This window comes from Amycolatopsis sp. (genome assembly GCF_035276945.1).
In the GTDB taxonomy this organism is placed as follows: Bacteria; Actinomycetota; Actinomycetes; order Mycobacteriales; family Pseudonocardiaceae; genus Amycolatopsis_E.
Genome location: NZ_DATELF010000103.1, coordinates 57,225 through 104,777 on the forward strand (window position 1 = coordinate 57,225; position 47,553 = coordinate 104,777).

General features: G+C 68.0%; 45 protein-coding genes and 5 pseudogenes (1 of these 50 cut by a window edge). 26 read left to right on the forward strand and 24 right to left on the reverse strand.

Features of this window, described 5'->3' with window-relative positions; translation table 11 throughout:
- From VJT49_RS18270 to VJT49_RS18310, 9 genes are all read right to left on the reverse strand, one after another.
- A protein-coding gene (locus VJT49_RS18270; RefSeq protein WP_324166050.1) for a UGSC family (seleno)protein crosses the window boundary here: on the reverse strand, nucleotides 1-281 show its 5' portion. Its footprint begins 274 nt before the window's first position; 281 of the gene's 555 nt are visible here — the first part of the coding sequence; the start codon lies at nucleotides 279-281; its stop codon lies beyond the left edge, outside the window.
- 65 nt (nucleotides 282-346) lie between these two features.
- On the reverse strand, nucleotides 347-1,294 hold the full coding sequence (locus tag VJT49_RS18275; RefSeq protein WP_324166051.1) for a VOC family protein: 948 nt from the start codon (nucleotides 1,292-1,294) through the stop codon (nucleotides 347-349).
- A gap of 96 nt (nucleotides 1,295-1,390) precedes the next feature.
- Nucleotides 1,391-2,416 carry an amidohydrolase family protein gene (locus VJT49_RS18280; protein ID WP_324166093.1) on the reverse strand — a complete coding sequence of 342 codons (1,026 nt, stop codon included), beginning with the start codon at nucleotides 2,414-2,416 and terminating at the stop codon, nucleotides 1,391-1,393.
- A 129-nt stretch (nucleotides 2,417-2,545) separates the two neighbouring features.
- Nucleotides 2,546-3,610 carry an acyl-CoA dehydrogenase family protein gene (locus VJT49_RS18285; RefSeq protein ID WP_324166052.1) on the reverse strand — a complete coding sequence of 355 codons (1,065 nt, stop codon included), beginning with the start codon at nucleotides 3,608-3,610 and terminating at the stop codon, nucleotides 2,546-2,548.
- Entirely contained in the window at nucleotides 3,610-4,764 is a 1,155-nt protein-coding gene (locus VJT49_RS18290; protein ID WP_324166053.1) for an acyl-CoA dehydrogenase family protein, read from the reverse strand. The genes VJT49_RS18285 and VJT49_RS18290 overlap by 1 nt, the downstream gene beginning before the upstream one ends.
- Entirely contained in the window at nucleotides 4,764-5,984 is a 1,221-nt protein-coding gene (locus VJT49_RS18295; protein ID WP_324166094.1) for a thiolase family protein, read from the reverse strand. Before VJT49_RS18295 ends, VJT49_RS18290 begins: the two co-directional genes overlap by 1 nt.
- Nucleotides 5,985-6,104: 120 nt before the next feature.
- Complete coding sequence (locus tag VJT49_RS18300) at nucleotides 6,105-6,365, reverse strand: hypothetical protein (RefSeq protein ID WP_324166054.1); 261 nt, start codon at nucleotides 6,363-6,365, stop codon at nucleotides 6,105-6,107.
- A 64-nt stretch (nucleotides 6,366-6,429) separates the two neighbouring features.
- Complete coding sequence (locus tag VJT49_RS18305) at nucleotides 6,430-7,194, reverse strand: fumarylacetoacetate hydrolase family protein (protein ID WP_324166055.1); 765 nt, start codon at nucleotides 7,192-7,194, stop codon at nucleotides 6,430-6,432.
- A gap of 104 nt (nucleotides 7,195-7,298) precedes the next feature.
- Nucleotides 7,299-8,330 carry an SMP-30/gluconolactonase/LRE family protein gene (locus VJT49_RS18310; protein ID WP_324166056.1) on the reverse strand — a complete coding sequence of 344 codons (1,032 nt, stop codon included), beginning with the start codon at nucleotides 8,328-8,330 and terminating at the stop codon, nucleotides 7,299-7,301.
- A gap of 308 nt (nucleotides 8,331-8,638) precedes the next feature.
- On the opposite strand from VJT49_RS18310, the gene VJT49_RS18315 reads away from it, so the two are divergent.
- Nucleotides 8,639-8,776, forward strand: a complete 138-nt coding sequence (locus VJT49_RS18315) for an acyl-CoA dehydrogenase family protein (protein WP_324166095.1) — start codon at nucleotides 8,639-8,641, stop codon at nucleotides 8,774-8,776.
- 386 nt (nucleotides 8,777-9,162) lie between these two features.
- Here VJT49_RS18315 and VJT49_RS18320 read toward each other — a convergent pair whose 3' ends face one another.
- A complete protein-coding gene (locus VJT49_RS18320; protein ID WP_324166057.1) occupies nucleotides 9,163-10,149 on the reverse strand; it encodes an enoyl-CoA hydratase/isomerase family protein in 987 nt (328 codons plus the stop codon).
- 124 nt (nucleotides 10,150-10,273) lie between these two features.
- On the opposite strand from VJT49_RS18320, the gene VJT49_RS18325 reads away from it, so the two are divergent.
- Both VJT49_RS18325 and VJT49_RS18330 read left to right on the forward strand, forming a co-directional pair.
- Nucleotides 10,274-11,452, forward strand: coding sequence for a CoA transferase (locus VJT49_RS18325; RefSeq protein ID WP_324166058.1), 1,179 nt, complete (start codon nucleotides 10,274-10,276; stop codon nucleotides 11,450-11,452).
- Entirely contained in the window at nucleotides 11,449-12,816 is a 1,368-nt protein-coding gene (locus VJT49_RS18330) for an amidohydrolase family protein (protein WP_324166059.1), read from the forward strand. Before VJT49_RS18325 ends, VJT49_RS18330 begins: the two co-directional genes overlap by 4 nt.
- Nucleotides 12,817-13,172: 356 nt before the next feature.
- On the opposite strand, the gene VJT49_RS18335 is transcribed toward VJT49_RS18330, so the two are convergent.
- The gene (locus tag VJT49_RS18335; RefSeq protein WP_324166060.1) at nucleotides 13,173-13,718 is read right to left on the reverse strand and encodes an Lrp/AsnC family transcriptional regulator; all 546 of its coding nucleotides are present in this window, start codon (nucleotides 13,716-13,718) and stop codon (nucleotides 13,173-13,175) included.
- A gap of 130 nt (nucleotides 13,719-13,848) precedes the next feature.
- On the opposite strand from VJT49_RS18335, the gene VJT49_RS18340 reads away from it, so the two are divergent.
- Nucleotides 13,849-16,161: a transketolase-like TK C-terminal-containing protein gene (locus VJT49_RS18340; RefSeq protein WP_324166061.1), complete on the forward strand. Its 2,313-nt coding sequence runs from the start codon at nucleotides 13,849-13,851 to the stop codon at nucleotides 16,159-16,161.
- A gap of 270 nt (nucleotides 16,162-16,431) precedes the next feature.
- On the opposite strand, the gene VJT49_RS18345 is transcribed toward VJT49_RS18340, so the two are convergent.
- The gene (locus tag VJT49_RS18345; RefSeq protein WP_414636017.1) at nucleotides 16,432-17,088 is read right to left on the reverse strand and encodes a hypothetical protein; all 657 of its coding nucleotides are present in this window, start codon (nucleotides 17,086-17,088) and stop codon (nucleotides 16,432-16,434) included.
- 503 nt (nucleotides 17,089-17,591) lie between these two features.
- On the opposite strand from VJT49_RS18345, the gene VJT49_RS18350 reads away from it, so the two are divergent.
- On the forward strand, nucleotides 17,592-18,275 hold the full coding sequence (locus tag VJT49_RS18350; RefSeq protein WP_324166063.1) for a tyrosine-type recombinase/integrase: 684 nt from the start codon (nucleotides 17,592-17,594) through the stop codon (nucleotides 18,273-18,275).
- A gap of 30 nt (nucleotides 18,276-18,305) precedes the next feature.
- Here the strand turns inward: VJT49_RS18350 and VJT49_RS18355 are convergent, their stop codons facing one another.
- On the reverse strand, nucleotides 18,306-19,073 hold the full coding sequence (locus VJT49_RS18355; protein ID WP_324166064.1) for a hypothetical protein: 768 nt from the start codon (nucleotides 19,071-19,073) through the stop codon (nucleotides 18,306-18,308).
- Between the two features lie 395 nt (nucleotides 19,074-19,468).
- On the opposite strand from VJT49_RS18355, the pseudogene VJT49_RS18360 reads away from it, so the two are divergent.
- The 4 genes and pseudogenes from VJT49_RS18360 to VJT49_RS18375 all read left to right on the forward strand — a co-directional run.
- A pseudogene (locus VJT49_RS18360) lies at nucleotides 19,469-19,597 on the forward strand (IS5/IS1182 family transposase); the annotation flags it as partial.
- A gap of 193 nt (nucleotides 19,598-19,790) precedes the next feature.
- Entirely contained in the window at nucleotides 19,791-19,982 is a 192-nt protein-coding gene (locus tag VJT49_RS18365; RefSeq protein ID WP_324166065.1) for a hypothetical protein, read from the forward strand.
- A 698-nt stretch (nucleotides 19,983-20,680) separates the two neighbouring features.
- Nucleotides 20,681-24,103, forward strand: a complete 3,423-nt coding sequence (locus VJT49_RS18370; RefSeq protein WP_324166066.1) for a type 2 lanthipeptide synthetase LanM family protein — start codon at nucleotides 20,681-20,683, stop codon at nucleotides 24,101-24,103.
- A gap of 50 nt (nucleotides 24,104-24,153) precedes the next feature.
- Nucleotides 24,154-24,315, forward strand: coding sequence for a hypothetical protein (locus tag VJT49_RS18375; protein WP_324166067.1), 162 nt, complete (start codon nucleotides 24,154-24,156; stop codon nucleotides 24,313-24,315).
- 53 nt (nucleotides 24,316-24,368) lie between these two features.
- Here the strand turns inward: VJT49_RS18375 and VJT49_RS18380 are convergent, their stop codons facing one another.
- The gene (locus VJT49_RS18380; protein WP_324166068.1) at nucleotides 24,369-24,803 is read right to left on the reverse strand and encodes a hypothetical protein; all 435 of its coding nucleotides are present in this window, start codon (nucleotides 24,801-24,803) and stop codon (nucleotides 24,369-24,371) included.
- A gap of 672 nt (nucleotides 24,804-25,475) precedes the next feature.
- Between VJT49_RS18380 and VJT49_RS18385 the strand changes: the two genes are divergently transcribed.
- From VJT49_RS18385 to VJT49_RS18395, 3 genes and pseudogenes are all read left to right on the forward strand, one after another.
- Nucleotides 25,476-25,757, forward strand: coding sequence for a helix-turn-helix domain-containing protein (locus tag VJT49_RS18385; protein ID WP_324166069.1), 282 nt, complete (start codon nucleotides 25,476-25,478; stop codon nucleotides 25,755-25,757).
- A 623-nt stretch (nucleotides 25,758-26,380) separates the two neighbouring features.
- Nucleotides 26,381-28,981 carry a rifamycin-inactivating phosphotransferase gene (gene rph, locus VJT49_RS18390; RefSeq protein WP_324166070.1) on the forward strand — a complete coding sequence of 867 codons (2,601 nt, stop codon included), beginning with the start codon at nucleotides 26,381-26,383 and terminating at the stop codon, nucleotides 28,979-28,981.
- Between the two features lie 70 nt (nucleotides 28,982-29,051).
- Nucleotides 29,052-29,207: pseudogene (locus VJT49_RS18395) on the forward strand (VOC family protein); the annotation flags it as partial.
- 205 nt (nucleotides 29,208-29,412) lie between these two features.
- Here VJT49_RS18395 and VJT49_RS35305 read toward each other — a convergent pair.
- Nucleotides 29,413-29,517: pseudogene (locus VJT49_RS35305) on the reverse strand (tetratricopeptide repeat protein); the annotation flags it as partial.
- Between the two features lie 74 nt (nucleotides 29,518-29,591).
- Here VJT49_RS35305 and VJT49_RS18400 point away from each other — a divergent pair.
- Nucleotides 29,592-29,759, forward strand: a complete 168-nt coding sequence (locus VJT49_RS18400) for a hypothetical protein (protein ID WP_324166071.1) — start codon at nucleotides 29,592-29,594, stop codon at nucleotides 29,757-29,759.
- A 37-nt stretch (nucleotides 29,760-29,796) separates the two neighbouring features.
- Here the strand turns inward: VJT49_RS18400 and VJT49_RS18405 are convergent, their stop codons facing one another.
- The gene (locus tag VJT49_RS18405; RefSeq protein WP_324166072.1) at nucleotides 29,797-30,189 is read right to left on the reverse strand and encodes an Lsr2 family protein; all 393 of its coding nucleotides are present in this window, start codon (nucleotides 30,187-30,189) and stop codon (nucleotides 29,797-29,799) included.
- 272 nt (nucleotides 30,190-30,461) lie between these two features.
- Here VJT49_RS18405 and VJT49_RS18410 point away from each other — a divergent pair, with 272 nt between their 5' ends.
- From VJT49_RS18410 to VJT49_RS18420, 4 genes and pseudogenes are all read left to right on the forward strand, one after another.
- Nucleotides 30,462-30,641, forward strand: coding sequence for a hypothetical protein (locus VJT49_RS18410; RefSeq protein ID WP_324166073.1), 180 nt, complete (start codon nucleotides 30,462-30,464; stop codon nucleotides 30,639-30,641).
- A gap of 449 nt (nucleotides 30,642-31,090) precedes the next feature.
- On the forward strand, nucleotides 31,091-31,525 hold the full coding sequence (locus tag VJT49_RS18415) for a hypothetical protein (protein ID WP_324166074.1): 435 nt from the start codon (nucleotides 31,091-31,093) through the stop codon (nucleotides 31,523-31,525).
- A pseudogene (locus VJT49_RS35310) lies at nucleotides 31,525-31,902 on the forward strand (Tn3 family transposase). The gene VJT49_RS18415 and the pseudogene VJT49_RS35310 overlap by 1 nt, the downstream one beginning before the upstream one ends.
- Nucleotides 31,793-32,170, forward strand: a complete 378-nt coding sequence (locus tag VJT49_RS18420; protein ID WP_324166075.1) for a hypothetical protein — start codon at nucleotides 31,793-31,795, stop codon at nucleotides 32,168-32,170. Before VJT49_RS35310 ends, VJT49_RS18420 begins: the two are co-directional and overlap by 110 nt.
- A 532-nt stretch (nucleotides 32,171-32,702) precedes the next feature.
- Here VJT49_RS18420 and VJT49_RS18425 read toward each other — a convergent pair.
- The 4 genes and pseudogenes from VJT49_RS18425 to VJT49_RS18440 all read right to left on the reverse strand — a co-directional run bounded on the left by VJT49_RS18425 (nucleotide 32,703) and on the right by VJT49_RS18440 (nucleotide 37,337).
- Complete coding sequence (locus VJT49_RS18425; RefSeq protein ID WP_324166076.1) at nucleotides 32,703-33,986, reverse strand: cation:proton antiporter; 1,284 nt, start codon at nucleotides 33,984-33,986, stop codon at nucleotides 32,703-32,705.
- 738 nt (nucleotides 33,987-34,724) lie between these two features.
- Nucleotides 34,725-34,864 (reverse strand): annotated as a pseudogene (locus VJT49_RS18430) (FAD-dependent oxidoreductase); the annotation flags it as partial.
- 5 nt (nucleotides 34,865-34,869) lie between these two features.
- Complete coding sequence (locus VJT49_RS18435; protein WP_324166077.1) at nucleotides 34,870-36,279, reverse strand: NAD(P)/FAD-dependent oxidoreductase; 1,410 nt, start codon at nucleotides 36,277-36,279, stop codon at nucleotides 34,870-34,872.
- A 593-nt stretch (nucleotides 36,280-36,872) separates the two neighbouring features.
- On the reverse strand, nucleotides 36,873-37,337 hold the full coding sequence (locus VJT49_RS18440) for a MarR family winged helix-turn-helix transcriptional regulator (RefSeq protein ID WP_324166078.1): 465 nt from the start codon (nucleotides 37,335-37,337) through the stop codon (nucleotides 36,873-36,875).
- Nucleotides 37,338-37,473: 136 nt separating this feature from the next.
- Between VJT49_RS18440 and VJT49_RS18445 the strand changes: the two genes are divergently transcribed.
- Together VJT49_RS18445 and VJT49_RS18450 are read left to right on the forward strand one after the other, a co-directional pair.
- Nucleotides 37,474-37,923, forward strand: a complete 450-nt coding sequence (locus tag VJT49_RS18445; RefSeq protein WP_324166079.1) for an ATP-binding protein — start codon at nucleotides 37,474-37,476, stop codon at nucleotides 37,921-37,923.
- A gap of 38 nt (nucleotides 37,924-37,961) precedes the next feature.
- Nucleotides 37,962-38,354, forward strand: a complete 393-nt coding sequence (locus tag VJT49_RS18450) for an STAS domain-containing protein (protein WP_324166080.1) — start codon at nucleotides 37,962-37,964, stop codon at nucleotides 38,352-38,354.
- Between the two features lie 286 nt (nucleotides 38,355-38,640).
- On the opposite strand, the gene VJT49_RS18455 is transcribed toward VJT49_RS18450, so the two are convergent.
- On the reverse strand, nucleotides 38,641-39,018 hold the full coding sequence (locus VJT49_RS18455) for a MarR family winged helix-turn-helix transcriptional regulator (RefSeq protein WP_324166081.1): 378 nt from the start codon (nucleotides 39,016-39,018) through the stop codon (nucleotides 38,641-38,643).
- 85 nt (nucleotides 39,019-39,103) lie between these two features.
- Between VJT49_RS18455 and VJT49_RS18460 the strand changes: the two genes are divergently transcribed.
- Nucleotides 39,104-40,549: an MFS transporter gene (locus VJT49_RS18460; RefSeq protein ID WP_324166082.1), complete on the forward strand. Its 1,446-nt coding sequence runs from the start codon at nucleotides 39,104-39,106 to the stop codon at nucleotides 40,547-40,549.
- A 57-nt stretch (nucleotides 40,550-40,606) separates the two neighbouring features.
- Nucleotides 40,607-40,843, forward strand: coding sequence for a hypothetical protein (locus VJT49_RS18465; protein WP_324166083.1), 237 nt, complete (start codon nucleotides 40,607-40,609; stop codon nucleotides 40,841-40,843).
- Between the two features lie 16 nt (nucleotides 40,844-40,859).
- On the opposite strand, the gene VJT49_RS18470 is transcribed toward VJT49_RS18465, so the two are convergent.
- Complete coding sequence (locus VJT49_RS18470; protein WP_324166085.1) at nucleotides 40,860-43,037, reverse strand: LuxR family transcriptional regulator; 2,178 nt, start codon at nucleotides 43,035-43,037, stop codon at nucleotides 40,860-40,862.
- A gap of 9 nt (nucleotides 43,038-43,046) precedes the next feature.
- Here VJT49_RS18470 and VJT49_RS18475 point away from each other — a divergent pair, with 9 nt between their 5' ends.
- The 3 genes from VJT49_RS18475 to VJT49_RS18485 all read left to right on the forward strand — a co-directional run bounded on the left by VJT49_RS18475 (nucleotide 43,047) and on the right by VJT49_RS18485 (nucleotide 45,176).
- Nucleotides 43,047-43,778, forward strand: a complete 732-nt coding sequence (locus VJT49_RS18475; protein WP_324166086.1) for a Mut7-C RNAse domain-containing protein — start codon at nucleotides 43,047-43,049, stop codon at nucleotides 43,776-43,778.
- A gap of 35 nt (nucleotides 43,779-43,813) precedes the next feature.
- Nucleotides 43,814-44,371 carry a YceI family protein gene (locus VJT49_RS18480; RefSeq protein WP_324166087.1) on the forward strand — a complete coding sequence of 186 codons (558 nt, stop codon included), beginning with the start codon at nucleotides 43,814-43,816 and terminating at the stop codon, nucleotides 44,369-44,371.
- Nucleotides 44,372-44,570: 199 nt separating this feature from the next.
- A complete protein-coding gene (locus tag VJT49_RS18485; protein ID WP_324166088.1) occupies nucleotides 44,571-45,176 on the forward strand; it encodes an RICIN domain-containing protein in 606 nt (201 codons plus the stop codon).
- A gap of 61 nt (nucleotides 45,177-45,237) precedes the next feature.
- On the opposite strand, the gene VJT49_RS18490 is transcribed toward VJT49_RS18485, so the two are convergent.
- Nucleotides 45,238-45,615, reverse strand: a complete 378-nt coding sequence (locus VJT49_RS18490; RefSeq protein ID WP_324166089.1) for a transcriptional regulator — start codon at nucleotides 45,613-45,615, stop codon at nucleotides 45,238-45,240.
- Between the two features lie 125 nt (nucleotides 45,616-45,740).
- Entirely contained in the window at nucleotides 45,741-45,983 is a 243-nt protein-coding gene (locus VJT49_RS18495) for a hypothetical protein (RefSeq protein WP_324166090.1), read from the reverse strand.
- A 418-nt stretch (nucleotides 45,984-46,401) separates the two neighbouring features.
- On the opposite strand from VJT49_RS18495, the gene VJT49_RS18500 reads away from it, so the two are divergent.
- Both VJT49_RS18500 and VJT49_RS18505 read left to right on the forward strand, forming a co-directional pair.
- Complete coding sequence (locus tag VJT49_RS18500) at nucleotides 46,402-47,328, forward strand: APC family permease (protein ID WP_324166091.1); 927 nt, start codon at nucleotides 46,402-46,404, stop codon at nucleotides 47,326-47,328.
- The coding region (locus VJT49_RS18505; protein ID WP_324166092.1) for a helix-turn-helix domain-containing protein at nucleotides 47,325-47,553 on the forward strand (229 nt) is incomplete at its 3' end. The genes VJT49_RS18500 and VJT49_RS18505, both read left to right, overlap by 4 nt.

Here is a 47,553-nt window from a genome sequence, read left to right on the forward strand (position 1 = left end):
CCACAGTGACCGAAGACCAGGGCCACGGCGGCGCATTCGCTCAGCGCCGCGAGCTCTTCGTCGCTGTAGTTCGAGCTCGGATCGGCCTTCTCGAACAGAACCAGATCAGATGTGCCGAGCGCGTCGCTCAGGTGCCGTCCGAGAATGTCGCGGAAGCGATCGGAATCGGGAAATCCGTTGGACACCACCCCGATACGCACCGGAGGGCACAAATCGGCGCGCAGGTCGTATTCGATTACCTCCCGCGCCGGCCGGCCCGCGGGATCCAGGTAGATCACCACGCTGTCCTCCTCCTCAATAAATTCCTGCGGTCCGAAAATTGTCGGCGCACCTTCCCGGGCCGACGCTAGTCGCGAATTCCGGCGTGCCCCCACGAGCGGGCACGAGTGGATTCCTTGGTGGCTTCCCACTCCGCGTCACTGTTGACCAGCAGGCCGTCGAAGCCGACCTCGATGTCGAACCCGCCCGGCGAGGGCACGTAGAACGAGATCACGTGGTCTGGATGGCGGCCCAGCGATGTCCGGGGCTCCCATCCGCCGGCCTTGGCCCGATCGAGCGCGGTCCCCACGTCGTCGATGCTCAGCATCTCGACCATCAGGTGCATGACACCGGGATCCTTGCCCGGCACCTCGACCGCCGCGATCGTGTGATGCCGGATGTTGCAGCCATAAAACCGGCCGCGGCCGCCGACCTGGGTCTTCTTCGCATCCTCACGCAGCGACATCGCGAACGCGTCCACGTAGACGGTGTTCGCCAGATCAACGTCGTCGAAAAGGACGAGGTGGCCGAGACCCGCGTCACCGGTCACGAATCCGGACACGGCGTGGCCCGGCTCGAACGGCGACCGTCCAGCCGGCGGCACGTCGAAGACCTGGTGCACGAGAGCCCGGTGATCCTCGAAGGCGTACGACTCTCCCGCCTCCGCCTGATTCCAGCCTGCCGTCTCGGCCGGCCGGGCGCTGCCTCCGCGCAGCTCCCATCGGTCGCGGATCTCGGCGACGAGTTCCGGGCCGCGGCTCACCCACGTCAGCCCGGCGATCCCGTCCCGGCCGGCCTCGCGAACGAGGAAGCGGTAGGGGTAGTCGTCCATCTTCAGGCGCAACTCGCCTCCGTTCCGGTGGGCGGACATCCCGAGGACCTCCGACGCGAACCGCTCCCACGCACCGAGGTCCGTGCTGTCGACGGTGATGGCGGCCAACTCGCGAACCAGCGACCGGAACGGGCGATCCTCGCCGCCGGACTCGCCCGGCCGCGGTGCGCGCCGGCCCGTTTCGGTGGATACCGTGTTCGTCATCGAACCTCCAACCGGGGACTCCACGCCTACACCAGCACCGTCCGATATGAACGAATCAGGCGTGTCGTCCGGATCAAACACCCAACCTTGCTGAGATCACCTCAACTTGTAAAGCCGCTTCGCATTCCCACCGATCAGCCGCGTTTGCTGCTGCTCGGGCAAGTTGAGTTCCTTGACCAGCGCGATGCCGTCGACCGAGTCGAGCCCCGCATAGTTCGACCCCATCATCACGTGGTCGATACCGGCGACATCAAGCAGCAGCCGGCGGGCCCGCACATCGTGCAGCAGGCAGTCGAAGTACAGGTGCTGGAAGTACTCGACCACCGGCCGCTTCGCCTTCGAGTCATCCGCAACCTGCAGGAAGTCGTCGATGCGCGAGTACTGGAAAGGGAAGAACCCGCCGCCGTGGCTGATGCACACCTTCAGGTCCGGGAACGTGTCGAGCACGCCACCCGCGATGAGCAGGAAGATCGCGTGAGTTTCCTGCGCCGGAAAGCCCAGAGCCGGCCTCTCGCGGTACCTTTCGTGTGGGCCGTTGAAGAACGAGACCGGCCCGGGATGGATGCTCAGGGGCAGATCAGCCTCGATCAGGGCCTCGAACAGCGGCCACAAATCGGGATCGTCCAGTTCGCGATCGCCCAGATCGGTGGCACCGACGTAGACCCCGCGCGCACCCAACTCGCGGATCGCCCGACGAGCCTCCACGACCGACTCTTTGAGATCCTGCAGCGGAAGCGCCGCCAGGAAGAAGAGGCGGCCGGGATCTGTCGAGCAATAGCGGGCGAGCTCGTCGTTGTACTTTTTCACATACGGAACCGCGTACTCGCGCTCGATTCCGTACATGAAGAGCGGCGGCGAAGGACTCACCACCATCGCGTCGATGCCGTGCTCGTCCATTTCCGCAAGGCGCCGGGTGGGGCTGGTCAGCCGCTCCATCCAGCCACGTGGATCCTCGCCACCCTCGCCGGCTTCATGTGCCTTGTGCGCGATGGTCTTCGCCACCCCGACGAGCGAGCTCGCTCGAATTGTGTAGCTACCGGACTCCGTCATCGCCATCTCTGGCCCGTGCGGCCCAGCGCTCCCGAGCACCGCCTCGGGAATGATGTGCGCATGGATATCCACCGTATGCAAATCGAGCCTCCCGTCGAGCCGATTTCCCGAGCATAGCCACCTGGGTCGCGATAATCAAGACGATACGTTCCGTCTAATAGAGGATTTCCGTGGTCCAGGGTCCGGCCGAACTCCGCCGATCTAGGTGCCCGGTCCCACGACCAGCGACCACACATCGCCCGACCCGAACACGCGGCGGCCGAGTTGCGCGGCCACCGCGGTGTGGGACGGACCGTGCGCCCGCCACGCCGTCAGCCGCGTCGTCGCGAGCCCGAGCGAATGCTCGTCCGTGAACCCGATCGCGCCGTGCAGCTGATGCGCCGCCCGTGAGACGAAAGCCGCGGTGCGCGAGCACTGAAGCCGGGCGGCCAGCACCGCGACGTCGGCGTCCGCCCTGCCCGGCCCACCGTCCGAGACAGCGGCGGACTCCAGCGCGAGGAGCGCCGCATCCGCGGCGACCGATGCCGCGACGACCGTTGAAGCCATCGTCGCCGCGGTCTGTTGCACGCTCTGGAACGCGGCCAACGCCCGCCCGAACTGCTCCCGCTCCCCGACATAGCGCAATGTCTGTTCCAGCACTCGTTCGGCCGCTCCTGCCATCATCGCCGAGCGACCGAGAACATCGACCAGCGCGGCATGACCGGCCACGCCCAACTCGACCTTCGCGGACCACGGCGGATGTGGCAGCGCACCGAGTTCGAGGACGGCGACCGGATCACCGGCGATGTTGCGCGCCGGATCGATACTCAGGTCCGCCCGTCGCCAAGCGTCGATGCGAGCGGCGTCGCCGTCCGGGACGGCAAGCACGACCGTCTCGGCTATTTCGGGATGAACGACGGCGAGGCGGGCCGGGGCCGGGGCCGACGGGCACAGCAGCCGCGGGTCCAACCCCACCGCACAGGCGGAGTCCTCCGAATCGCCATGGTGAAAGCCTGCGGCATTCAGCAGCGTCACGCCGACGTGGGTGTCGATGAGCGGTACCGAGAACGCCGCGCGACCAGCCGCCCTGAGGAGCGCACCAAGGAAACGGAGCGGCTCGCCGGCACCGGCCGGCCCGGGAAGGCTGACACGGGCCATCCCCTGCTCCGCCAGCAGCCTCCATCCGGCGGCGCTCTCGGTAGCAGCGTCGCCCTCCGCACGGTTGCGTGCCAGGTTGAGCAGCTCCTCGCCCGTCCGCGCCAGCAGCGCGAGTTCACCGGAGGCCATCAGCGCATCCCCAGCGCGCGTGCGACGACACCGCGCAAGATCTCGTTCGTCCCGCCCCGCAGGGTGAAACCGGGCGACTGCAGTGCCGCATGGACGAGCATCCGTCGAAGCTCCGAGTGAGCCACGAGCGACCCTGGCTCCACAAGCCGCAACACCGCCTCCACCACATCCTGTTCGAAGGTCGTACCGAGATCCTTGACCAGTGCCGCTGCCGAATCCGGTCGCTCGCCGCGGCTCAGGGCGCCCGCCACTCCGAGCGAGAGCTGCCGCAACGACCAGACGCGTGCGGTCAGCTCCCCGAGCACCGCGCGCTCCGTTTCGCCGACGGGAAGGCCGTCGCGGTTGCGGGCCAAGGCGGCGAGGAGCGGAAACGTGCTGAGGATGCGTTCGGGGCCGCTGCGCTCATACGCCAGCTCGGCGGTGACCTGGGCCCAGCCGTGGCCCTCCACCCCGAGCAGTGCGTCGGCGGACAGCTCGAGACTGTCGAACACCACCTCGTTGAAGTGGTGGGCCCCGGAGATCAGGCGGATCGGATTGATCTTGACACCGCCAGCGGGCAGATCACAGAGGAACTGGCTCATCCCCGCGTGTCTCGGCCCGTCCCCCACCGGTGCGGTTCGGGCGAGGAGGAGGAGCGCGTGGGCGTGATGAGCGCCGCTCGTCCAGATCTTCCGTCCGGTGACCCGCCAGCCGTCTGGCGTGCGCTCGGCGCGGGTGCGGACAGCGGCCAGGTCCGACCCCGCGTCCGGCTCGCTCATGCCGAGCGCGAAGAAGCAATCGCCGCGCGCTATCGCCGGAAGGTAGCGGTGCTTTTGTTCCTCCGTGCCGTGGGCGAGCAGCGCGGGCGCGATCTGACGGTCCGAGAACCAGTGGGCGGCGATGGGCGCACCAGCGGCGAGGAGCTCCTCGATGACGACGTAACGCTGCAGCGCGGTAGCACCCCCACCGCCGTACTCGACCGGCACGCTGAGCCCGAGCCAGCCACGTTCGGCCAGTGCTCGGCTGAAGCCCGGGTCCCATCCGGTCAGCCACGCGTCAGGAGTCGGCTGGAACCGCCCCGCGTCGAGCTCTTCGCGCAGGAATGCCCGGACATCGGCGCGTAGTCGAGCGCAGTCTTCCGGCAGGTCGGTCGGGTGGATATCCAGCTGGCGCATCACACCCCCGCGGAGGTCTGGTTGCGGCGAAGGTTCTCGACCAGCATCGCGTTCGCCATGCCCCCGCCCTCGCACATGACCTGAAGGCCGTAGCGCTCCCCGGAGGCAGCCATCCCGTGCACCATCGTCGCCAGCAGCCGGGTGCCGGACGCGCCCAACGGGTGCCCCAGCGCGATCGCGCCGCCGAGTGGGTTGAGCCTCTCGTTGGGCACTCCGAACTCACGCTGCCATGCCAGGGGAACTGAGGCGAACGCTTCGTTGATCTCGAAGTGCCCGATGTCCTCGAGCGCGACGCTGCTGCGCTTGAGCAGCTTCTCCGTGGCGGCGATCGGGCCGGTCAGCATGAGCAACGGGTCCGAGCCACACACGGCCAGTGCGGTGATGCGCGCGAGCGGCTCCAGTCCGCGCTGCTCCGCGCTCCGTTCGCTCATCACCAGCGCCGCACTGGCGGCGTCGGAAAGCTGAGAGGAGTTCCCAGGGTGGATGCTCCACGCGATCTCGGGGAATCGCCGCGAGTACTCCGCGCTCTCGAAGGACGGCACCAGCAGCGCCAGCTTCTCCGGAGTCGTGCGGGGGCGGATGGTCTCGTCGGCATCGAAGCGCCGCGGGCCGTCCTCGGCTTCGAACGCGATCGGCACGATCTCGTCGTCGAAGGCTCCCGCCGCACGTGCGGCGGCGGCCCGCTTGTGCGACCGGGCGCCGAAGACATCCATCTCCTCACGGCTGATTCGCCATCGCGCGGCGATCAGTTCGGCGGAGACACCCTGTGGGACCAGCCCCGGAGCGTAACGCTTCGCCACACCGGTACCGAACGGATCGACGCCCATCCGGGCGGATCCCATGGGTACCCGGCTCATCGACTCGACGCCACCGGCAACGACGATGTCGTAGCCGCCGGCCATGATGCCCTGCGCGGCGAAATGCACCGACTGCTGGCTCGATCCGCAGCGCCGGTCGATCGTCACTGATGGTACGTGCTCCGGAAAGCCCGCGGCCAGCCAAGCACCACGTCCGGGCGTCCCGGCCTGATCGGCCGCCTGACTGACGCAACCAATGATCACGTCATCGACCCGTCCCGGATCGACGTCCGGGTTGCGGCGCATCAGCCCGTCCAAAACCTGGCCGAGCAGGTCGACGGCATGGATTTCGTGCAGTGCGCCGCCGGGTTTGCCCTTGGCGACGGGCGACCGGACGACGTCCACGACGACCACGGACTCCATTGTGCTGTTCACTTCCTCACGCTGAGACGATCGGTCGGCCGGACCGACCGTGCGGGCGCGGGCATCAGCTGCTGGACGGCCCGGACGCTCCGGCGTCCGGCGCCGACCGCGCGTTCACGCTCAATGCGCCCCGGAAGCCGGGTAGGTGACGTCGATCCGGGCCATCACGAGGCCACCCTTCTCGAGCACGGTGCTCAGGATCCCGCGGAAAACGTCCTCCGGGACAAGGCAGTCCGCACAGGTGTCGGAATCGGCACTGACGATGACGTGGATTCCGGCCTCGGCCGGCTCGACACGTAACTCGTACCCGTCAGAGGCGAGCGACGTGCGCAACCCCTCCAGCAGGGAACTGGCTCGCTCGCTCGTGGTCGTGCCACCCATCTCGCACCAACTCCTCGTCATCTCCGTGCTGCTCCGACGGATCATCGGAAGTTTGTGGTCTCCGCTAGCGCCGCTCGGGAACGCACTGATTGCTCAACTCGCCGACCCCGTCGATGACGCACTCGACAACGTCTCCGGGGCACAGGAATCGAGGCGGAGTGCGGAGCGCCCCGATGCCCGCCGGAGTACCTGTCGCGATGACGTCGCCGGGCTCCAGTGGGGCGATAGTGGAGACATAGGCGACCAGCTCGCGCACGCCGAAGATCATCTCCTTGGTCGACGCCGATTGCATGACCTCACCGTTCACCCGGCAGGTGAGGGCCACTCCCGTGTAGGGATCGGGCGCCTCGTCCGGCGTCACCAGCTCAGGGCCGAGTGGTGTCGCTGCCGCAAAAGTCTTGCCCTGGAGATACTGGGGCGTGCGTCGCTGCCAGTCGCGCATGCTGACGTCGTTCATGATCGTGAAGCCAGCGATATGGTCCAGCGCGTTTTCCGTCGCCACATGCCTGCCGCCCCACCCGACGACCACCGCCAGTTCTACTTCCCAGTCGGCCTGCTCGGAGGCAAACGGCAGACAGACAGGGTCGCGCGGCCCCGTGAGCGCGATCGCGAACTTTCCGAACAGCGTTGGATACGGCAGTGTCGGCTTCGCCGCCTCAGCGGCGTGGTCCGCATAGTTCATGCCCACGCACCAGATCTTCGGTGGCGCCGGGACCACGGGGGCCACACGGTCCGGTTTGTACGGATGCCGATGACCGTCGACCTGCGCGAGCGCGCGCCAGTCGGCGTGCGCGAGCAACGCGCCGACGTCGAGGTAGGGCAGTTCCACGAGCTCGTTTCCATCCACCCGCGCTGCCGCGGTCCGTCGTTCCTCGACGCGGTAGGTGACAAGTCGCACCGGCTACACCTTCCCCGGCACATCCGCGGGAGCGGTCACACTGCCCCGCTCTCGTTCCAGTGCACCATCGGCAGACCGGCGACGGGCGACTCGAAGTACGGGATCCTGGTCTGCCGGAGGTGTCCGACATAGACAGTCGTGAGGTCCGGTCCCCCGAACGTGAGCGACGCACACCACGTGGCAACCTCGCCTCCGAGCGACAGCAAGAGCTCCGTGTCGACCTTGTCGTTCTGGAAAGCGTCGTTGAGGCGCTTCACCTGCTCGGGCGTCGAGTCATCGAAGATCATCCGGAACTCCCCCTCGGGGGTGATGGCCCAGATCGAGTCCGTGAAGACGTGCGTGCCCCAGAGGTTGCCATAGCTGTCAAACGCTATGCCGTCGATCATACGACCGTGATCAGCCGGTCCGAAGATCTCACGATCGGACAAACTCCCGTCCGGGCCGATTCGGAATCGCACGACGCTGCGGCCGGCGGTCTGCGCCACGTACAGGTGCTCCTCGGCAGCGTCAAGCTTGCACTCGTTCGCGAAATGGATGCCGTCCGCGACGACGCGCACGCCCTGCCCCTCCTCGTAGAGGAGGACCCGACCGTCGGCGATGTTCGGACTGATCGCCTTCGGCCAGTCGTGAATCATCGTTGAGATGGTGATCCAGATGCGGTCCTTACTGTCCCGGCAGACGAAGTTGACCTTCCCGATCCGATCACCGTCGATCGAATCGATCACCACCGTCGTCTCACCGGTTCGCGTCATCCGCTCGAGGCAGTCCGTCCCGAAGTTGGAGATCAGAATGTCTCCATTGCGCGCAAGAGCGAGGCCATTGGGAAGGGTTCCATCGATGAATCGAGTCGCCTCGTCCGCCGTCGAGAACGCGTCGGCGAGATGGGACTGCGTGATGATGCTCTGCGAGCCGTCCGGACGGATACGAACGACACCCCCTCGGGAGTCCGCGACCCAGAGATTGCCGTCACGTTCGGCAATGATGCACTCCGGACGCTGCAGATCTTCCCCGATGAAGCGGAAGTCCGAGCGGCTCAACACGAAACCATCGATCGGGTTCTTCGGCACACGCACAGTTTACCAAGACGATCCGTATCGTCAAGAGTGCTCGCACGGCCCACCAGAGATACGAACGACTGCTTCCTGGTCAACCAGACCGACGGGACCATGATCATCACGATGAACTCATCGTCGCGGGCGAGGACGCGAGGTTCGGCATCCCCGAGGTCAAGCGTGGACTCATCGCAGGGGACGGGGCCTCGTCCTTCAGGCCTGCTGGGAACTCGACCAAGGCCGCTCCGCTTCTCAGGCCACCTCCATCGCCAAAGACCTTCACTTCCGAGGCGGTCTGGCGGGTCGTTGACCGCTCTCCGCAGATCTGCGGCTCTCTGGGCGTCTCTGGCGACCTCCCCCTCGGCCAGTTCCTACCGGAGGTAAGAACGTTCCGCATCTACGACGGACTCTCGGAAACCCACCGCTGGTCTGTCGCCCGTCGCGCCCGAAGCGCCTCGTGACCTCTCGCTCAGGCACAGCCATTCCGGGTCTGGACCTCCTACGGCTGGAGGAGTACCTCCTGGTTCAAGTCTTCGGGTTCGTCGGATCGCTGCAGGCCGAGCTGATCTCAGGCGGTCGCTCCAACCCGACCTACAGGCTCTCCGACGGACTGGGACAAGCCATAGTTTTCCTTACCGGCCAGGTACCTCCGCGCATTCCACCCCGCGCCAAGCCAGTCGGCCATGAAACCGGCAGGCTAGCCGGTGTGACGTGCATGGCTCGCTGTGGTCGTCAGCACGACGCGTAGGGCTGGACCGTCCGTCCTGCCAGAGTCGCCGCTCCCGCAGTAGGTGATACGTTTCCGATCACCCATAGTCCTTTTGCGAACCAAGATCTCCGGACCCTGCTACTCGATCACGTCGATCAGGCCCCAGTCCAATGCGGTGCCCGTCGGCAGCGGCCTGCCGGATAACGCCAGGTAGAACGTTCGCCATCGACCGATCCGACGGGCAATCGACACGGTGCCGCCAGCACCAGGTATGAGGCCCATGCCGACCTCGGGCAACCGGAACGTTGTGCCCTGCCTCGCCACCACGTGCCCGGCGAACGCAGGCACCTCGATCCCCGCGCCCACACACGCTCCGTGCAGACGCGCCTCGACCCGGTCGGCGAGCCGGTGCACGAGCCGCCCGGCGCCACCGCGGGTGCGGATGAAGTGTGCAGTGGCGATATCCGGCGTGGTACCGAACTCATCGAGATCGCCGCCGGACGAGAACGAGGGGCCCGTGCCATCTAACACCACCCGGGTCAGGGCGGAATCGAACAAGGCGAGGCGCAACGCCTCCACCAGGCCATCGCGGACCTCCCGGCCGTAGGCATTGCGCCGTTCCGGACGGTTGAGCGTGACGTGCAAGGTGTCGTCGGCGCGGTGGACGAGCACCGGTGGTGCCGGCGGAGACGAGGGTAGCTGCCGCGGGCCACGCCACGCGAGCCAACGCGCGAATTCGGCGCCGCCGAGCAGCGTCGAGTAGGCGAACGACTCGAGGTCGAGCGCGACCGACACGTCCGCGGGCGCTGCTCGCAGAACATGTCCGAGAACGAGCGCCGCCTGCGGGTTCGCGGCCGCAGTGTCTCGGAGCTGCCGGGCCGCTCCGAGAGGATCGGGCACCGACACGAACTCCGGTCGGCTAACCCCTTCCGCCTGGACGAAAGTGACGTCCAGCATGGCCGCGGCCTTGCGGCGGTCCACACCGAGCGGCCTTGTGGCGCACCCCACGAGCAGCCGCTCGTCCCGCAGGGGCACCTCCGCCTGTGGGTCGTCGAGATCCACGACGAGCAACGGCGCGGTCACCCGCCCGGTTTCGTCTAACAGCGGCGGCTCCACCGTCAACATCCAAGAAGGTCGAGGAGTGTCACTCTGGGCGCTCCGTCTGCCTCACACATGGTTTGCAGACCATAGCGAATGCCCTTGGCCCGCATGTGCCGAATGGAAGCGGACCGGCCGTATCATCAGCGGCGTGCACCTGCCCCGGCCGCCGTCCGACGAGGTCGCGGCTCACGATTGGGCGAGCGGCGGCGCGGCCTGGCTGACCGGGCACCGCGCCGGACCGCCGTTGCGGCCACCCGGCCACGCGGCATCGTGGGCGCGGTGGATGACCGAGCACCTCGCGCGGGCCGGCGGGATCGAGCTCGACGGACCTGCCCTGCTGGGCGAGCGCGCCGCGCTCACCGGGGCCTGGCGCCAGGGCCGGCGTTCGGTGGGCGGGTCGTGCCGGCTGCTGCGCACCCGGGACGGCTGGGCGGCGGTCTCCAACGCCCGCCCCGACGATCCGCTGCTGCTGGCCGCGATGATCGGCATCGACCGCGGCGACGACCTGGACGGCGCCGTCGCGCGGTGGGTTCGCGCGCATGACGGCGCCGAGCTGGACGAGCGCGCCGCGCTGCTTTCCGTCGCCGCGGCCTCGTGCGGCGCCCGCGCGAGAGAGGTCCCGGTCCCCGGCCACGCACGCCCGGTGCAGGACCTGCTCGTGGTCGATTTCAGCGCGCTGTGGGCCGGGCCGCTGTGCGCGCACCTGCTGGGGCTGGCCGGCGCGCGCGTGGTGAAGGTCGAGACGCCCAGCCGTCCGGACGGCGCCCGGTTCGGCAACCGCGCCTTCTACGACCTGCTGCACCAGGGCCACGCGTCGGTGGTGCTAGACCCGGACGATCCGGCGCAGCGCCGCGCACTGCACGCGCTGGTGCGCCGTGCGGACATCGTGATCGAGGCGTCCCGGCCGCGCGCACTCGCCGGATTCGGCCTGGACGCGGGGGAATTCGTCGCCGGCGGCGGCACCTGGGTGTCGATCACCGCATGGGGCCGGGACGCCGACCGCATCGGGTTCGGCGACGACGTCGCGGCGGCGAGCGGGCTCGTCGCGATCGACGTCGAGGGGCTGCCGGTGTTCTGCGGCGACGCGATCGCCGATCCGCTCACCGGTATGACCGCTGCCGCGCTGGTGATGAGCGAACCATCCGGCGTGCTGTGGGACATGCCGATGGCCGGTGTCGTGGGTGCGACGACGCCCGCACCCGATTTCGGCGTGCCGTCGGAAGTACTCCCCGACGCCGCAGCCCCGACCGCGCGCCGGCCGGTCGCCGCCGCCCCGGCCATGGGTGCGGACACCGACCGGGTGCTGCGCCAGCTGGGCGTCCCGTGACCGCGTACCTGTTGCGGGACGTGGAGGTCGGCGGCCGGCTCGTGGATGTCCGCGTCGAGTCGGCGATCGTCGCCGAAGTCGGCACCGGGCTCACCGACCGCGGCGCCGAACTCGTCGAAGGCCGGGGCCACGCGCTCATCCCCGGCCTCGTCGACCACCACGTGCACCTGCTCGCCCTGGCCGCGGAGCTGCGTTCGGTGAACTGCGGCCCGCCCGAGATACTGGACGCCGGTGCGTTGCGCGCGGCGTTGGCCGGCGCCGAACTCGACGACCACGGCTGGGTGCGCGGAACCGGGTACGTCGAAACCATCGCCGGCCCGCTGCACCGGTGGGCGATCGACGAACTGATCTCCTCGCCGGTGCGTATCCAGCACCGAAGCGGCGCGATGTGGATGCTTAATTCGGCTGCCGCCGCGGCAGTCGGCCTCAACGAGGCGACGCTGCCTGGCATCGAACGGGACGACCGGGGCCGCGCCACCGGCCGCGTCTGGCGGGCCGATTCCTGGTTGCGCGGCAAACTTCTCGGCACCGGCCCGCCTCCGCTGGAGCCAGTGAGCCGAGCGCTCACCGCATACGGGATCACCGCGGTGGCCGACGCCACGCCCGACCTGGACGAGAGCACGGTCAGTCTCCTCACCGGAATCCCGCAGGACGTACTGCTGCTCGGGACGCCGTCCGGACCGGCCCCGTGCAAGATCGTCCTCGCAGATTCCGCGCTGCCGGGGCTCGACGAACTCGCCGGGCGCATCCGCTCGACGCACGACGCCGGCCGACCGGTTGCCGTGCACTGCGTGACCCGGGAAGCGCTCTTCCTCCTGCTCGCCGCATTTACCGAAGTCGGCAGCAGTCCCGGCGATCGCATCGAGCACGCTTCCGTGGTACCGGACGAAGCGCTGCCGGCACTGCGCCGGCTCGGCGTCCGCGTGGTCACGCAGCCGGGCTTCCTCGCCGACCGGGGTGACGACTACCTGCGCGACGTGGACCCCGCCGACCTGCCCGGTCTGTACCGCGTCGCATCGTTCCGCACGCACGCCATTCCGGTCGCGCTTTCCAGCGACGCACCGTACGGCCCGCTGAACCCTTGGGAAGTGATTACGGCCGCAGCCACCCGCCGCACCCGCGCGGGCGCCGTCGTGAACGCGGACGAGGCCCTCGACCCTCGCACCGCGCTCGAGGCCTACCTGTCCCCGGTGGACGATCCCGGCGGTCCACCGCGGCGCGTTGCCCCCGGCGCGTCGGCTGATCTCGCCCTGCTCGACGGTCCGCTCGACGACGTGCTCGCCCGGTCCGGGCAGCACTCCCCCGTCCGCGCCGTGTTCCAGCGCGGGCTGCGGGTGCCCGCGGGACGCGCCGTCCGGCGGTAACGCGACCACCGAGTGCGATCACTGCCTATCATTGGCACCTGTAGCGTGGTGTCCGAGAAGCCCCATTACAGTATGATCGCACCGGCCCGCCCGAAGAAGACGGCACTGGTCGTAGCGGAGCAGATCGTCGCGGACATTTACCCGCAGGGCAAAAGGCCGGCGACCGTCTCCCGCCCGAGCAGACCATGCTCGAGGCCATCCCCGCATAACGGTACGTGCGGAATTCAAGACCTCGTTCCACTGGCACGTGCTCGACTAGCGAATCGAACAGCTACCGCAACCACGCCCGAAGGAGCGTGGTGACGCCGTCGCGGGGCGGCACAACCTGACAAATTCTTCTCGCAAATGGAGAAATTTCATCGGCCCCGGTCAGCAACCGGTCGCTCACCAGGCCGATGCTGGACCGAGATGCTTTGAGCCGGATTCATCCCAGCCGTCTGACGGAGCAGCGGCGTGATCCGGTAGTCGACGAGCTGGCGCATGACCAGGGTCGTGTTGGTGCGTTCCACGCCAGGGATGGCGAGGATGCGGCCGGCGATGCGGTAGAGGTCATCGGCGTCGCGGGCGACGACGTGGATCATCAGGTCCACCGGCCCGGAGATACCTTGTACCTGCAGCACTTCGGGCACGGCGGCGAGCGCCGCCGCGACCTCGTCGAGCAGGCGCTGGGTCACCTGCGCGGTGATGAACGCGGACAGCGGATACCCCAGGGACGCTGGGGAAATCCGCCGTTCGAACGACTCGAGCGCGTCGCTCTGTTCCAGCCGCGAGAGCCGGGACTGGGCCGTGTTGCGGGAGATTCCCACCCGGTCGGCGAGGGCGAGGGTCGTAGCCCGTGGGTGCTCGGCCAGCTCGAGCAGGATGCGGGCGTCGACCGCGTCGACGGGGCCGTCATGGGGCATTGTGCTCACCTCTCCGTCGGCGCAACAGGCTACGGTTGAGCGGAATGCTCAAAATCGGGCCGTCCTGTTGAGCATCAGGTCATCAGATTGTTTCACTGAGCACCATGCCCACCGGATCGAGGACATTCTGATGAGCAACCCCGCCACGGCCACGCCTGCTACCGACGTCCTGCGTGGGGTGCAGGACCGGGTGCTGTGGCTGTCCAGCGCGATCATCCACCACGCCAACCGGGTCCGCCCCAATCCGTCGGGGCTGAAGGTCGGCGGGCATCAGGCGTCGTCGGCGTCGATGGTGTCGATCATGACCTCGCTGTGGTTCAACCACCTGCGCCCCGAGGACCGGGTGTCGGTGAAACCGCACGCCTCCCCGGTGCTGCACGCGATCAACTACTTGCTCGGGCGCCTCGACCCTTCCTACCTGCCGCGGCTGCGCGAGTTCGGTGGGTTGCAGAGCTATCCCAGCCGTGCCAAGGATCCCGACACGGCGGACTACTCGACCGGGTCGGTCGGAATCGGCGCTACCGCCCCGATCTGGGGCGCGGTGTCGCGCCGCTACGTCGAGACCGCTTTCGGCGGCGCTGGAACCGGACGGCAGTACTCCCTGGTCGGCGACGCCGAATTGGACGAGGGCGCGGTGTGGGAGGCCGTGCTCGATCCCGCTGTGTCCGAACTGGGCGAAATCGTCTGGATCGTGGACCTCAACCGCCAGTCCCTGGACCGCGTCGTGCCCAACATCGCCGCCGACAAGCTGCGCGGGATGTTCGCGGCCGCGAGCTGGCAGGTCCTTCGCCTCAAGTACGGCCGCCTCCTGGAAGAGCTGTTCGGCCGCCCAGGCGGCAAGCAGCTGCGGCAGCGCATCGACGCCATGACCAACCCCGAGTACCAGCGCCTGCTGCGCTGCGAGGCCACCGAGCTCCGTCGCCGCCTGCCCGGGAACGGACCCGGCGCCGGAGCGATCGCGGACCTCGTCGGCGATGTCGACGACACCACACTGGTGGAGGCGATCGCCAGCCTGGGTGGGCACGACCTCGACGCCCTGGACGAGGCGTTCAGCACTATCGACGACACCCGACCCACCGTGATTTTCGCCTACACCATCAAGGGTTACGGCCTGGCGACCAAGGGACACCCGCAGAACCACTCGGCACTGCTCACCGACACCCAGATGCGCGAGCTAGCGGACCGGGTCGGCGCCGATCTCAATGATCCCTGGCGCACGTTTCCGGACGACAGCCCCGCGCACGAGCTATGCGAGGCGACCGCGAAACGCCTACACCGTCCGGAAATCCCGCACGCCACTCCCCCGGCCGTTCCCGCCGACTTCCGCCGCACACCATCCGGCACCGCCACCACGCAGGCCGCGCTCGGGCGAGCGCTGCTCGACCTGACCCGGGAGGCACCGGACGCCGCCCGCCGGGTCGTCACGGTCAGCGCCGACGTCAGCTCGACCACCAACCTCGGCGGCTGGGTCAACAAGGTCGGTGTCTGGTCGGCACGGGAACGGCAGGACTGGTTCGCCGACGACAGCGAAACCATCCTGCACTGGCGCGAAAAACCCACCGGTCAGCACATCGAACTGGGCATCGCCGAGGTCAATCTCGTCAGCCTCATCGGCGAACTCGGTGCGACCTGGAGCCGCTGGGGTCAGCCCGTGCTTCCCATCGGCGTGCTCTACGACCCCTTCGTCGAGCGTGCCCTGGAACCGTGGTCCTACGGCATCTACGCCGGAGGTCAGTCCATCCTGATCGGTACCCCGTCCGGCGTGTCACTGGCCCCCGAAGGGGGAGCGCACCAGTCAATCAAAACCCCCTCGATCGGCCTGGAACAGCCGGGGTGCCTCACCTACGAACCGGCCTTCGTCCTCGACACCGAATGGGCCCTGCTCGCGAGTCTCGGTCAACTCGGTAAACCCGGCGGCACCTCGGCCTACCTGCGGCTGTCCACTCGGCCCGTCGACCAGAGCCTCGCCGCCGTGCCCACCGACCCCGCAGCCCGCGAACGCCGTCGCCGTCAGGTCGTCGCCGGCGCCTACTCCCTGCGGCGCACCGGCAACCCGGCCGTCACCATCGCCGCCATGGGCGCGGTAGTCCCGGAAGCCCTCGACGCCGCGTCACGCCTGGAGCAGGTCGGCATCCCCGCCGACGTGATTTGCGTGACCAGCCCCGACCTGCTGTACCGCGCCGTCCGCGCCCAGCAGGGCCACGAGCAAGCCGAGTCCTGGATCCTCGACCAGGTTTTCCCGGCTGACCGGGCCACGCCTCTGGTGACCGTCCTCGATGGACACCCGCACACACTGTCCTTCCTGGCCACGATCAACCGGGTCGCCACCATCGCGCTCGGCGTGACCCGGTTCGGCCAGTCCGGCTCGCTGGAAGACGTCTACCGGTACCACGGCCTCGACATCGACAGCATCGTCCGCGCCGCCCTCGACCTCACCAGGTGAGCACTGGCGCGTCTCTGAGCGCTGCGTCCATCGCTGGTGGTGCCTCGTTCGCCGGGGCAGTCACGCTCTTCATGACCATCCTGGGCTTCCTCTTCCCTTGAGAGGCGAGCCCTTCGGAGACCATTGGAAGGCTTGACTTGCCCGGGGAAATCTCACCCCCGGGCTACCCGGCCAGCTACCGGTTGGGCTTGCCGACGGGGCTGCCACCTCACAGTGGTTCCAAATCCTGGCGATCCCCTATCACGGCCGTGGCTGGGCGTGACCCCGTTGTCAGGCCGGTTTGTCGAAGCCGTCCTGGAGTTCAGATCGGCAGGGTTCGGCTTCCGGTTGTTGCTCGGACCGGATGAGCGCGACGAGCGCTCGCGAGCGGGCGGCACTGACGTGAAGACGCTTGCGCAAAGTCTCCGCGGAAATCGGCCGACAGCACGTCGCCCAGTGTCGGGCATCCTCGATGCGAGCCCGGGCAAGCAACTCGTGCTCGGCTGGTTTCTCCGACCCCGGCGCCCGGTCACCCCGCACTTGTCCAGCGGCCTTGGCAGTGGCGAGGCGCGGTGAATGTCCGGCAGATGCGTCCAGTTCGCCCCGTCGATCTGTCGCAGCGTTGATTGCCTGTAGCAGGCCGGGGCCGACCTCTGCCCACCCGATCAGCCGCAGCGGCCCGACCGCGTCGAACAGTGCCCGACCGATATTCCCGGCGATCAGTGGCTCGGCCACGTTCAACGCCAGGGTCACCGCGCTGGCACACAGCAACAGCCGCCGCGCAGGCTTCAACTGCTCCGGTGCCACGCCGGTCAGTGCGAGATGCCTGGTTGCCAGCAACAGGCCCAGCACCGTCAAGTCCAATGCGGGAGCCACCAGTGGCGCGATCCACACGGGAACCCCGAGCCGCAGGGCAAGATCGAGCACGTTATTGGGTTTTCGTTGGATTCCCGGGCGGCTTGCCCAGGCGGCATCGGGGTGTTTGAGCTGGTGGGGGGCTCATCCGGGTCGTTCACTCATTGGTGTCAAGTTCTGCGTGTTACTCGTAGAATCTGCCAGTGATCGTCGTAATGTGCCGATCCGTGGCAGAATCTCGTGCCCGTCGGCTTGCACTGGTGTCGAACGACGTGTCGGCGGGCAGCAGACCGGCAGCGGCGCAGTCGATGGCTGGGGTGTCCACTGTGGTCACTTCGGAGAGTTAGGGTGCGGCCGCGGTGGTCGACGCCGGCGACGAAACGGACTTGTTTCAGGACACGCTGGCCGAGTACGGGTGGGCTCGAGACGTGGCGGGGCTGGCAGCCTCGACCTTGCAGCAGGTGATCTCCCCGGTCGTCGAGTTGTGCACGCACTACGAGTGCGCACCGTGGCGGCTGACTCCCCGGCATCTCGATCGGTATTTCGCCGGTCCGGGCAAGCGGGCACATTCGACGGTGCGGGCCAAGTTGGTGCATGTGGACGGTTACTTCGCGTTCCTGGAACAGCGCGATGCCGGGGAGATCGTGCGCCGTTTCGGGATCGCGGTCGAGTCGCCGGTGGATCGGTTCAACCAGCCCCGGCATCGTGGCGACTTCGGCGTGCGCATTCCCCCGTCCCGCCGCGCGATGCGCGAGTTCTTCACCTCCTGGCGCGACGATCTCGACAATGCACGCAAGTACCCGATCGCCGTTCAGGACCACGTGATGGCCAAGATTGCCTACCTGTTCGCCGAAGGACGCGAACTGTTGTGGTGGTATATCGAGGAAATCAGGGCAGAGTTCACCGACGACCCCGATGATCCGCAGGCTCCGCTATGGCCCTCGGAGCGACTACCGTCGGCGGTGGCCGCGTTGAACATCGCGCCGGTGGCCTGCCCGGTCGGGCCGGACACCTTCCGCCGAGCGCTCGCGGCAGCAGCGACCCAGCATTTGAGCGGCCCGGTGCACCGCCTGCATCCACATCTTCTCCGGCACGCCTGCGCCACGCACAACTACGAATCCGGGATGCCGTTGTGGGATGTACAGCAACTGTTGGGGGCACGGCTGGGCGTCCACCACGGTCGGGTATCTCTCGACCGCCCGCGGCGATCCCGAGCGGCACAGTCTCGAATTGTCCGCCCGCGCTGTCCGCCGATTGACCACCGAAGGATAAGACCGTGAAATGGAATGGGTGTGGCTCCTCTGGAGTGATCATGCGGCTTGCGGGATGATGTTGTTGTGGTAGCGGGTTTGGTGGACGCGTTGTTGTTTTTGGGTGAGGTGGTAGGTCCAGTATTCGGTGAGGTCGCCGTTGCTGCGCAGGGCGCGGAGTTTGAGGATGGTTTCTGCGCCGGGTAGTGCCCAGCGTGCGCCGGTGATGTCCATGCGGTCTGTGATGAGGTGGCGGCAGGCGCCTTCGATGACGCCGGTGGCGATGGGCCAGCCGTTGTGTAGGGCGGTGGGGTAGTCGAGGTAGCGGGCTTTGTTGGTCAGGTAGGTGGCGCAGGTGTCAGCGCCGGTGCGCTGGGTTGGGGTCAGGCGTTGGCGGGTCGCGGCGCGGCGGATTCCGGCGGCGACTGGGGTGGCTTTGCCCTGGAGGACGGCGATTGCTTTGTCGTGGACCCATGCTTCGGCGGCGGGGTCGCCCTCGTCGTGGAAGGACCAGGCCGCTTTCCACAGGTATTCCAGGACGTGGATGAGATCGCAGGGGATGGTCACGTCGACACCGCGGCGGGTGGCTTCGGTGTGGATGCGGTCGATCTGGTGATTGTTGCCGTCGAGGAGCGCGACCCAGGTCCGCGCGTGGGCGGGGTCGCGGCGCTCGGCTTCGTCGAAGACCTGACCGACCACGGTGGCGGCGTCGCCGGTGACGCTGGCGGTCAGCCACTTGTTGGCCGTGACCGGTGCCTCGGCCGGGCCGGCGTCATCGGCGTCGGTGCCGGTGGTGCGGGCGAGGATATCGGCGGGGGTGCGTGTCACGGGCGCGGCGTCCTAGACTGCACCGACCTCGGCCATGCGTATACGGTTGCGTTTCTCCCCTCTGGACAGTCGCGGGCGATCGGGATGTCGAACCGCTCGTAGTTCTCCCCGCGGCCACGCTGGTCCAGTTCCATCCGACCGGACTCGACGTCGTAGAAGTACGCGACGACGACCCAGGAGTCGGGCATGGCGGTCTTACAGTTACCGACTTGGCGCAGGATCGACTGGCGCGGGTCTTGCTGGTCCTCGGTGGAGGTCCGCCCGAGCACGGGGACCCGGACGTCGTCGCGCATCAGCGCCGCGGTGGAGGAGCCCAGCGGCGACGCGCAAGCCCCAACGGCGCCGGCGCACCGGCGACCCGCACGGCCGGAGAACACCGCGCTCGGCGCCGGGCTGGAGGACACGGCGAACGCGCCAACGCCCAACTCAAGCACTGGCGCAAGCTCCGCTGCTGCTCCCGCCGCGCCGGACAACTCGCCGAAGCCATCCACGTCCTAGAAAACTACGAAGCCACCACCGGATGAAAAAGGTTCACTGGTCGAGGGCGGTGATCGATGGCTCGCACCTGCGAGCGATGACAGGCGGCCCAAAAACGGGACCAAGCCCGGTCGAGGAGCGCCCGACCCCGCTCGAAACACCATCTGATCACCGAAGGGCACGGCACCCCGCCACAGACGTCGCTCACCGACGGCAACCGCAGGCGACGTCACCCAACTCATGCCCCTGATCCAGGCCATCCCGCCGGCGCATGGCCGCCAGGGTCGTCCGCACCAACGGCCGGACACCGTGTTCGCCGACCGTGCCTACGACCACGACAACCACCGCAAGCAAGTCCAAGCGGTCGGCATCACACCGGTCAGCGCCCGTCGCGACACCGCCCACGACTCCGAACTGGGCAAGTACCCCTGAGCCGTCGAGCAGACCTCGCCCTGTTGCACTGGTTCCGACGACCACGCATCCGCGGGAAGACCCGCGACGACCTCCACGAGGCATTCCTACGCCCCGCATGCGCCACCATCTGCTTCACCGACTGACCAACCTCCAGCTATATTCGAAGTTCTTAACCTGGTCACCTCGCTGATGAAGCTGATGAAGCAGCTTGGCGTGACCCCTCCTCGCCAGCAGCCGCCCCGCGGTGCCTACTCGGATATCGAGCTACGGTCACCGAAAAGACCGTGGAGACTTACCTGACCCGGCTGTTCGCGAAGACCGGATGCCGATCGCGGCTCGATCTCGCGACGGCCAGCCTGGCCGCCGGCTGACCGTGCCCGGAGCGTGCTGATCGAGTCAGCGCCAGTGAACAACGTTCCCTGAGCGCCCGCCCCGTGATCAGCGCAACGGGCGAGCGGTCCGTGCCGGTTTATCCCGGCACTTTCACGAGGTCCGCAACGGCAGGCGAGCAGTCGGGGTGCGCGGGTGACACGCGGGTGTCCTCCCGTACACCGGCCGCATTACCATCCGGGACCAGATATGTCCAGAAGTTTTGGAATACTGCGGAACGATTCCTCAAAATACGAATTTCGGCATTTATCCTTGCCCTTTCTTGTCGACACCTAAATCAGTTTGTTAAGCTTCGAGCGGTCTCTTCGCCAGACATGGGAGGCAGGGTGACTGATTCGTGGTTCGCGGCCGATTCGGCTGTGGCTGCGGAAGCGTACTACCTCCCGTGGGAGCTCGCCGCTTCCGTCGCGGACCGATCCGGTCAGGTTCCCCCGGCCGGGACCGACCGTGAACGGGGGGCGGAGCGATTCGATCTCTGGACGAGGATGGTGCCTTTCCGCGGGACACAACCCGAGGTCGAGTCGGCGCTTTCGCCGTTCGGGGTGGATGCGACCGAACTGACCACGTTGCTCGGTGAGTCCCAGAGGTCGCTACGGGCTCGGCTGGAAGACGAGCCAACTTGGTCGCGGACCTTCGTGGCTGCGTGGCGCACGTATCACACGGGGAACGGTACGCCCGCCGCGGACCGACGGGGGCAGGACGATGACCTGCCGGATGATCTGGCCTTTCTCGAAATAAGTAGGCCGTTGCTGGCATACGCCCGTGCCGGCCTGGTGGCTGAACTCGCCGGATTGGCCGGGCCGATCGCGGCGATCCCGGAACTCACTGCGTTGCCGGAGATCCTGGCGAGTTCGCTGCCGTTGGCGCCCCTCGCCGTCAGCGTGCGGCGAATGTGCGTTCTCGAGATCAACGTAGCCAGGGTGAAGGGCCGGCTGGCTGGGGACAGCCCACAGGAACGCTTCCACGACTTCCAGCGGTTGCTGCGTGACCCTGACTATGTGCTGGCGCTGTGGCGGGCCTACCCGGTACTGGCTCGGTACCAGATTGAGGTTTTGGACGCCTGGCGGAAAGCCCGAGTGGAGTTCGCCAGGCACTTGCTGGCCGATTTTTCCTCGTTGGTGGACACGGTTTGGGACAGCCGCAGCCCAGGTGCGCTCGTGGCGGTCGACTTCGGCGCCGGGGACACGCATCGGGGCGGCCGTTCGGTGGCGGTGGTGCGGTTCACCGAAAACCGCGTTGTGTACAAGCCGAGGGTCCTGATCGGCGACCTGGCGTTCAACCGGTACCTGGAATGGTTCAACGGGCATCGTCCGCCTCATCGAATGCGGGTACCGCAGGTACTCGTCGAATCCGACCACGGGTGGGTCGAGTTCGTCGAGCACCAAGCATGTGACGATGCCGGCGATATCTCCGCGTTCTATTGGCGTACCGGCGCGCTGCTGGCCTTGGTGCACAGCCTCAACGGTGCGGACTTCCACCTGGAAAACGTGATCGCCGCGGGGGGCTGTCCGGTCGCCGTGGACCTGGAAGCACTGTTTCACACGCGGCTGGAGAAGACCGGCGGCCAGACGCGCCTGGCGGATCCGGCGGCCGAGACGCTGGACTCGTCGGTCCTCCGCGTGGGTCTGCTACCGAGGCCTTGGATGGTGCGCGACGAGGACACGAATCAGTTCCGCCGGGTGGACATCAGCGGTATCGGGGCGGCCGAATCCGTATCCAGTCTGGCCCCGGTCCCCGTTGTCGATGGCGAGAACACGGACGAGATGCGGATCGTGCGCAAGCACCTCAGCGGTGCGGGCGCCGCCAATCGTCCTCGGCTGGCCGATGGCACGGCGACAGATCCGCTGGCCCACGGCGACCAGGTATTGGATGGGTTCACCTTCGCCTACGAACGGATTCGCCAGGACCGCGCGGAGTTACTGAGGCCGGGCGGACTGATCGACGGCTTCGGCCGAGCGCCCATCCGGATCATTCTGCGGCCGACCCAGACCTACGCACGGCTGTTGGAGGAAAGCACCCACCCCGACTTTCTCCAGGACGCGCTCGACCGGGATCGTTCCCTTGCCAGGTTGTGTCAGGGGCTCGACGACGGCCCGACCCGCTACCCATTGATGGCCGCGGAGATCCGGGCGTTGCGGGTCGGTGATATTCCGATCTTCGCGGCCCGGCCCGATTCGCGGGATATTCGGTTGGACAACGGGGACCGCGTTGCCCGCGTACTGCCCACAACGCCGATCGAGGTGGTCCGCGGCCGTCTCCAGCGGATGGGCCGTGCGGACCTGGCCTTTCAGCAGCGCATTATCCGGGCCAGCTACACCATCGCCCGAGCGTCGCGACGGCCCAGGACAGCCTGGGCGACCGTTCGGCCGATTCCGCGGCACGACGTGCCGAGCGAGGAACTCGTCGAGCGTGCCGAGGAGATCGGCCTGCGGTTGGTCGAGCTTGCTGTGCGGGACCGCGAGCGGATCGGCTGGCTGGGCCTGTCGTGGGTCGACCAGTGCCACTGGCAGATGGAACCGGCCGGCCGCGGCCTGTACCAGGGACTACCCGGAATCGGCATGCTGCTGACCTACCTGGCCGCCGAGACCGATCGTCCGCTCTGGGCGGATCAGGCAGGGCTGGTAGCGCGCACGGTGGCCGCGCAGCTGAAGAACTTCATCGACAACGGTGAGGTTTCCGGTACCAGGACGCACCCCGGCGACCAAACGGGTTTTTTCGGGGAGGCCGTCGGAGCGGTCAACCTTCTCCTGCACGCCGGGCATGTGCTCGGCGACGGCGAACTGTTCACCTGTGTCGCGCAGGCACTGCCAGCGCTGGAGCACCTCCTTGATCACGACCGAGCTTACGACGTGGTGGCGGGCAATGCGGGTCTGCTACTGAGCATGCTGGCGGTGCATGAAGTACTGCCGGATGTCGGGGCGCTTGGGATCGCGCAGTCCTGTGCGGAGCACCTGATCGCTCATCGCGTGCAGACCGAGGAAGGCCACAACTGGCTCAGCCCCGCCCAGTTCGCGACGGCGCCGCTGGCCGGAATGGCGCATGGGGCGGCCGGGATCGCGCTCGCGCTGGCGCGGATACACCGGATCGACGGTGATCAGCGGTGGGTGGAGGGGATCGAGTCCGCACTGCGCTACGAGAACACGCTCTACGATGCCGATTCCGGGAACTGGCGTGATTTGCGCACCCTGACGAACGACACGGACGCCACATCGATGTACGCGTGGTGTCACGGCGCCCCAGGGATCGGGTTGGCCCGTCATGAGATGCTGTCCTGCGGTCTGCCCGAACACGTGTACTCCACGCTGGAAGCGGATCTGATCGCCGCGTTGCGCGCGACTTGGCGCATCATGGTCAGCTCGGCTGGCTACCTCGGCGTTGGCAACCATGGCATCTGTCATGGCGATCTGGGCAATGTCGAGTTACTTGCGGCCGTGCCCCGATCATGGCGCCCTCGACACGCCGCGTCACATGCCCACGGCCGCCTGCCCGTTCATCCGCCGGTCGGCCCCGGGCGGGTGATCGCTGCCGTCCTGGCCGACGCCAGGAAACGCGGCTGGCAGTGCGGCTTGCCCTCCAACTGCGAGGCAGTCGGGCTGATGCCCGGCATCGCCGGGATCGGCTACCAGTTGCTGCACCTGGCCCGGCCCAGCAGGGTGCCGTCGATCCTGCGCATGCAGCCACCGGTGATGGCCAGGAATTCCCGTGGCACGGACAGCTCTACCGACAGTTTTCTCGCGGATAAAACGTGAGCCCCTTGGGCTGACGAAGGGTAATAATCACACAATGGAAAGGTGGCAAGATGAACGAAATTTACGCCGGGAAAGAATCCGGAAGTCGGTTCGTGTTCAGCGGTGCCGACAACCCCGCGGGTAGCATCTCCCTCGACGACGACACCTTGGAGACCCACCAGGGCGCAGCGGATATCACCGACTTCCCCACGTGCCACCCCATCTGCGGGTGACGCGGAGTCCCTTGTGCGCAGCGCCGTCCGAGACCGGGCGGCCCTGCGCCGCATCATGTGGTGAGGCAGGACGAACATGAGGCGGCTGCGGCCGCCATGGTGGAGGCTGAGCGAGCGAGGTCGAATCTGGCCGTCACAGGGGCGGTTGGGGTTTTGTTTTGTCTGGGCGGAACCGTTCGAGCTCCGTCGTCGTGATGTGGTCCAGGGCGACATGCGCGTCCACCCACTGCGCTCGAGCCGTAGCGGTCATCACCGGTTCGGTTGTAGTGCAGCACATGCGCCCGCCCCGAGACCAGATCCTTGATCTGCGCCAAACGAGCCGGGGTGCCGCCGTAGATGTTCTGCAACGCGGCCGGTTTGCGCGAGTACACCGCGGAGGCCTGGGTATCCAGCTTGCCATCCAGGAGTACGCCGCTGTCCGGGTCTACCAGGTCGATGTGACCGTCGATGCCGTGGTCAACCCGCCGGGGGTGGAACAGGTAGCCCATCTCGAGGCACCGGGTGCCGATCAGGGAGATGCCCTTCGATCGTTTGGGAAGTGACCGTCTTGCGCTGGGCCACTGGACCTCCCTTGCTGTGAGCGATCCGTCGAGGTTACGTGCGACCTCCGACAATCTCGGCTGACCAGCGCTTCTGGTGATCCGCCTCCTGGCGTCAGATCGCCAGGCCTCGATGGTGGCCGCTGCGGCAGTTCGGTGGTTGAAACCATGCCCCAGGCGAATGCCCTGGCCTGGACTGAGGTTCCCCGTGTGTCCTGAACGTGAAGGAGGGCTCGTGATGTAGGTGGAGCGCCTCGGATCCGTGCTGCACGGATGATGAAGGTTTGGCCCTTCGGAGTCGCCCTGCGAAGGGAGGCTTCAAACCGCCTCATGCTGCGTTGGTTGATGACCGTCGTGGTGTTGTGAACATTGCCAGGTGTCCTGAAGTACGGCGACACCGTCCTTTTTGGTCGGACCTCCGCGGGCGATTTCGACTAGGCGGGCGTTGTACTTGCGGGTCAGGGAAGAATGTAGTGCTGGACAAGCCTTCCGGCGATGCTCCACTTGTCTCTTCTGTAGCCAGTCGTGTGTTGTTGTTGGTCCGTGTTGCTGATCGGCAGGGTTGGAGTGAATCAAACTCTCCGGCAGGGGGTTGAGTTGAGGGTCGGGAAGGATGGCTGGGTGAGCGGACAGCTGAGGCCGTCACGGCAGGTGTCGGTGGACGAGCGGATCCAGGTCGTGTTGGCCGTGTTGAAGGGCGAGTTGTCGCTGGCCGAGGCAGCACGTCGGCGTGGGGTGTCCTCGGCGACGGTGGGCAACTGGCGAGACCGGTTCGTCGACGCGGGCAGGGCCGGGATGGACCGTTCGCTGCCCGGCCCCGATGGTGGGCAGTCGCAGACCGAGCAGCGGCTGCGCCGCGAGTGCGAGCAGCTGAAGTTCGCTCTCGCGGAGGCGACGGTGTAGCTGCGCTGGCAGAAAGGGTCGGAGTTCGTCAACGCTGTCCCTTCACCGACATCGAGGCCCTGAGAGCGGCACATGGCGTGGCGGTCTCGAGGTTCGCAGCACTCGCTGGGATCCCCGAACGAACCTACGGGCGCCGACTAGCCCGCCACCGCGTCGGCGACCCGCCGAAGGGGCCATGGCCTGCGTCGAGAGTGGACGCGATCGAGGCAGCTGCCGCGAAGTACGCAGCGTCGCCTGGGCGCACCGCAAGATCGCCGCGATGGTGCGTGTCGACGGCCACCAGGTGTCCACCTCCACCGTTCAGCGGACCCTCCGCCGGCGACGATGATGGCGTTGAACGGCGCCTGTGTGGCTCGCGGATAAGGGAGTGGAGGAATACGGACGACAAAAGGCAAAGGCAAGGAGGTCACCCGCTCCTTGCCACTTTCAGCATGTAGCACACTGGGGGCCTTGCGGCAAGACCCGGGTCGTGCCGCAGAATCTCCAGCCGAAGCCAGAACCTGCGGAAATGAGTACGCGACAAGAACGCTGTCACCACAGGCAAACGAGTCCAGGCCCAAGGGTCAGCGGGTTCGAACGAGGAGCGAGAGAGGCCCGACGGGGCGGACGGGGAAGATGAACGGATGGGCAGCTATGTGCTCGGTCTCCAGGAGATCGACCAGACGCAGGTCGCAGTCGTTGGCGGCAAGGGCGCGCACCTGGGAGAACTTTCGCGGATCGAAGGCATCCGCGTGCCGGCTGGCTTTTGCGTGACGACGGACGCCTTCCGGCGAATCATGGAGGACGCGCCGTCGATTGGCGATCGGCTGGATCGGCTGTCGCGCCTGAACCCGGACGACCGGGAGGCGATTCGCACGCGCAGTGCGGAGATCCGACTGACCCTCGAAGGGATCGTCATCCCTGACGATCTGGCGGCGGCGATCACCGGCGCACTCGCCGGGCTCGGCGAGCGAGCCGCCTACGCCGTCCGATCGAGCGCGACCGCGGAGGACTTGCCCGCGGCCTCCTTCGCAGGCCAGCAGGACACGTACCTGAACGTCGTAGGGCCAGCGGCGATCCTCCAGCACGTCAGCCGGTGCTGGGCCTCGCTGTTCACCGAGCGGGCCGTGACCTACCGCCTGCGGAACGGCTTCGACCACCGGAAGGTCCACATGGCCGTGGTCGTGCAGCAGATGGTCTTCCCACAGGCGGCCGGCGTCCTGTTCACGGCCGACCCCGTCACGTCCAACCGGAAGGTCGCCTCCGTGGAGGCCAGCTTCGGCCTCGGCGAGGCCCTGGTCTCCGGCCTGGTGAACGCGGACGCCTACCAGGTGCGAGACGGCGAGGTCGTCGCCAAGGCGGTCGCCACCAAGGAGCTTGCCATTTACGCCCTGCCGGCTGGCGGGACGCAGGAACAGGCGATCGAGCCTGCGCGGCAGGAGCAGCCAGCGCTGACGGACGCGCAGGTCGTGCGGCTCGTGCGGCTCGGCCGACGGATCGAAGCGCACTTCGGCCACCCCCAGGACATCGAATGGTGCCTGGCCGATGGCGGCTTCCAGGTCGTCCAGAGCCGGCCGATCACCACGCTGTTCCCCATCCCGGAGACCGGCGACCGAGCCAACCACGTCTACGTCTCCGTCGGTCATCAGCAGATGATGACCGACCCCATGAAGCCCCTGGGGCTCTCCCTGTGGCAGCTGACGACCCCCCGGCCCATGGCCGAGGCCGGCGGGCGTCTGTTCGTCGACGTCACCCAGGTCCTGGCCTCGCCCGCGAACCGCGCCGGCCTCCTGGAGGTCGCGGGGAAGTCCGATCCGCTGATCGGGGACGCGTTGCGCACCATCCTCGAACGTGACGGCTTCATCCCGTCGCTCGAAGGCGAGGGTCCCGGCGAGCCGGTCCCTGGCGTCGCGCCAGCCACGATCGGGACCGATCCGGTCCTCGTCACCGAGCTGATCGGGCGCGGCGAGGCTTCCATCGCCGCGGTGAAACGCGACATCCGGACGAAGTCCGGAAGCGCGTTGCTCGACTTCATCCTGGCGGACATCCAGGAGCTGCGACGGATCCTGTTCGATCCGCAAAGCCATCAGGTGATCATGGCGGCGATGCAGACGACGTGGTGGCTCAACGAGCAACTGCAGGAGTGGCTGGGCGAGAAGAACGCGGCCGACACGCTCACCCAGTCCGTCCCCCACAACGTCACGTCGGAGATGGGGCTGGCGCTCCTCGACGTCGCGGACGTGATCCGCCCGCATCCAGAAGTCGTCGCCTTTCTGCACGATGTCGGGGACGAGGGCTTCCTGGACGAGCTGGCCAAGCTTGCGGGCGGGCAGGAAGCACGAGACGCCATCCGAGCCTACCTCGACAGGTACGGCATGCGCTGCGTCGGCGAGATCGATATCACGAGGCCGCGTTGGAGCGAACGGCCTACCACGCTCCTGCCCATGCTCCTCTCCAACATCAAGAACTTCGAGCCGGGCGCCGGTGAGCGCCGCTTCGAGCAAGGGCGGCAGGAGGCGTGGAAGAAGGAACAGGAACTGCTGGAACGCTTGCGGGCCCTGCCGGACGGGGAGCGGAAGGCCGAAGAAACCAAACGGATGATCGATCGCGTCCGGACGTTCATCGGGTACCGGGAGTACCCGAAGTACGGCATGGTCAGTCGCTACTTCGTGTACAAGCAGGCCTTGCTGGACGAGGCCGAGCGCCTGGTGCGGGCCGAGGTGCTTGGTGAGAAGGAAGACATCTTCTTCCTGAGGTTGCAGGAACTTCACGACGTCGTGCGTACGAACCAGGTTGATGACGAACTCATCCGTCGGCGCAAGGAGGCGTTCAGGTCATATCAAACGCTCACGCCACCCCGGGTGCTCACGTCGGATGGCGAGGCCGTCGCCGGAGCGTACCGACGCGACGACCTGCCAACCGGTGCGCTGGTCGGCCTGCCGGTTTCTGCCGGGACCATCGAAGGGCGAGCCCGAGTCATCCTGGACATGGCAGAGGCCGATCTCGAACCAGGCGACATCCTGGTCACGGCTCACACGGACCCCAGCTGGTCGCCCCTGTTCGTCGCGATCACGGGCCTGGTGACGGAGGTCGGGGGCCTGATGACCCATGGCGCAGTGATCGCACGGGAATACGGCCTGCCGGCCGTCGTCGGGGTAGAACACGCCACGCGCTTGATCCAGGATGGGCAGCGGATCCGTGTGAACGGAACCGACGGGTACATCGAGATCCTCCCCGCGACGTGACGAACTGAGCCTCGTCGCGCACCGGGCGATGCGATACCCGTCGTCGCCGAACTGAGATCGGCCCTGGAACTTCACGCACGTGCCCGAGGGCAAGACCGTCAAGAACAGGCTCCACCTCGACGTCAACGCAACCGACAGGGAACAAGACGAAGAGGTCCGTCGCCTGCTCGACCTAGGTGCTCGACACGCCGACGTCGGCCGGGCCTGTCTAGCCGACCCAGAGGGGATTGTGGATGTGCGTGGTGGTTCGCTGGCACCGACCCTTGATCGGGTGTCAAGCCGTCCGTGCCCGGTGCCCGTAAGCCGCCAATCCCCCGGACGTCGGACGACCCGTTCGTCGGGATGGTCCACCAACCGGCGGTGACGTTATACAGGTCCCCATCAACCCAGCCAGCGTCCGCGGTGCGCAATGTCCGGAAGTCGTCGTTGCCGAGCACGCGGCGACGCCGGGAAAGGGTGTCCTCGGCCAGCTTTCGCGCGGCTTCGTGATCACCGAAATCGTTCAGAGTGGATACCAGATTGTGAGCGGTGATCAGTGTGTCCGGATGGTCCGCTCCGAACCACCCCGTTGATCACCAAACGGTGATCAACCCATCGGCCACCTCGCCGGGTGCCGATCAAGCAGCAACGGCGCCAGCAACTTCCACTCGGCATTCAGATCATGACGATTCAGCACGCTCCGACCACCGCGACCACCAAGATCCATCAGACACGCCCTAACCACGTGGGCATCCTCGACAGGTCGATGCCGGATCGAGTCGCGATTCCGAACTCGTGAGCGGGCCTGGGTTCAACCTCGAGTTTTGGCGTGGGACTTACTTGGCAATCTTCCGGCGAGGTGCTCGTTTCCGGGATGCCTTGGCCGGCTCGGCTGGCTGAGTCTGCGCCTTGTCATACGTCGCCGCGATTTCGGCCGAGATCCGGCCGCGACTCGATACCTCGTAGCCGTTCTCCTGTGCCCACGCCCGGATTTCCTTGGACCGGCTGCTCCGCTCTACTGCCGGCTGACCAGTTGCCGGCCGAATCCTGCGGCCTCCCGTCCGTCGGGCCGCGGCGATATAGGTGGCCAGTTCGGTCCGGAGGCTGCCGGCGTTGTCATCCGACAAGTCAATCTCGTAGGAGATCCCGTCCAAGCTAAACGGCACCGTCTCCGCGGCCTCGCTACCGTCGAGGTCGTCGACCATTTGAACAAGAACCTGTTGTGCCATCGCGCGCTGCTCTCCTCCGTCGTCGTGAAGGCAGACCCGGCTGCATCTGATACGGCCACGCAGTAACACCGCTCAAACGCTCGTCCGCCATTGGCAGCCTACACTCCAGGGGGCGTGGTCCACGCTTCACCTTCCGTCCATCCTGGACGGTGGCTCTTGAGCGACGCTCGGGTCGGCAGAGGCCGGCCCACCCCCTCTGTGTCAAGATCAAGTGAGGAAAGATCTGATCTTGGAACATTGGCCTGAGGGCGAGCGAGGAGTCCGGCCCCGACGTGAGTTCGGCCAACGGGCAGGCGCCTGATCCGGAGATTCCGGCGAAGGCGCGAACGCGGAAGTACTCGGCGTCCTACAAGGCCAGGATTGTGGCCGAGTACGAGGAGCTGGACAAGTCCGGTAAGGGTGCCCTGTTGCCGGGGGGCCCTGTATCCGTCGCTGGTCTCGGCGTGGCGTGAGCAGCGGGATCGGGCCGAACTCACTCCGCTGGTCGGTGTCCGCAAGGCCTGCGCGGCGACGGGGCGGACGCAGGCCAGCCTCCACCGCCAGTCCCCGGCCTTGGAGCGGGAAAGAAGGAGCATCGCGCGCTCACGCCCGAGGAGCGGGCTGAGGTGTGGGCGGTGCGGGGCAGTCCCGAGCACGTCGACAGGGCCCCGGCGACGGTCTACCACGAGCTGCCGGACTCCGGTATCCACCTGGCCTCGGTCTCGACGGCTGCTGTGCTACCGGCGACTCCGCGACCGCGAACGACACACCGAACACCACGAAGCCATGGTCTACTGGGCACCGTCCCACTCATGACCCGCACACTGGCACGACGCCGTACCGCAGTGAGTCCCGGTACGTCGTCGGCAACACCGACGAGTCGCACTTCGAAGAAATCGCGAAAGAGCTCGACGGCCGCCGGGTGCGGTTGGACGGCACCGACCGCGAAGTCGGCCGGCGTGATCGCGACCGAGCCGCCCGCCAACACCGACTTCGCACAGGAGCACTCAGAACGACCACCGAAGGCAGCAAGGCCACCTACCAGCAGCGCTACGAGGACGCCGACGACGGGCTCCGGTTCCAGGAACTGACCTACACCGGCAACTTCGTCGGCATGGAGCCGGTCACGGACGGCGTCCCCGGCGACAAGATGATGCGCGCCCGGGCCGAGAGCAAGGTCCTGGAACGCCTCTCCAAAGAGGACGCTCTGCGTGAGCAGGCCACCATCGAGGCACCAGCCAAGAGGCTGCCCTTGTTCGTGCGCTCGCTCAGGTACTCGGCCTCATCGCTGTCCTGCCTGGCCATGCGCTGCTGGGCTTCGAGCTGCTCCCACGCATCCGCAACTGGCACGACCTGATCTTCTACCGCCTCGACCCGCGCACCCGGTATCAGCACATCGACGCGCTGTTGGTGACTACGCCATCGACTGGGAGCTGATCGAGAAGCACTGGACCGACCTGCTGCGCACCGCGATCTCCGTCCGCGAGGGGCCGGGTGTCCTCGGTGAGGCTGCTGCGTCGGCTGGGCAACCACTCGTGCAAGAACCGCCTGTACCGGGCGTTCCGCGAGCAGGGCCGGGTGATCCGCACGATCACGAACGTTGCGGTACCTGTCGGAGCCGGAGTTGCGGGAGCAGATCACCGCGATCACCAACAAGGCCGGGGCGTTCCACGGCTACTCGGAATGGCTGATGGTCGGCGGGAAGCTGATCGTGGTTCTGTCCGTCATTTGTGACCGCGTTTCTCCGCGCCGACCGACCGCACCCTCTTCGTTGGGGGCGCTTGTGTTCCTGAGAATTGACCGCACCCTGCTGGCGCGGCGGGCGCACTCGGCCTTTCCCCGATTCTTGCCGCCCTTGGCCGTTGCCAAGGCGCAGGTCCAGACGGAGCGCCTGGAACGAAGTGGAGGCGGACGACCTGGAGGTACGGCGAGCCACGGCACACTTGACCGCGAGGAAAGCCATCGTACGGTCGAAACTGGCCGACATCGATCACAATGCTGATCAATATGTGCGGTCAGAATCCACGGATAAGTGCGGTCATTTCAGACCGTCACGCCACAACGACCCCGAGCACCACGAGTTGGTGGTCAAATTCAACGAGCTGATGGCTACCGCGCGATCTGCTCCACCGCGCTGGACATCACCGACGCGCCAACGCCTTTGCGGCCGAGGGCAACCCTGTCGACCACGACGATCCAGCCACCATCAGTCAAGCACGAGGTCGCCGAGCCGACGGATGGTGCGGGTGATATACGGGGTCATGCGCGCGCTCCCCGGCCGAGCTGGTCGGCAGGCCGCTGCCGGCGGAGTACGACGTGCGCAAGCTGGTCCGCTCACCCGCAACGACCGACAGCACGAGGTCGCTCGGTCGATCTCCAACCAGCGTCCACCGATCGATCAGCTCGTCCTGATCCAGCTCTCGCACCACGCGCGGAAGCTACTCCCGCACCCCGACACCGCCGCGACCAGTGATTCCGCGCTCGTTTGCGGCTGGTGACACGATCTTACCGGCCGCCGGCAGCTGTGCAGACGCTCAGGACTGGCGTGCACTCACCGCGGCCGGGCTGGAGGTGGACAGATCGGCCGGCAGCAGGTCCTCGTCCGACCGCCACAGCCGAGCCAGCGGACCGGTCACCGCGGTGGTCACGATCGCCACCAGCACGACGATCGTGTAGCCCAGCGTCGTGAGCATGCCCTGCTGGAGGCCGACGTTGGCAATCACGAGTTCGGTGATACCGCGGCAGTTCATCAGCGCCCCGATGCGCAACGCCTGGCCGCGACCGGTACCCGCGAGCGCCGCGCCGCCGGCCGCACCCAGGAACTTCGACACGACAGCCACGACCAGCGTGCCGGCCAGCAGTAGCCACCCCACCGAGTCGCCGAACGCGGTGAAGTTCGCCTTCAGGCCGATGCCGGCGAAAAACAGCGGCAACAGGATCGCTGCGGCGAAGTCGTTCAGCCACGCGTTGACCCGCATCAACACGGGGTGCTCGCGAGGCTGAATCACGCCGAACAGGAAGGCGCCCACGATCGGGTGCAGTCCGACGGCCTCCGTCATCGCCGCAAACGCCGTTGCCCCAGCGACCAGCACCGCGAGGGTGGCACTGTCACTGGCGCGCACGCCGATCCGCCGCGACAGCGCTGCCAAAGCTGGTCGGACCACGGTGAATGCCACAACGATCAGCACGATCGCGAGCGCCGCGCGCACGATCAGCTGCATCGTGTCGTGCGCACCGGCGGCGGCGAGGAGCACCGTCAGCACGCCCCACGCCAGGCCGTCGCCGATCGCCGCCACGGTCAGCGTCAGTGTGCCGGTCTCCGAGGTCTCCACGCGGTGGTCGGTGAGGATGCGGGCCAGCACCGGCAGGGCGGTGACCGACACGGCCAAGCCGAAGAACACCAGGTAGATCGGCAGCGACACGCCCGGGGGTGCGAACCATCGCGGCACCAGGGCGGCAAAGCCGAGGCCGGCAGCGAACGGCACCGTGATCGACCCTGTGACGACCAGGCCTACCTTGGTGCGGTTGCCGGTCAGCCGGTCCACCCGCAGCTTGCTGCCTAGCAGGAACATGAACACCACCAGCCCGAACTGGCCGATCAGGTCGATGGCACTGAGCACCCCCGGCGTGAACACGGCGTGGTACGCGCCCGGCGCGAGCGTACCGAGCAGCGACGGCCCGAGCAGCAGCACCCCGGCAAGCTCGCCGACCACAGGTGGCTGCCAGAGCCGGACGCACAGCGCGCCCAGCAGCCGACAGATGCCGATAATGACGGCTACCGCGAGTAGGAAACTGGTGACTTGATCGAGCACCGGCATGGTTGGTCCTCACGGTCTCATGCACAGGAGCACGGGAAGCACCCCGGGGCGGCACGGTTTCCGATTATGTCGATCTTCACCGGGTCGCCTGTCGGATCTTGCCCCGACTGGCGCAACAAGGGATGTTTGGACGATTGACGCGGTGAAGATCAGGTGAAGCCGGGCCGGTGTCCGGACGGAGGAGGGGCACCCAAGATCAACATGTGACGAAAGACCTGAACACCTCCTAATGACGACACAGTGCCCGGTGTGGATCTGGATGCCTGAACCCCTTCTGCCGGGTGAGGCTCCGGTCAGACCGGCACTGGTCTGCCTCGGATCGTTCTCCTGTTCGGCGTCATGCTTGGCACCCGCACACCCCTGGTCTCTGACGCCTCGTCACCAGGTCGGCGCAGCACCACGGCCGAGGCTACGGGGCACGCGCCGGGGATCGCGGTGAGCCGTGACGAAACGCCGCGGGTAGCGCAGGTCGGCGACTCGCCGGACAACAACCCCCGGACGGCACTGCTCCGTAAAGACGGCAAGCAGCTGTTACGGGCCTGCGTAGGCATGGGCGAACCACGAAGCCAACGCAGGGGAATCGCGTAGTTCGGTGAGGGGGGCGTGGCCGAGGTGGCTGTCGAAGCCCTCGCCCGCACTGCCGAGCAAGTGGAGTAGCCATGGAAAGCAGCGCCTCGCTTGACCGTGAAGCCCGCGGCAGGGCGCACCGGACAGACGCAGTGTCGACAGGCACGACGCGAGCGACTCCCCGATGTGGTAGCGCGGGAAGACCTCGCGTTCCAGCACAACGACGCCGAACCCGTTCCTGGCCAGCAGCGCGCCGCCGTCGACCCGGCAGGGCCGCCCCCGATGACCAATACTTGAATGTGTTGGGGCACGTCGCTCACGACTGCTGTCCCCCGATCCGCTCCAGTCCCAGCTCCGGTTCGGTGACCAGCCGGAAGTGCGCCGACTCCGCGTCGCGGAGCGGGTTCTCCCGTATAGATGTGAAGTCGGGCATCGAAGCACCCGCCGCGTCACCGAGGGCACGCAACTGAACTTTGAGTGCCTCGTCGCGCAGCCGGTCGGTGAGCACACGGGTAGACGAGTCGGTCACCTCGCGCAGGTCGGACAGTCCACCGATGATCTCGGCGAACGAGGTGGAGGACAGCCCGTCGATCGGATGTTCCTCGACGTCGTCGCCGATCAGCCGGTCCGACGTGCGGAAGAAACCGTCCTTCCCGAGATACCGCTCGTACATGACGCTGACCAGCGCGAACAGCCGGGTGTAGGCGCGGCGGTAAGCGAATTCGAAGAAGAGCAGTCCCTCGTCCTCGGTGGCCTCGCCGCGGCCGATCGACGCGATGCATGCCGCCGCCGTGAGCGCGCTGTACAGCGCCAGGTGCACGCCCGTGGACAGCAGCGGGTCCAGGAAACACGCCGCGTCGCCGACGATCGCGAACCCCGGGCCGCAGAACCGGTCCGCGATGTACGAGTAGTCGGTCTCGGTGCGCGCCGTGCTCACGTGCTCGGCGTCGGCGACCAGTCCACCGACCGTCTGCGACGCGGCGACCAGCCGGTGGTACAAGTCGTCCAGCGACTCGCCGCTGACGCGGCCGCGGGCGAACGCGTCCTTCGTGGTCACGTAGCCGATGCTGATCCGCCCGTCCGCCAACGGGATCACCCAGTACCAGCCCTCATCCGACGAGATGATGTTGATGCCGCCGATCGGCGTGTCCGGGAGCATGGTCGCGCCCGTCCAGTACCCCCAAATGGCGATGTTGCGCAGGTTCTGCAATGGCTGGCGGTCACCGAAGTGGCGTGAGCTCAGCAACCCATGCCGACCGGATGCGTCCACGAGGAAGTCGAAGTCGTCGATGACGTACGCGTCGCCGTCCTTCGGCTGGCAGTGCACGGCGGCTGGCCGCGCGCCGTCGAACTCGACGCTCTTGGCGAGCACTCCCGTGCGCACCGATACGCCGTTGTCCCGCGCGTGCTGTAGCAACAGGGCGTCGAACTGGCTACGGTCCACCTGCCACGACCGGACGCCGATCTGTTTGGCCCAGTCGAACACCCAAGTGTCGGAGTTCCACTGGAAAACCCCGCCGTGCTTGATGACAAAACCGTTCTCGTCGAGTTTTTTCGCCACGCCGACCGCCTCCAGCACGGCGCGACAGGACGGCGTCAACGACTCCCCGATGTGGTAACGGGGAAACTCGGCGCCCTCGACGAGTGCCACCTCAAGACCGGCCTGAGCCAGGCCGGTCGCCGTGACACTGCCAGCAGGACCGCCGCCGATCACTAGCACCTTCATGCGGACCCCCGAAGTCGATGTGGACACGCGTTTGAGCATTACGGTAAAGCTTGGATCTTGAGGATCGCTGGAAGTGATGGCGTCGGGCCTCGGCTTGGCGTCGGGGCGGAAGCAGGATCGGTGCAGCGCGTGCTCAATGACGTCCGCCCGCTGGTCACGAACGTGGAACAGGCGAGCGATCTCGGCAGGGGTGGGCGGGATCAAGGGCGGACACCGTGGAGACGGGAGCGAGCCATCCGCTAGTGTCGATCTTGGTCTTTCCTGCCCGTCGGGCGCGTGCCGAGCGGCCCCTTTTGTTCTGTGTTGATGCGCGTTCTTGTGTTGATGCGCGCAGGTGCTCTGCCCGCGTTCGCCCACGAACGACGACCCCGCGACCCCGCGCCGCGCGGCCGTCCTCACCCATGAATCCGGCACCGCGCTGGTGTGGTGGCCCTTCCGGCCAGGGCCATGGCACCCGCCGCGGGGGTGACAGCCGTGCTCGTCGGTCCACACGGCGAGCAGGTCGGTCACGGCGTCGCCCCTCCCGACTGTTGATCTTGATTTGCCGAGGTGGAACTCACCTTGCCGGTCCGGACCACCGACTGACCCGGTCTTCAGGAAGTGGTGCCGCTCGGCGTCCTTGACCGCGCCGCGTTCCGGAGCAGTTGCCGGACGGCGGGCAGAGCCGCGATCAGGCTTGCCGCCTGCGCTTCGGACAGCGTCGCCAGCAGGTCGGTCAGCCGGTCGCGGCGGGCCTGCTTGTGTGCCGCGAGCAGCGCGCGCCCCTCGTCGGTGACGGCGATCAGGGCCACCCTCCCGTCATCGGGGTCGCTCACCCGAGTCACCAGGCCCTGCCGTTCGAGCCGCTGGACGAGCTGGGTCATCGAGGGCTGGGTCACGCCTTCCGCCGCGGCCAGCGCGGTGAGCCGCGCCGGGCCGGCCCGGTCGAGCCGGGCCAGGGTCGCGGCGGCGGTGAAACTGAGCTCCCGGTGATCGGTCAGGTGCCGCAGCGTCAGGACCGAGAGCTGTTCCAGCAGCTCGGCCACGTCCTCCCGGCCCTGGAGACGGTCGATGTCCACAAAACACTTATACCATGCTATATAAGCGCCTTATATTGTCGCGGCGCGACCCGCTGTGAGCTGATCCGGCCCGGGTTTCGCCGAGGCTGCCGGCGGGTAAGCGGTTGACGACCGAGAGATAAGAGAGCAGTGGGAAATGTCGGCCGAAACCTGGGGCTCGGTGGCCGCCGAGCAAAACGTGATGATCTCGCTGGACATTGACGAGATGTCCTTGGCGGGGGTGCGCGACGAGGTTCGCGCACTGCTGGCGGAGCACTCCGGGCTGGTGGCCGAGGATGCGGTCCAGGTCTCCGACGAGCTGGTGAGCAACGCGTTCCGGCACGGGCAGTCGCCCCGGACGATGCGGGTGTCCCGCACCGTCGACGGGCGCCGGCTGCGCATCGAGGTCGACGACACCGCCGAAGCGGGGCCGGTGAAGCGGACTCCGGACCATACGGGCGGGCTCGGCCTGCTGCTGGTCGAGCGGCTGGCTTTGGCCTGGGGGACGCGGCTCCGCCGGACGCACAAGACGGTGTGGGCGGAGCTGGACCTGAGCGGCCCCGCCGGGTACCTGGCGGCGGTGGCCTGCCCTCGCCCACCCGGATAGCGCGCGGAGGCAGGCGCGGTAACGGGTACGGTTCTTGCATGAACGAGCGCCAGAACGTGCCGGCGCATGGGGGGCTTCAGATCAGCACTCGCCGCGACGGCACCGCGGTCGTGGTCGCGGTGGCCGGGGAGATCGACCTGAACACGGCCCCGGAACTGCACTCGGCGATCGAGAAGGCGCTCGGGCAAACTCGGGCCGGAGCGTGTGTGCTCGACCTGACGGGTGTGACGTTCCTCGGTTCCCCCGGCCTGACCACCCTGCTCGAAGCGGCCAACCACGCCGAAGAACTCGGGGAACCCTTGCGGATCGTCGTCGACGCGACCCGGCCGGTGATCCGGCCGATCGAGATGACCGGTCTGGACCACATACTTTCGCTCTACCACGCCGTGGAAGATGCGCTTGCCGCCGTGCGCGACCGGCAGGACTCCTGAGGCGACAGCCGGCACGAGTACACCCCAGCCAGGGAAGGAGCGGGTAGACCTCGCGCGCGACGGCTCGCACGGACAGCGCTTCGCCGCCGTCGAATTCGCGCTGACCGGCTCGTGGAATATCCACAACGGACATTCGGGTACGGCCTCTCCTACGACAGCGGATGCCCGGCGGCACTGGCCGCGTCCGACCGGCCGAGGCGCTTCCCCTGAGGCGCCGGGCGAGCCACGACCGGCTGCGGGAGGGATTCTGCCCGGGAACTCAGCTTCCCGGGCAGAATCCGCCGGCTCACTCGGCGAGCAGCTCTTCGAGCACGGCCAGGTGGGTCGGTTTCGCCTCGCGGTAACGCTGCCGCCCGGCCTCGGTGAGGTTGACGAAGATGGCGCGCCGGTCCTTCTCACACATGGCACGCTCGACCAGCCGCTCGCGTTCCAGCCGGGCAACAAGCCGTGACGTGGCGCTCTGGCTCAGGTGCACGGCCTCGACCAGGTCGGCGCCACGGCACCGCTGGCCACAGGTGGCCAGCCATTCCAGGGCTTCGAACTCGCTGACGCCGATGCTGTGCCGCTCCTGCAGCCTGCACTCCAGTGCAGTGAACACGGTCGAATACCGGGCGAGCAAATCCCGCCACCTTGCCACCAGGCCCTGTTCAGCCACCTTGCTCACCACGCCACATTAGCATGCACACGAATTAGATGCAACAGGGTTAAATTCTCTTGCATTACATGCACAAGCATGTAATGTGTGGTCCATGCTACCCTCCGCGTCTCTGTCAACAACCTCGTCCCGGTGGGACGCACGTCTGTGGGGCGTCCTGCTCACCGTGTCCACCATCGTCGGCCTCAACGCACTCGACGTGTCGATGGTCGGCGTCGCCCTCCCCGCCATCCAGGCCGACCTCGGCCTGTCCACCAGCACACTGCAATGGGTCGTCAGCGGCTACGTGCTCGGCTACGGCGGGCTGCTCCTGCTCGGCGGGCGCACCGCCGATCTGCTCGGCCGTCGCCGGGTCTTCCTGGCCGCGGTCTCGGTGTTCGCGGTCGCCTCGCTGCTCGGCGGCCTCGTCGACAACGGCGCGCTGCTGATCGCCAGCCGGTTCCTCAAAGGACTCGCCGCGGCGTTCACCGCGCCTGCCGCGCTGTCCATCATCACCACGACCTTCCGCGAAGGTCCCGCGCGCAACCGGGCGATCGGCATCTTCTCCGTGTTCGGCGCGAGCGGGTACTCGGCGGGGCTCGTCTTTTCCGGCCTGCTGACCGAAGTCGGCTGGCGGTGGATCTTCCTGCTGCCGGTGCCGATCGCCCTCGTGGTGCTCGCGCTGGCGATCAAGCTGATCCCGGGATACGAACCCGAGCGCGCCGGCGCGGGCTACGATCTACCGGGCGCGATCACCGGGGCCATGGGCTCGCTGCTGCTGGTGTTCGCCGTGGTCGAGGCCCCGAAGGTGGGTTGGGCCGCACCCCGCACGCTGGTCTCCGTCGCCGTCGCGGCGGCGCTGCTGGTCACCTTCGTGATCGTCGAGAAGCGCAGCAGCCACCCCCTGCTCCGGCTCGGGATCCTGCGGTCCGCCCCGCTGGCCAGGGCGAACCTCGGTGGCGCGCTGTTCTTCGGCGCCTACATCGGGTTCCAGTTCGTGGTGATGCTCTACCTGCAGTCGGCGCTGCGCTGGTCGGCACTGGAAACCGCGCTCGGCTTCCTGCCCACGGCGCTGATCGTGGCCTTCAGCTCCCCCCGGATCGAACCTCTCATCAACCGCGTCGGCACGCCGCGGGCCATCCTCGCCGGCGTCGTCTCGCATGTCATCGCGTACGCACTGTTCCTCCGGGTCGACGAGCACTCCGGCTACGCGGGTTCGGTCCTGCCGAGCATGATCCTGCTCGGCATCGGCTTCACCCTCACCTTCTCCTCGCTCAACATCCAGGCGACGGCGGGCATCGACGACAGCGAGCAGGGACTGGCCGGTGGCCTGCTCAACACCTCGCTACAGATCGGCGGTGCCATCGGGCTCGCGGTGGTGACCGCCGTGCTCACCGCCAACGGCGGCGGCCGGTCCTCGGCGGCCGGGCTGCTGAAAGGGCTGGCCCCGGCCCTGGCCGTGGTCACCGTGATCGCGACGCTCGGCCTGCTCGTCGCCCTGACCGGCGTCGTCCGGCGGCGGAGCGAAGCCGTTGAGCCGGTCCCGGTCGTCGCACACTGACACCGGCAGCCTGCCACCCGGGGAGGCGGCGGACCGCTTTGCCCGGCGAGTGCCGCGATGGTCCAGGCGGCCCTGGCCGGATCACCGCCCCCTGTGTTCGGCCACCTCCGCGGCATCCGGACAGCGCAGCGCCACCAGCCGGCCGAGGACATCGGCGTCTTCGCGCTCGGCGGTCAGGATCCGGCCCGCGAGTTCCCGGACCACGGAGTCCGGACCGGCCGGTACTTCGCCCTGAGGAAGCGCCGCCTGGCCGACGGGCACACCACCGGCGTGATCGAGCTGCTCGACCGATGACTCCGCGGTCGGGGCCTCACCCAGCCAGCGCGTAGTCGACCGCCTGATCCAGGGTCAGCCGGGTCCCGCGCCGGAAAGCTCTTTCAAACGCCTGTTCCCCCAGTGCGTCGCGGACGGCCGTCTCGCATTCGCGGTGGGGTGCGATGAAACTTTTGGACGCCCCGAAACCGGGCACGCCGAACCCGACCCAGGCGTGGTGGGCCGCGCCGAGCAGCACTGCGGCCCGTTCACCGCGGTCGCCTCCGGCGACCACGATCCACGCCAGCAGTTCGAGGCTGATCGCGACGCCGACCGTGTCGCGGAACGCCCGGTGGATGTGCAGGCCGTGGCGGGCGTGGGCCAGGGCCCGCTCCGGTGCGCCCGAAGCCAGCGCTGCGCGGGCCAGCACGTACCGGAACCAGGCAAGGGTCCATTTCTCGCCCCGGGCCTCACTCAGCGAGCGGCCCTCCTCGCACACCTCGACCCCCTTGTCGAGTTCGCCCTCGTAGACCAGTGCCGCGCCGAACCAGAGCCGGGCCAGGACGCGGCTGGAGTCCGTCGACACCACCCCGGGCTGCCGCCATTTCGCCAGTGCCCGATCTTCCAGCTCGATGGCCCGGTGGTTGTCATCGCTCAGCAAGGCGACCATGCCCAGTCCACTCAGCGCCCGCGCTTGCGCGGAGTCGTCCCCCAGCTCCACCGCCAGCACGCGGGACAATTCGAAGAACACCGAGCCCACCGGCACTTCGCCCTGGACGCCCGCGATGTAGCCCGCGGCCCACAGCGCATCGACGCGTTCGGGGCTGGGCCGCGGGTCGGCCAGGAGCAACTGCTCCAGCCAGCGGCGGCCCTCGGCGAGCAGGCTGCCGAAGGCCCAGTAGAACCACAGCGCGGCCGCCAGCCGCAGCCCGGCGCGGGCCTGGCCGGGAGTGGTGCGGCTGAACTCCAGTGCCGCTCGCAGGTCGGCGTGGCCGAGCCGGGCGCGGGCCAGCCACAGCATCTGCTCCGGCCCGAACCAGCGGGCCATCGCCGTTTCGGCCAGGCGGAGGTAGTGATCCCGGTGCCGGATCCGCAGCGCCGTTTCGCCGCCGCTCTGCCGAAGCTTGTCCAGCCCGTATTCGCCGACCGTCTCCAGCAGGCGAAACCGTACGTCGCCGCCGGTCTGTTCACGGACCACCACGGACTTGTCGACCAGGCCGCTCAGGATGTCGATCACGTCGTCCGGTTCGATCCCGTCTCCCGCGCAGACGTCCTCGACTTCCTCCAGGTCGAAACTGCCGGCGAAGACGGACAGCCGGCTCCACAGCGTCCGCTCGTCGGGCGTGCACAGGCCGAAACTCCAGTCCAGCGTCGCCCGCAGCAACTCGCGCCGGCCGTGTCCGGCAAGCAAGCCGAAGCGGTCGTCGAGCCCGTCGAGCACCTGCCGCGGGGACAGGTTGCGCAGTTGCACCGCCGCCAGTTCGAGCGCCAGCGGAAGCCCGTCCAGCCGGCGGCAGATCCCGGCCATGGCCGCACGGTCACGGCGCGTCATGGATCGTCCGGGCGCCACCCTGGCGGCCCGTTCTTCGAGCAGCGCCAGCGCGGCCCGGCGAGGGCTGGACCGTCCCGGCAACGGCCGGTGCGGATCGGGCACGGGCAACGGCGAAACCGGCCACAGGTGCTCCCCCACCATGCCGAGCGGCCGCCTGCTGGTCGTCAGGATCCGCACGTCCTCGTCCGCCCGTAACAGCGCGTAGGCGAAGGTGGCGCAGGCTTCCACCAGGTGCTCACAGTTGTCCAGGACCAGCAGCAGGCGCTTGCCCCGCACGTGGTCGACCACGGTGTCGATCGCCGACCAGCCCGGCCGGTTGTCGACGCCCAAGGCCATCATGACGGTGTCGGGCACCAATTCCGGCTCCCGCAACCCGGACAGTTCCGCCAGCCGCACCCCGCCCGGGAACGTGGGCGCCAGATCATCCGCCACGCGCAGGGCCAGCCGGGTCTTGCCCACCCCGGCGGTCCCGGTCAGGGTCACCAGCCGCGCGCTGCTCACCAGCCGCTTGACTTCGGCCAGGTCCCGCCGACGGCCGACGAAACTCGTCGCTTCGGCGGGCAGGCCGCTCGCCGTCCGACCCACCGGCACCACCCACCACGTGCTCGTGAGCCTCGCCGAGCCGGCGAGGCTCTGCTCGCCAGCCTTGTCACCGGACCAGCACTCCGCAACCGAAGGCCTCATGCTGAAGAGGTGAATGACGCGGCGCTGGAAGTGCGGGTGGCGGCCGGGCTGCGGCTGTTCCTGCCGGCCCGGCACCGGCGGGAACGGGTGCGGGTGCCCTATGACGGCACCTCGTCGCTGGGGCACGTCGTCGAGTCGCTGGGCATTCCCCTGCCGGAGGTCGGCCGGATGGTGGCCGGTGACCTGCCGAGGGAGCCGGCCTACCGCCCGGTCGCGGGGCAGGTGGTCGAGGTGGCGGAGGTGCCACGCCCCGAACGGTTGCCGGCTCCCCGTTTCACCCTCGACGTTCACCTCGGTGCCCTGGCCCGCAGGCTCCGCCTGGTCGGCGTGGACACCGCCTACGCCAACGACGTCGACGACGACACGCTGATCCAACAGGCGAACCGGGAACGCCGCGTGCTGCTCACCCAGGACCGGTGGCTGCTGCGGCGCAGGGCGCTGTGGCGAGGCGCCTACGTGCGGGGAGCGCGGCCCGCCGAGCAGCTGCACGACGTGCTGGACCGGTTCGCGCCTCCCCTGGCACCGTGGACCCGGTGCACGGCCTGCAACGGCGAGCTGGCCGCGGTCGCCAAGGACGACGTCGAGCACCTGCTTCAGCCCGGCACCCGCCGGAACTACCGCGACTTCTCCCGCTGCGAGTCCTGCGGCCGGGTCTACTGGCGCGGGGCCCACAGCGGGAGGCTGGCGGCGATCGTCGACGCGGCACTGGCGACCGTCGCCACCACCGGCTCGCCTGGGTGACGGCTGACGGCGCCCAGGCGACGTAGCCTGGGAACATGGTGTTGCGGAACGGCACATACCGGGTGGGCGCGGAATCGGGCCGGCTGCTCGTGCGTACAGGGCGCACCGGGCTGGGTTCGCGGGTCGGGCACGATCTGACGATCGAAGCGGACGCGTGGAGCGGAACGGTGACGGTGGACACCAACGACCCGGCACGGTCGTCGCTGGCCGTCGAGGTCGACGTGAATTCGCTGCGCGTGGTCGAAGGCTCGGGCGGGGTCAAGCCGCTCACCGGCTCCGACCGGGCGGAGATCGAGCGGACTATGCGGGACAAGATCCTCCAGGCCACGAGGCATCCGGCCATCACCTTTCGCTCGACAGGAGTCACCGGTACCGCGGAATCGTTCACCGTGGACGTTGATCTGACCATTGTGGACAAGACCCGGCCGGTGGAGGTGCGCGGAAGCCTGCGCGACGACGGGCGTGTGCGCGCCACCGCGACCGTGGTGCAAAGCCGGTGGGGGATCAAGCCGTACTCGGCGTTTTTCGGCGCGCTGAAGGTCGCCGACGAGGTCATGGTCGAGGTCGACGCGACGCTGGTTCCGGCGGGATAGGCGACGGCGCCGGGGTGGCGGCCGTGGGTGGCACCATAAGCGGTTGGAACCGCTCCCAGGAGGAGTGGCATCCCGCCACACCCGTTGCGCGACGGAGAAAAAAGTTCTCGACTCCGCCTCGTTTCCACGGAATGATCGGACGCCGAGGGCCACGGTCGGGGCTGGGAGGAAGGGGCCCTCCTGACGAAGATGGGGAAACATGAGGACTCCCCGGCGGCTTCTTGCTGCGCTGGCGCTGGCGGCCGGGCTCGGCTCGCTGCTCACGGCGCCAGCGGCCGGTGTGGCGGAGCCGGACGCGCCGTTCACGCTGGGCGGCTTCAAGTTGCTGCCCGCGCACCCGGCCGGCAAGGCGGCGCGCAGTGCCTCGGCCCAGGACGACGGCCCGTACCTGATCGGGTCGCTCGCGGACGGCCGTTGCCTCGACGCCGACCTGAACACGATCGCCGCCAACGGCACCAAGGTGCAGCTGTGGACCTGCAACTCCACCGCGGGGCAGCAGGCGTGGTACTTCGAGGAGATCCCCGAGGGTTTCTACCGGTTCCGCAACTACGCCAACGGCCGGTACCTCGACGCCGACGCCGACACCATCGCCGCCAACGGCACCAAGGTGCAGCTGTGGGATTACGTGGGCGGCGGCAGGAACCAGTGGTGGGCCGTCATCGGGATTCCCGAGGGCTACGCGCGGTTGCGGAACGTCCAGAGCAGCCGCTACCTCGACGCCGACGCCAACACCATCGGCCGCGACGGCACGAAGGTGCAGTTGTGGGACTACATGGGCGGCGCGCGGAACCAGTGGTGGCAGTGAACCTGAGGTGAGGTGAGGTGACGAAACATCGGGGGTCCGGTCGCCCGGGCCGCCGATGTTTTCACTCCTTTTCCTCGCGATGGGCCTCTTCCTCGCGATGGGCCTCGCGATGGGCCGCCTCGGCGAGCCGTTTGAGCACCGCCAGCCGCGCGTCCCACCGCGCCGCCACCTGCGCCATGACCTGGGCCGCCGCGTCGAGCCGGTCGGGCCGGACCGGATAGCGGACTTCCCGGCCCTGGCTCCGTCCTTCGACCAGCCCGGCGCGGTGCAGGACCGCGAGATGCTTGGCGACCGCCTGCCGGGTGAACGGCAGCTCGCCGGCCGAGGTGGTGGGGGTCGTCTCGCCCTGGGCGAGCAGGACGTCGGGGAGCCGCCGACGGCTCGGCTCGGACACGGCCACCCGCAGCTCCTTGTCGCCGCCTGCCGAACTGTTGGTCACTGAGTTTCTTGCCTTCTTTGTCGCGTACACGCGGAGGTCGTCGAGGTGGACCTTCCAGCCCTGGCTGTGCTGGTTGGCGTAGGTTCTCCGGAGAAAGTGATCCGATCGCCGGCCTCGATGGACGCCTACTCCGCGGCATCTTCCTGACGGGCTCCACGCAGGGAGCGACGGATTTCCTCCAGCTTGTCGCGAGCGGCCTTGTCGCGCTCGGCGAGCTTCTCGTCGACCGACGCCTCACCGGCGAGCTCGCTCGATCCGAGGGCCGTCGCGAACCGGTTTTCGATCCGGTCACGAACGTAGTCGAAGCCCGGCACTCCGGACTCGGTGTAGTCGCCTTCGGCGGGCCGAGGCGTGCTGTCGTCCGACATGCCCGACTCCTTTCGTCTTCCTCACGCCATTGTGCCCCCAGCAAGCGGTCAGCCGAGTTGCGGCGGTTTCGGCGGACGACGAATCGATGAGCTGGCCACCCGGGCTCCGCCGGGTGCCCGAACGCGTCCCAGGCAGTGAGAATCCGCGGCTCCGGCCGGGTCATGGTCCCGGCAACGCCTCGACCCTGAATGGGCCGCGGCCACGACCATGAAGACGACGGAGCCGACGCCCAGCGAACCGGACAGGGTGCGCGGTGCGGATGTGGCCATACAGACCTCCGGGCACGGGAAACTTAACGGCGAGCCGACAGCGTTGCCCACACAGCCCGACTCGCCCGCCACCACAGCCCGACTCGCCCGCCACCCGCGCCGCTCACCGTCGTCGCCGGAAGCGTGCCGCTCGGTGTCGCGCTAGGTCGTGCTGGTCACGGAGGCCGTGTCGATCACCCTGATGCTGGTGGTGTTCGGATTGCTGCTCGGCCGGGCCGGGGCCGCGCCGGTGCTCGCACCCGACCGGGGCGTCAGCGGAATCGTCGCCGGGACGATGCCCGCACTGGGCGCGTTCGTCGGGTTCGAGGCGGCGGCGGCGTTCGGGGCGGAGGCCAGGCGCCCGTTCCAGACTGTGCCCCGCGCGGTGCAGTGGACCGCCGCGCTGTGCGGGGTGCTGTACCTCATCGCGGCGTACACACAGGTCAGCGGGCTGCGGTCGGTACCGGGCGGGCTGGCGGGGCAGGCCGAACCGGTGACCACCCTGGCCGCGCTCCAGCGCGTCCCTTGGCTGTCGTACGTGCTCGACGTCGGGATCGCCGCGTCGTTCCTGGCGTGCGCGCTGGCCACCGGCAGCGCACTGGTCCGGGTGCTGCTGTCCATGGGGCGGGAAGGCATCATGCCCGCGCGGTTCGGCGAGACCCATCCGCGCTACCGCACCCCGCACGTCGCGATCCTCGCCACGGTGCCGGTGGCGACGGCCGTGCCGGTGATCGTGATGGCGGCGGGGGTGGCACCCACGACCCTGTTCGTGGCTCTGCTGAACGTCAACGTGTTCGGGTACCTGATCGCCTACCTGCTGGCGTGCGCCGCGGCGCCGGTGTTCCTGCACCGCATCGGCGAGCTCACCCGCGGTGCGGTCGTCGCGGCGGCGATCACCGTCCCGGCCCTGCTCGCCGCGCTCGTCACCTTCACACTGGCCACTGTGGACGATGGCTATCCGCTGGTGTTCGCGGTCCTCGCGGCGGCGGGGCTGGTCTGGTACGGCTGGCTGCGGTCGCGCCACCCGGATCGGCTCGCCAGGCTGGGCATCTACGACGAGACCTCGGCCGCCGACCTGCTCGGCGAGGCGCCGTGAACCCCGACTCCGCGGCCCTGTCCGGCCGCCAGCCCAAGGCGGTCCGCAATGCCCTGGCCGTGCTGGAAGAGGTGGTCGCCGCCGGCCCCGGCGTGACCGCCAAGGAGATCTCGGCCGCGCTGAAACTGCCGCCCGCCACCACCTACCGGCTGCTCAACCTGCTGGTCGCAAAGGGCTACCTGGTGCGGCTGCCGGACCTCCGCGGCTTCGCGCTCGGCCGCCGCG

Bases quoted from the DNA above. Each gene is read 5' to 3' on its own strand.
- VJT49_RS18405 (WP_324166072.1), bottom strand. From the start codon at position 30,189: ATGGCACAACAGGTTCTTGTTCAAATGGTCGACGACCTCGACGGTAGC.
- VJT49_RS18450 (WP_324166080.1), top strand. From the start codon at position 37,962: ATGAACGAGCGCCAGAACGTGCCGGCGCATGGGGGGCTTCAGATCAGC.
- VJT49_RS18320 (WP_324166057.1), bottom strand. From the start codon at position 10,149: ATGTTGACGGTGGAGCCGCCGCTGTTAGACGAAACCGGGCGGGTGACC.
- VJT49_RS18285 (WP_324166052.1), bottom strand. From the start codon at position 3,610: ATGGCCTCCGGTGAACTCGCGCTGCTGGCGCGGACGGGCGAGGAGCTG.
- VJT49_RS18295 (WP_324166094.1), bottom strand. From the start codon at position 5,984: ATGGAGTCCGTGGTCGTCGTGGACGTCGTCCGGTCGCCCGTCGCCAAG.
- VJT49_RS18375 (WP_324166067.1), top strand. From the start codon at position 24,154: ATGAACGAAATTTACGCCGGGAAAGAATCCGGAAGTCGGTTCGTGTTC.
- VJT49_RS18340 (WP_324166061.1), top strand. From the start codon at position 13,849: ATGAGCAACCCCGCCACGGCCACGCCTGCTACCGACGTCCTGCGTGGG.
- VJT49_RS18465 (WP_324166083.1), top strand. From the start codon at position 40,607: ATGGTCCAGGCGGCCCTGGCCGGATCACCGCCCCCTGTGTTCGGCCAC.
- VJT49_RS18485 (WP_324166088.1), top strand. From the start codon at position 44,571: ATGAGGACTCCCCGGCGGCTTCTTGCTGCGCTGGCGCTGGCGGCCGGG.
- VJT49_RS18460 (WP_324166082.1), top strand. From the start codon at position 39,104: ATGCTACCCTCCGCGTCTCTGTCAACAACCTCGTCCCGGTGGGACGCA.
- VJT49_RS18300 (WP_324166054.1), bottom strand. From the start codon at position 6,365: ATGGGTGGCACGACCACGAGCGAGCGAGCCAGTTCCCTGCTGGAGGGG.
- VJT49_RS18380 (WP_324166068.1), bottom strand. From the start codon at position 24,803: ATGGGCTACCTGTTCCACCCCCGGCGGGTTGACCACGGCATCGACGGT.
- VJT49_RS18480 (WP_324166087.1), top strand. From the start codon at position 43,814: ATGGTGTTGCGGAACGGCACATACCGGGTGGGCGCGGAATCGGGCCGG.
- VJT49_RS18290 (WP_324166053.1), bottom strand. From the start codon at position 4,764: ATGCGCCAGCTGGATATCCACCCGACCGACCTGCCGGAAGACTGCGCT.
- rph (WP_324166070.1), top strand. From the start codon at position 26,381: ATGGGCAGCTATGTGCTCGGTCTCCAGGAGATCGACCAGACGCAGGTC.
- VJT49_RS18445 (WP_324166079.1), top strand. From the start codon at position 37,474: ATGTCGGCCGAAACCTGGGGCTCGGTGGCCGCCGAGCAAAACGTGATG.
- VJT49_RS18435 (WP_324166077.1), bottom strand. From the start codon at position 36,279: ATGAAGGTGCTAGTGATCGGCGGCGGTCCTGCTGGCAGTGTCACGGCG.
- VJT49_RS18365 (WP_324166065.1), top strand. From the start codon at position 19,791: ATGCCCCTGATCCAGGCCATCCCGCCGGCGCATGGCCGCCAGGGTCGT.
- VJT49_RS18425 (WP_324166076.1), bottom strand. From the start codon at position 33,986: ATGCCGGTGCTCGATCAAGTCACCAGTTTCCTACTCGCGGTAGCCGTC.
- VJT49_RS18470 (WP_324166085.1), bottom strand. From the start codon at position 43,037: ATGAGGCCTTCGGTTGCGGAGTGCTGGTCCGGTGACAAGGCTGGCGAG.
- VJT49_RS18495 (WP_324166090.1), bottom strand. From the start codon at position 45,983: ATGTCGGACGACAGCACGCCTCGGCCCGCCGAAGGCGACTACACCGAG.
- VJT49_RS18275 (WP_324166051.1), bottom strand. From the start codon at position 1,294: ATGACGAACACGGTATCCACCGAAACGGGCCGGCGCGCACCGCGGCCG.
- VJT49_RS18335 (WP_324166060.1), bottom strand. From the start codon at position 13,718: ATGCCCCATGACGGCCCCGTCGACGCGGTCGACGCCCGCATCCTGCTC.